The 57671-nt window shown below is 69.1% G+C and carries 40 protein-coding genes and 5 pseudogenes (2 of these 45 cut by a window edge); 22 read left to right on the top strand and 23 right to left on the bottom strand.

What is annotated here, in order from left to right; genetic code table 11:
• On the bottom strand, positions 1 to 1577 hold the 5' portion of the coding sequence (locus ETAA1_RS19190; protein WP_145241279.1) for a bifunctional serine/threonine-protein kinase/formylglycine-generating enzyme family protein. The gene continues 1141 nt to the left of window position 1, outside the view; the window shows 1577 of its 2718 coding nt (coding positions 1-1577); the start codon lies at positions 1575 to 1577; the stop codon falls past the left edge of the window.
• A gap of 77 nt (positions 1578 to 1654) precedes the next feature.
• On the bottom strand, positions 1655 to 2221 hold the full coding sequence (locus ETAA1_RS19185) for an ECF-type sigma factor (protein WP_145241277.1): 567 nt from the start codon (positions 2219 to 2221) through the stop codon (positions 1655 to 1657).
• A gap of 193 nt (positions 2222 to 2414) precedes the next feature.
• Here ETAA1_RS19185 and ETAA1_RS19180 point away from each other — a divergent pair, with 193 nt between their 5' ends.
• Both ETAA1_RS19180 and ETAA1_RS19175 read left to right on the top strand, forming a co-directional pair.
• Complete coding sequence (locus ETAA1_RS19180; protein WP_145241275.1) at positions 2415 to 3239, top strand: hypothetical protein; 825 nt, start codon at positions 2415 to 2417, stop codon at positions 3237 to 3239.
• A gap of 66 nt (positions 3240 to 3305) precedes the next feature.
• On the top strand, positions 3306 to 3695 hold the full coding sequence (locus ETAA1_RS19175) for a COG3415 family protein (RefSeq protein WP_145241273.1): 390 nt from the start codon (positions 3306 to 3308) through the stop codon (positions 3693 to 3695).
• On the opposite strand, the gene ETAA1_RS19170 is transcribed toward ETAA1_RS19175, so the two are convergent.
• Entirely contained in the window at positions 3629 to 10678 is a 7050-nt protein-coding gene (locus ETAA1_RS19170; protein ID WP_145241271.1) for an Ig-like domain-containing protein, read from the bottom strand. The genes ETAA1_RS19175 and ETAA1_RS19170 overlap by 67 nt on opposite strands.
• A 342-nt stretch (positions 10679 to 11020) precedes the next feature.
• Here ETAA1_RS19170 and ETAA1_RS19165 point away from each other — a divergent pair.
• A pseudogene (locus ETAA1_RS19165) lies at positions 11021 to 11752 on the top strand (DUF6444 domain-containing protein); the annotation flags it as partial.
• Positions 11753 to 11773: 21 nt separating this feature from the next.
• On the opposite strand, the gene ETAA1_RS19160 reads toward ETAA1_RS19165, so the two are convergent.
• Positions 11774 to 13168: a transposase gene (locus ETAA1_RS19160; RefSeq protein ID WP_145233609.1), complete on the bottom strand. Its 1395-nt coding sequence runs from the start codon at positions 13166 to 13168 to the stop codon at positions 11774 to 11776.
• 80 nt (positions 13169 to 13248) lie between these two features.
• Here ETAA1_RS19160 and ETAA1_RS19155 point away from each other — a divergent pair.
• Positions 13249 to 13926, top strand: a pseudogene (locus ETAA1_RS19155) (IS66 family transposase); the annotation flags it as partial.
• An 838-nt stretch (positions 13927 to 14764) separates the two neighbouring features.
• On the opposite strand, the gene ETAA1_RS32165 reads toward ETAA1_RS19155, so the two are convergent.
• The 5 genes from ETAA1_RS32165 to ETAA1_RS19135 form a co-directional block, all read right to left on the bottom strand.
• Entirely contained in the window at positions 14765 to 14929 is a 165-nt protein-coding gene (locus ETAA1_RS32165; protein WP_202920250.1) for a hypothetical protein, read from the bottom strand.
• Between the two features lie 39 nt (positions 14930 to 14968).
• Complete coding sequence (locus ETAA1_RS19150) at positions 14969 to 15256, bottom strand: hypothetical protein (RefSeq protein WP_145241264.1); 288 nt, start codon at positions 15254 to 15256, stop codon at positions 14969 to 14971.
• 35 nt (positions 15257 to 15291) lie between these two features.
• Positions 15292 to 15846: a transposase gene (locus tag ETAA1_RS19145; RefSeq protein ID WP_145241262.1), complete on the bottom strand. Its 555-nt coding sequence runs from the start codon at positions 15844 to 15846 to the stop codon at positions 15292 to 15294.
• 23 nt (positions 15847 to 15869) lie between these two features.
• Positions 15870 to 16406: a helix-turn-helix domain-containing protein gene (locus tag ETAA1_RS19140; protein ID WP_145241260.1), complete on the bottom strand. Its 537-nt coding sequence runs from the start codon at positions 16404 to 16406 to the stop codon at positions 15870 to 15872.
• A gap of 67 nt (positions 16407 to 16473) precedes the next feature.
• Positions 16474 to 17100, bottom strand: coding sequence for a sigma factor (locus ETAA1_RS19135; RefSeq protein ID WP_145241258.1), 627 nt, complete (start codon positions 17098 to 17100; stop codon positions 16474 to 16476).
• Positions 17101 to 18034: 934 nt separating this feature from the next.
• Between ETAA1_RS19135 and ETAA1_RS19130 the strand changes: the two genes are divergently transcribed.
• The 6 genes from ETAA1_RS19130 (at position 18035) to ltrA (ending at position 27491) form a co-directional block, all read left to right on the top strand.
• Positions 18035 to 18229, top strand: a complete 195-nt coding sequence (locus tag ETAA1_RS19130) for a carbon storage regulator (RefSeq protein WP_145241254.1) — start codon at positions 18035 to 18037, stop codon at positions 18227 to 18229.
• 329 nt (positions 18230 to 18558) lie between these two features.
• Positions 18559 to 18801, top strand: coding sequence for a hypothetical protein (locus ETAA1_RS19125; protein WP_145241252.1), 243 nt, complete (start codon positions 18559 to 18561; stop codon positions 18799 to 18801).
• A 65-nt stretch (positions 18802 to 18866) separates the two neighbouring features.
• On the top strand, positions 18867 to 19121 hold the full coding sequence (locus ETAA1_RS19120; RefSeq protein ID WP_145241250.1) for a hypothetical protein: 255 nt from the start codon (positions 18867 to 18869) through the stop codon (positions 19119 to 19121).
• A 150-nt stretch (positions 19122 to 19271) separates the two neighbouring features.
• The gene (locus ETAA1_RS19115; protein ID WP_145241248.1) at positions 19272 to 19847 is read left to right on the top strand and encodes an ECF-type sigma factor; all 576 of its coding nucleotides are present in this window, start codon (positions 19272 to 19274) and stop codon (positions 19845 to 19847) included.
• A gap of 55 nt (positions 19848 to 19902) precedes the next feature.
• Entirely contained in the window at positions 19903 to 24705 is a 4803-nt protein-coding gene (locus tag ETAA1_RS19110; protein WP_145241246.1) for a serine/threonine-protein kinase, read from the top strand.
• A 1028-nt stretch (positions 24706 to 25733) separates the two neighbouring features.
• Positions 25734 to 27491: a group II intron reverse transcriptase/maturase gene (ltrA, locus tag ETAA1_RS19105; protein WP_390621221.1), complete on the top strand. Its 1758-nt coding sequence runs from the start codon at positions 25734 to 25736 to the stop codon at positions 27489 to 27491.
• Positions 27492 to 27593: 102 nt separating this feature from the next.
• Here ltrA and ETAA1_RS19100 read toward each other — a convergent pair whose 3' ends face one another.
• The 4 genes and pseudogenes from ETAA1_RS19100 to ETAA1_RS19075 form a co-directional block, all read right to left on the bottom strand.
• On the bottom strand, positions 27594 to 28064 hold the full coding sequence (locus ETAA1_RS19100) for a helix-turn-helix domain-containing protein (protein ID WP_145241242.1): 471 nt from the start codon (positions 28062 to 28064) through the stop codon (positions 27594 to 27596).
• 74 nt (positions 28065 to 28138) lie between these two features.
• Complete coding sequence (locus tag ETAA1_RS33490; RefSeq protein WP_261341989.1) at positions 28139 to 31117, bottom strand: tetratricopeptide repeat protein; 2979 nt, start codon at positions 31115 to 31117, stop codon at positions 28139 to 28141.
• A 143-nt stretch (positions 31118 to 31260) separates the two neighbouring features.
• Positions 31261 to 31632: pseudogene (locus ETAA1_RS33895) on the bottom strand (protein kinase domain-containing protein); the annotation flags it as partial.
• 436 nt (positions 31633 to 32068) lie between these two features.
• Positions 32069 to 32644 (bottom strand): ECF-type sigma factor, encoded by a 576-nt coding sequence (locus tag ETAA1_RS19075; protein ID WP_145241239.1) that lies wholly within the window; start codon positions 32642 to 32644, stop codon positions 32069 to 32071.
• 77 nt (positions 32645 to 32721) lie between these two features.
• Here ETAA1_RS19075 and ETAA1_RS19070 point away from each other — a divergent pair.
• Both ETAA1_RS19070 and ETAA1_RS19060 read left to right on the top strand, forming a co-directional pair.
• Positions 32722 to 33252: pseudogene (locus ETAA1_RS19070) on the top strand (alpha/beta hydrolase family protein); the annotation flags it as partial.
• A 136-nt stretch (positions 33253 to 33388) separates the two neighbouring features.
• Positions 33389 to 34897 (top strand): DUF6896 domain-containing protein, encoded by a 1509-nt coding sequence (locus ETAA1_RS19060; protein ID WP_145241235.1) that lies wholly within the window; start codon positions 33389 to 33391, stop codon positions 34895 to 34897.
• A 94-nt stretch (positions 34898 to 34991) separates the two neighbouring features.
• Here ETAA1_RS19060 and ETAA1_RS19055 read toward each other — a convergent pair whose 3' ends face one another.
• From ETAA1_RS19055 to ETAA1_RS19040, 4 genes are all read right to left on the bottom strand, one after another.
• Positions 34992 to 35987 carry a restriction endonuclease gene (locus tag ETAA1_RS19055; protein ID WP_202920248.1) on the bottom strand — a complete coding sequence of 332 codons (996 nt, stop codon included), beginning with the start codon at positions 35985 to 35987 and terminating at the stop codon, positions 34992 to 34994.
• 30 nt (positions 35988 to 36017) lie between these two features.
• Positions 36018 to 37559, bottom strand: a complete 1542-nt coding sequence (locus tag ETAA1_RS19050) for a DUF1501 domain-containing protein (RefSeq protein WP_145241232.1) — start codon at positions 37557 to 37559, stop codon at positions 36018 to 36020.
• A gap of 108 nt (positions 37560 to 37667) precedes the next feature.
• Positions 37668 to 38597: a ThuA domain-containing protein gene (locus tag ETAA1_RS19045; RefSeq protein WP_145241230.1), complete on the bottom strand. Its 930-nt coding sequence runs from the start codon at positions 38595 to 38597 to the stop codon at positions 37668 to 37670.
• Positions 38598 to 38720: 123 nt separating this feature from the next.
• Positions 38721 to 40157, bottom strand: a complete 1437-nt coding sequence (locus ETAA1_RS19040) for a DUF1501 domain-containing protein (RefSeq protein ID WP_145241228.1) — start codon at positions 40155 to 40157, stop codon at positions 38721 to 38723.
• A gap of 116 nt (positions 40158 to 40273) precedes the next feature.
• Between ETAA1_RS19040 and ETAA1_RS19035 the strand changes: the two genes are divergently transcribed.
• From ETAA1_RS19035 to ETAA1_RS19010, 6 genes are all read left to right on the top strand, one after another.
• A complete protein-coding gene (locus tag ETAA1_RS19035; RefSeq protein WP_145241226.1) occupies positions 40274 to 41176 on the top strand; it encodes a hypothetical protein in 903 nt (300 codons plus the stop codon).
• A 380-nt stretch (positions 41177 to 41556) separates the two neighbouring features.
• Positions 41557 to 42728, top strand: a protein-coding gene (locus ETAA1_RS19030; RefSeq protein WP_145241203.1) for an IS3 family transposase whose coding sequence is annotated in 2 segments (ribosomal slippage) — positions 41557 to 41812 and positions 41812 to 42728 — 1173 coding nt in all. Because the reading frame shifts where the segments join, the coding sequence is not laid out codon by codon here.
• Positions 42729 to 42844: 116 nt separating this feature from the next.
• Positions 42845 to 43468 carry a S1 family peptidase gene (locus ETAA1_RS32155; RefSeq protein WP_202920247.1) on the top strand — a complete coding sequence of 208 codons (624 nt, stop codon included), beginning with the start codon at positions 42845 to 42847 and terminating at the stop codon, positions 43466 to 43468.
• Positions 43469 to 43680: 212 nt separating this feature from the next.
• A complete protein-coding gene (locus ETAA1_RS19020; protein WP_145241222.1) occupies positions 43681 to 44124 on the top strand; it encodes an SEC-C metal-binding domain-containing protein in 444 nt (147 codons plus the stop codon).
• A 429-nt stretch (positions 44125 to 44553) separates the two neighbouring features.
• The gene (locus tag ETAA1_RS19015; protein WP_145241220.1) at positions 44554 to 46449 is read left to right on the top strand and encodes an RNA polymerase sigma factor; all 1896 of its coding nucleotides are present in this window, start codon (positions 44554 to 44556) and stop codon (positions 46447 to 46449) included.
• A gap of 66 nt (positions 46450 to 46515) precedes the next feature.
• Positions 46516 to 50658: an ELWxxDGT repeat protein gene (locus ETAA1_RS19010; RefSeq protein ID WP_145241218.1), complete on the top strand. Its 4143-nt coding sequence runs from the start codon at positions 46516 to 46518 to the stop codon at positions 50656 to 50658.
• Positions 50659 to 50945: 287 nt separating this feature from the next.
• Here the strand turns inward: ETAA1_RS19010 and ETAA1_RS19005 are convergent, their stop codons facing one another.
• The 5 genes and pseudogenes from ETAA1_RS19005 to ETAA1_RS32145 all read right to left on the bottom strand — a co-directional run bounded on the left by ETAA1_RS19005 (position 50946) and on the right by ETAA1_RS32145 (position 53288).
• On the bottom strand, positions 50946 to 51863 hold the full coding sequence (locus ETAA1_RS19005) for an IS66 family transposase (RefSeq protein ID WP_145241216.1): 918 nt from the start codon (positions 51861 to 51863) through the stop codon (positions 50946 to 50948).
• A 39-nt stretch (positions 51864 to 51902) separates the two neighbouring features.
• Entirely contained in the window at positions 51903 to 52250 is a 348-nt protein-coding gene (gene tnpB / locus ETAA1_RS32970; protein ID WP_238389490.1) for an IS66 family insertion sequence element accessory protein TnpB, read from the bottom strand.
• Positions 52244 to 52564: an IS66 family insertion sequence element accessory protein TnpA gene (gene tnpA / locus ETAA1_RS32965; protein ID WP_238389520.1), complete on the bottom strand. Its 321-nt coding sequence runs from the start codon at positions 52562 to 52564 to the stop codon at positions 52244 to 52246. The genes tnpB and tnpA overlap by 7 nt, the downstream gene beginning before the upstream one ends.
• A gap of 127 nt (positions 52565 to 52691) precedes the next feature.
• Positions 52692 to 53084 (bottom strand): annotated as a pseudogene (locus ETAA1_RS32960) (plasmid pRiA4b ORF-3 family protein); the annotation flags it as partial.
• Positions 53085 to 53123: 39 nt separating this feature from the next.
• Positions 53124 to 53288: a hypothetical protein gene (locus ETAA1_RS32145; protein WP_202920245.1), complete on the bottom strand. Its 165-nt coding sequence runs from the start codon at positions 53286 to 53288 to the stop codon at positions 53124 to 53126.
• A 5-nt stretch (positions 53289 to 53293) separates the two neighbouring features.
• On the opposite strand from ETAA1_RS32145, the gene ETAA1_RS33890 reads away from it, so the two are divergent.
• From ETAA1_RS33890 to ETAA1_RS18985, 3 genes are all read left to right on the top strand, one after another.
• Positions 53294 to 53608, top strand: a complete 315-nt coding sequence (locus tag ETAA1_RS33890) for a helix-turn-helix domain-containing protein (protein ID WP_145241214.1) — start codon at positions 53294 to 53296, stop codon at positions 53606 to 53608.
• A protein-coding gene (locus ETAA1_RS18990) for an IS3 family transposase (RefSeq protein ID WP_145241203.1) occupies positions 53557 to 54728 on the top strand; the annotation gives its coding sequence in 2 pieces (ribosomal slippage) (positions 53557 to 53812 and positions 53812 to 54728; 1173 coding nt in all). Before ETAA1_RS33890 ends, ETAA1_RS18990 begins: the two co-directional genes overlap by 52 nt.
• A 37-nt stretch (positions 54729 to 54765) precedes the next feature.
• Positions 54766 to 55596 (top strand): IS630 family transposase, encoded by an 831-nt coding sequence (locus ETAA1_RS18985; RefSeq protein ID WP_145241212.1) that lies wholly within the window; start codon positions 54766 to 54768, stop codon positions 55594 to 55596.
• Here the strand turns inward: ETAA1_RS18985 and ETAA1_RS18980 are convergent.
• On the bottom strand, positions 55535 to 56563 hold the full coding sequence (locus tag ETAA1_RS18980) for a S1 family peptidase (RefSeq protein ID WP_202920244.1): 1029 nt from the start codon (positions 56561 to 56563) through the stop codon (positions 55535 to 55537). The two genes, ETAA1_RS18985 and ETAA1_RS18980, sit on opposite strands and share 62 nt — an antisense overlap.
• Positions 56564 to 56633: 70 nt before the next feature.
• Here ETAA1_RS18980 and ETAA1_RS18975 point away from each other — a divergent pair.
• A protein-coding gene (locus ETAA1_RS18975; protein WP_145241207.1) for an IS3 family transposase occupies positions 56634 to 57671 on the top strand; the annotation gives its coding sequence in 2 pieces (ribosomal slippage) (positions 56634 to 56904 and positions 56904 to 57671; 1155 coding nt in all); it runs 116 nt beyond the window's last position.

Raw genomic sequence — 57671 nt, 5'->3', positions numbered from 1 at the left:
GAGACATCCTTGAGAGCTGCTGCGATCTCCTCCGCCGTGCTCCCCATCGTGAATTCACCTGGCGGGATCAGCATGAACTTCATGCCCAGGCTGTTCGTGTACTCGACCGGCACACCGAGATGCTTGGCCCAGGCGTCCTGATGTGCCCGAGCTTGAGTGGCGTCGAAGGGGGCGATCGCGGGCTGGGGTGCGTCGGCAGGCCAACCGTGCCAGCCGGTCGTCGTCACGACCTCTGGTTCGTGCCCACCCTTGTTCGGATTGGGCATCGCCTGATGCCGGAACAGATGCGTGACCCCGGCGAACTCCGTCACGGCCACCGCGAGTACGGGAAGCAGCAGGACGGCCGCCGCGACGACCCATTTCCAATTGCCGGTCTTCGCCGTTTTGGTCTGTTTGCTCCGCGGGATGCGGCTGAAATCCTTCAACTTGGAGTTCGCTTTGAGTTGCGCCTCGCAGTCGGCGAGCACGTCGGCCACTTCGCGGGCCGACTGGTAGCGGTCGTCGGGGTTCTTGGCGTGCAGCTTGGCGATGATGTCGCACAGCCACTGCGGCACCTCCGGGACGATCTCCCGGATGTCGCGCGGGGTGTCCTCGGCGACCCGCTTGAGCACCGCCACAGTGCTGTTCGCCCGGAACGGCGGCCGGCCGGCGGCCATCTGGTAGAGGACGCTGCCGAGGCTGAACAAATCGGCCCGCTGGTCGAGCTTGTCGCCCTTGGCCTGCTCCGGGGCCATGTACATCGGCGTGCCGGCGATGATCCCGCTCTGCGAGATGCTGGCGTCGTCGGCCGCCCGGGCCAGCCCGAAGTCGGTGATCTTCACCCGCCCGGCCCCGCCCTCCAGGAGGACGTTCCCCGGCTTGATGTCCCGGTGGATGAGGTCCTGGCCGTGGGCGGCGGCCAGCCCCTCGGCGATCTGCCGGCCGATCCGCACGACCTCGGCTGGCTCGACTGGGCCGATGCGGTTGAGGCGGTCCTGGAGGGTCTCGCCGGGGATGAACTCCATGGCGATGTACGGCAGCGGGGTTTCGCCGACCTCGTACACCTGCACCACGTTCTCGTGCCGCACCTGGGCGCTGGACCGGGCCTCCCGGAGGAACCGCTTGCGGGCCGGCGACGTGGAGGCCATCTGCGGGGCCAGCACCTTCACCGCGACGACCCGGTGGAGCACGTCGTCGAAGGCGCGGAAGACGATGCCGAACCCGCCGTGGCCGAGCACCTGCAGCACCTCGTAGTGCCCGATGCGGCCGAGCGAGTCCGGCCGGGTGGCCGGGGCCAGGAAGCCGAGCGGCACCTCGTCGTCGTCGGCGGCTCCGCCCCCACCGGTGCGGGTGGCGGCATGATCCGGGTCCGGTTCGAACGCCCGGGTGGCGGCGGCGTCCGGGTCCGGAACCACGGCCGCCGGGGTGCCCAGGAAACTCCCCTCCGGGTCGTGGGACCGGAGCAGCACCTCGACCCGCCCCCGAAGGTCGGCGTCGCCCCCGCAGGAGCGGTCGAGAAATGCGGACCGGGCGGCCCCTTCGGGCAGTTCGGCCGCCGCCAGGAAGACCTCCTTGACGCGCTTCGGGTCGGTGGGCATGGGCGCTCCGGGTTCGGGTTCATCCCCCAATGCGAGGACTCCGCCCGTTCGTCTCACGGAATCCGGAAAAAAGTTTGTCAGCCCGGGTCGGCCCCGGCGACGGCGTCCTTGAGCCAGGCCCGGGCGTAGGTCCAGTGGCGGTAGGCGGTGGCCCGGGACAGGCCGAGGGCGGCGGCCGCATCCTCGACCGACACGCCGGCGAAGTGCCGGAGCTCGACCACACGGGCGGCGACCGGGTCCTCGGCGGCCAGCCGGGTGAGGGCCGCGTCCAGGGCGAGCAGCCGGTCGCCGTCGACCTCGGGCGCGGCCGGCACGTCGGTCAACTCGACCCGCCGGCGGTCGCCGCCGTGCTTCTCGGCCCCCTTTCGCCGTGCGGCTTCCACCAGGATGCGGCGCATGGCTTCGGCGGCCGCGGCGAAGAAGTGCCCGCGGTTGTCCCAGCGGAGCGCGTCGGCCGGGCCGACCAGCCGGAGGTACGCCTCGTGGACCAGGGCGGTCGGTTGGAGGGTGTGGTCCGGCGACTCGGCGGCCATGCGGGCGGCGGCAAGCTTCCGCAACTCGTCGTAGACGAGCGGCAGCAAGTCGCCCGCGGCGCGGCGGTCGCCGGCCGCGGCAGCATCGAGGAGACGAGTCACGTCGGACATGGAGGCGAGTGTAACCGCCAGGTTACGCGGGGACGACTCGGAAATAGCGGTACGGCCATCAGCATCGCCACCGGACGGCTACGACGTAGGCGCGTCGGGCCGCCTGTTCGCGGCGGTTGGCAAGTCATTGCTTACAGCCCGACCGCGCGGTCTAATTCGGCCCGACAGAATCACTTTCTCCCCCCGGTTGCCAATGCCCGTCAGCGTCCAGTGCCCCGAGTGCGGAGTACGCCTCAACGCCCCGGATGCGGCTGCGGGGCAAACCGCGGAATGCCCCAAGTGCCACGCCCCTGTCCGCGTCCCCGCGCCGGGTGTCGTCGAGATCGAAGTCGATGAGGACGACGCCCGCCCGCGTCGGAAGCGGCCGGCCGACGACGTGGACGACCGCCCGCGGCGGGCGGGGAGCAAGTCGGCGAAGCAGGGTTCGTCGGTCGTTGTCAACGTCGTAGTCTTCGCGGCAGTCCTCTTGCTCGGCGGGGGCGGGTTCGCCGCGTACTGGTTCGCCTTCGGCGACAAGGAGAAGCCAACTCGTCCCGCGCCGCCGGTTGAGTTGATCCCCACCAACTGGAGCCAAATCGGCGACGTGAAGTTGAGGGTCAAGCGGGCGTTGCTGCGGGCGCCCGTTACCGTGGGCCCGGACGGCGCGGACGAGCGGATCGCACCGATGGAACTCTCCATCTGGGTCGAGGTGGCGAACACGTCGGCCGACAAGAAGATGCTTCACCGCCCCTGGATCGGCGAGATGCCGAATGGTGACACGCGGCTCGACGTGGAGGCCGTAGACGACTTGGGGAATCAGTACGGGCTTGTATCCGACCCGGGCCGGGACGTGAAGGACAACGACCCCGCGGCGTCCGACGACATGAACCCCGGCGACCCGCCGATCCTGTTCTGCTACCGGTTCGAGCGGCCGGACAGAAAGGCCAAGGAGTTGCGGCTGTCGGTCCGGTCCCCGGTCCGGAACCCGCCACCAGGGCGACACGAGTTTCTCATCCCGGCGGAAGAGTGGAAGCGCTAAGTAGTTCGGCCGAAGTTTCCGGACGCCCGTTCCTCCCTAAGCTCAGGCGGGGGAGGGAGATCCGTGGTGGCACTTCGGCTGACCGCCCGTGACCGTGAGGCGCTGGCCGCGACGGCACGCTCCAACGCCGACGCCCGGGAAACCCGCCAGGCGCTGGCCCTGCTCGACCTGGACGTGGGCGAATCCCCGACGCAGGTCACCAAGCGGTATCGGGTCGGCCGGTCCACCGTGCACGAGTGGGCCGCCCCGGTGGGGGAGACCGACCGCACCCCGGGCCGACCGCACCCGGGACGCCGACCGGTCCGGACGGCCGCCAGCACGGCCCGGATCGCCGGCTCCAGCTCGGCCGGCCCCGCCCCGGCGGCGTCCTGCTGGGTGCCCCCGGCGGGCTACACCACCGACACGGCGTCGTCCCCGGCGATGGCGTCGCCGTTGAGCAGCTTCCCGGTCAGGTAGGCCCGGGCGTCGCCGGGGCGGAAGCCGGTGCGGGCGGTGTCGAACCGGACCACCAGGTCGAGCCGGCCGTCGTCGTCCACGTCGCGGTACTCGACCTGAGCCCGGCCGCGCCCGTCGCGGCTGATCGAGTCCTCCTGCCCGGTGCGGCCGAACCGCAGCGACGCCACGTCGATCGACCGCACGTCCAACCCGGCCGCCCCCATGATCGCCACCTCGATCTTCCCGTTGCTGCGGCTGTTGATGTGCCGGCCGTCCGGGATCACGTCGATCGTCACACGCTGCGTCGCCGCGACCACGGTCACGACCACGGTCGCCTCGCCGGACAGCCCGCCCGGTTCGCTCGCGCGCACGGTCAGTTGGAACTGCGCCGTGGTCGCGATCACCAGCGCGGCCGGGTTGGCGACGGTGATCCGCCCGGTCGCGGGGTCGACTGCGAAGGCCGAGTTCGTGTTCCCGCCGACGATCGAGTACGCGAGCGCGGCCCCCTCGACGTCCTGCCCGGTCACGGTGCCGACCTCCGTCCCCGCGGCCGCCCGCTCCCGGACCGTGAACGGGCCGCCGGTCACGGTCGGGGCGTCGTTCACCGGGGTGACGGCGATCGTCGTGGCGGCGGTGGCGGTGAACGGGCCGCCGGCCCCGGTGTTCCCGTTGTCGTTGACCGTGGTCGTGAGCGTCGCCGACCCGGTGAAGTTCGCGGCCGGGCGGAACCTGAGCGTGGCCAGCGCCGCGTTCACCACCGCCTGCGACCCCGTCACCGTCAGGCTCGCGGAGTTGTTGCCGGTGAAGCCGGTGCCGGTGAGAGTCCCATTCGTGGCCGTCACGGAGGCGGTGAACGTCCCGGCGTTCCCGTCGGCCGTGTCGGCGACGGCCACGCCGCCCAGCGCGGTCAAATCCAGGACCGTGTCCTCCGCGGTGGTGGCGGTCGCCGGGGCCGCGACCGTCGGCCGGTCGTTCACGGCCGTGACCGTCACCCGGACGGTGCCCACGGCCGTCCCGCCGTTCCCGTCGGAGATCGTGTAGGTGAAGGTGTCGGTCCCGTTGAAGTCCGCGGCCGGGACGTAGCTCACCACCCCGGCGAGGAGAGTGACCGTCCCGTGGGCCGGCTGGGTGACGGCGACGACGGTGAGCGTCTCCCCGGTGTCGGGCGCGAACGTGTCGTTGGCCAGCACCGGAACGGCCGTGGGCGCCGCGTCCTCGGCGACGGTCAGCGCGTCCGTGTTGGCGGTCGGCGCGTCGTTGACCGGTGTCACGATCACCGTCACCCACCCGGAGGTGGTGCCGCCGTTCCCGTCCGACAGGGTGTAGGTGAAGCTGTCGGACCCGGAGTAGTTCGCCCGCGGCGCGTATCGGACCACCCCGCCGACGAGCGTGGTCGTCCCGAAGGCCGGCTGCGTGACGGCCGCGACGGAGAGCGTCTCCCCGGTGTCGGGGGCGAACGTGTCGTTGTCCAGCACGGGCACCACCGTCGCCGCCGCGTCCTCGGCCACGGTCAGCACGTCCGAGGTGGCGGTCGGCGCGTCGTTGACCGGCCGCACGACGACCGACACGGTCGCGGTGGCCGTGCCGCCGTGCCCGTCCGTGATCGTGTAGCTGAACGAGTCGGGCCCGTTGTAGTTCGCGTTCGGGGAGTATCGAACGACCCCCCCCGACAGCGACGCGACGCCGTTGGCGGCCGGGCCGACGGACACGACGGTCAGCGACTCCCCGACGTCCGGGGCGGGCGAGTCGTTGGTCAGGACGGGCACCACGGTCGCCCCCGCGTCCTCGTCCACCACGAGCGAGTCCGCGGTCGCGGTCGGGTCGTCGTTCACCGGGGTGACCGTGATCGACACCGTCGCCACGTTGCTCTCCAGGCTCCCGTCCGACGCCCGGAAGGTGAAGCTGTCGGCCCCGAAGTAGTCGGCGTTCGGGGCGTAGGTGAACTCGCCCGTCGCCGTGTTCAGCGTCACCGTGCCGTGAGCCGGCGGCGCCACGACCGCGTAGGCGAGGCTTCCGCCGTCCGCGTCGGTCACGGGGAGGGTGCCGGCCGCGGGAACGTCCTCGTCGGTGGACACCGCCAGCGCCTGCGCCACCGGGGCGTCGTTGACGGGCGTGACGGTGACGGCGAACGCGGCCGCCTGCGGCGGCGCGGCCCCGTCGGACAGGGAGAACGTGAAGCCGTCGGCGGTCGTCTCGGACCCGTCGTGGGCGTAGCTGACCCGACCGGCGTTCACGTCCGCCTGGGTGAACACCCCGCCCGCCGCCAGCGCGATCCCGCCGAGCCGGAGCGAGCCGTGGGCCGGGGCGGTGGTCACGGTGTAGGTGAGTTGGGCGGCGGAGTTGTCCACGTCCGTGGCCGTCAGCGCCGCGGGGGTCAGCGGCGCGGACGCCCCCTCGGCCACGGTCAGGCCGGCGTTCACCGCCTGGACCGGCGGATCGTTGACCGGCCGGACGGTGATCGTGACCGTCGCCACCCCGCCCGGGGCGGTCCCGTCGCCGGTCCGGTAGGTGAACGAGTCGGTGCCGAAGAAATTCGGGTTCGGGGTGTAGCTGAACGTCCCGTCCGGGTTCAGCGCGAGGGTGCCGCTGCTCGGCCCGGACACCAGGGCCGCCGTCAGCAGGACGTCGCCGTCGGCGTCCGTGTCGTTGGCGAGTACCCCGCCGCCGGCCCCGAACGTGGTGTTGAACAGGACCGCCCCCGACAGCGGCGGGTCGACGGTCCCGTTGAAGTTGAGGTCCTGCTGGACGAACGTCGCGGCGAACCGCGTGACCGCCCCCGCCGGCCCGTAGGCCACGTCGTAGACCGTGAACCGGCCGGTCAGCTGGTTGAGCCCGCGGCCGTCGCCGGACACGTCGAGCCCCGGCCGGTCGGCCGCCTGGAACGGGAACCGCTGGGCGTCCAGGTACGTGCCCGGGGTCAGCAGGGCGTTGCCCGGGGCGGCGAAGTCGAGCGTCCACCCGCCGACCACCGTCGGGTCGCTGACCCGGACCTCGACCCCGTTGTCGAAGTTCGTCCGGGCGGTGAACCCCGAGCCCGGCGGGGCGTAGTCGAGGACGAGCGGCTGGTTGGTGCCCGGACTCCCCTGGCCGACAAAGTCGCCGGGCTCGCTGACCATCCGCAGCCGGGTCACCGGGCCGACGGTGATCGTGAGCGTCTGGTCCTCGTCCACGGTGTAGGCGTCGTCCCGGGCGACCGGGGCGTCGTTCACCGGCAGCACGCGGACCGTCACCAGCCCGTACCCGAACGCCCCGGCCGGGTCGGACACCTTGAACACGAACTGGTCGGTGCCGTTGAAGTCTGTCGCGGGCGTATAGGTGTACGACCCGTCGGCGTTGACCGTCACCGACCCGTGGGCCGGCAGCCCCTCCGGCGGCACGTCGCCCGAGAACGTCAGCGGGTCGTTCTCGACGTCCCGGCCGGTGACCGTCCCCGAGACGGGCGTGTCTTCGTTCGTCGTCGCGCTCTGCGTGGTCGGGAAGGCGACCGGGGCGTCGTTCACCGCGTTGACGGTGACGGCGAGCGTCTTCGTGCTCGGCTGCGGCCCGCCGGCGCCGGTGTTCCCCTGATCGTTGGCGGAGACGGTCACGGCGTCCGGCCCGTTGTAGTTGGGGGTCGGGCGGTACCGGAGGCCGGTGGAGGCGGCGAGCGTGGCGTTGATCGCGGCGAGCGGCGCGGTGACGGTGACCGACCCGGTGCCGTTGTTCTGCACCTGTGCGGCCGTGACCCCGCCGCTGACCCCGGTCGTGGCGACGAGGAGGCCGCCGTGCCCGGCCGCCAGCGTGACGACCACGTTGGCCGAGCCGGCGTCCACGTCGGTGATGTTCACCCCGCCGAGCGACAGGATGACGTCCTCGTCCGTCGTCACGGCGGCCGGGGCCGTCACGACCGGGGCGTCGTTCACCGGGGTGACGGTGACGGTCACGACGGCGGTGTCGGTGAGGGTGCCGTCGCTGACCCGGACGGTGAACGAGTCGGTACCGTTGAAGTTCGAGTTCGGGGTGTAGCTGAACGACCCGTCGGCGTTGACGGTAGTCGTCCCGTTGGCCGGCAGGGAGGCCCGGCTGAAGGTCAGGGTCTGCCCGTCCGGGTCGGACGCCAGCAACGTGCCGGCGAACGGCGTATCCTCGGCGGCGGTGACCGTCTGGTCGTCGATGACCGGCGGGCGGTTCGCGCCCAGGACGGTGATCGTCACCATCCCGACGTCCGAGCCGGTCCCGTCGGTCACCGTGTAGATGAAGCTGTCCGTTCCGACGTAGCCGGTGGCCGGCCGGTAGAAAATCCGGCCGTCCGAGAACACGGCGAAGACGTCCGCGTGCGCCGGGCCGTTCCCCGTGACGACGGAGTACGTCAGCGGGTCGCCGTTCGGGTCGGTGGCCGTGACGCGGTCCTGGAGGGTGCCGCCAGCGGCGACCGTGAAGGCGGCGTCGGGGCCGTCCGGGGCGCCGGCCACCGCGACCACGTTGACGGTGATCGTCGCCGTCGGGCCGGTCAGCTGAGGGTCGTTCGCCCGGTAGGTGAACGTGGTGGTGCCGACGAAGTCGGGTGCGGGGAAGTACACGAACCGCGCGACCGTCGGGTCGTTGCCGCTGAGGGTGACCCGGCCCGTCCCGGCCGCCGGCTGGGTGAGGATCTCGTACGTGATCGGGTCGAGTTCGGGGTCCTGGACGAACGGCAGGTTGATCCCCCGGACCGTGTCCTCGGGGATCGTCACGGAGAACGACTGTGCCGCCGGCGGGCGGTTCGGCGTCTCGTCGTCCCTGACCACGACGGAGGCCGTCGTACTCGGGAACGCGAGCGCGGGGCCCATGTTGAACCGGGCGAGCCGGTAGTCGGTGCCCCACCCGGCCAGCGCGACCAGCTTGCCGTCCGGCTGGAGGACGGCATCAAACACCACCTCGGTGTCGCTCGGCACGAGCGACTGCTGGAACCGCCCGTCGCCGTCGAACGTGACCGCGTCGAGGGTGCCGTCCGGGAGGAACCGGACCAGCGCCGCCTGCCGGTTCAGCGGGCTGTCCGACAGCTCGGCGTAGCCCGCGAGCACGACCCGGCCGTCCGGCTGAAGAACCAGGGCGCTCGGCACGTCGTCGAGGCCGGTTGAGAACCCGGTCGTCACCGTCCCGTCCCCGCCGAACGTGGCATCCAGTGAGCCGGCCGAGTCGAGCCGGGCGGCGGCGAAGTCGGTGAAGTTGTTCGTCGACCCGCTCGCCGACCCGGTGGCGACGCTCGCCCCGAGGACGATCCGCCCGACCTGGTCGGTCTCGATCGCAAAAATGTCGGTGAAGGCCGCCGGCGTCCCGAAGTCCAGGAGCCGTACCCCGCCGGACCCGAACGAGGTGTCCGGCGACCCGTTGGCGAGGAACCGGGCCACCTTGTTCCCGCCGGCCAGGAGGAAGCTCCCGCCCGGGTAGACACTCACCGCCCGGGCGTTGCCGCCGTAGGACGGTCCCCCCGCGACGTTGCTGTAAACGATCCGTCCGGGGGTCGCGGGGCTGCCGAAGCTCGTGTCGTAGGTGCCGTCGGGCAGCAGCCGGGCCGCCTGGAAGAAGACCGTCCCGTTGGCCGCCACGGCGAGCGTGATCCGGCCGAACGTCGGGCCGTTCGCCAGGTCGACGGCGACGTCCTCGACCCACCCGTTGATCGCCGTCAGGTCGGCAATGCCGGTGCGGAGCCCACCGGAGGGGCTTCCCGCCCCGAAGGTGGTGTCGAGGGTGCCGTTGGCGTTGTACCGGGCCAGGAATGCCGTCCCGGTCCCCTGCGCGTACTTCCCGCCGACCAGGATCTTGCCGTCGGGTTGCACCACCACGTCGGACGGGACCGGGAATCCGCCGTCGGGGAGCGGCGTGGTGACCGTGCCACCGGTCCCGAACGTGCTGTCCGGGGTGCCGTCGGCGTTGAACCGCTGGACGCGGACGGCCGCGGCACCCGTGCCGTCCTCACCGGCGACGACGAGCTTCCCGTCCGGCTGCCGGGCGAGGGTCGCCCGCGGCGGCTGGATCTCCAGCCGCAGGTCCGTCGCGGCCGTCCCGCCGGCGCCGAACGTCGTATCCAACCCGACGGGCGACCCCTCCCCGGCGGCGACCGCCTGGGCGGTGAGGAACACTTGCTGGATGTCGTCCGCGATTGCGTCGTCCACGGCGGTGACCGGGAACGTCAGTTGGTACTCCCCGGCCGCGAACGTGACCGACGGCGGGACCGTCGCCTCGGTCGTGTCACTGCTGGTCAGCGTAAAGGTGATCGGCAGTGACAGGTCACCGAACCGGGCGAAGGTCACGGTCGTTGCGTTCGGCCCGGCCGTCTCGCTGACGACCGCCGGGTCGGCGAACATCTGGTACGGCCCCGGCGCCGGTACGTCGAGGGTCAGGGTGGCGGGCCGGCGGCCGCCGAACTCCGTCCCGGCGAAGGTAACCGAGGCGACCGACGCCTGCGGCAGTTCGGCCCGGACCGTAACTTTCCGGGCGGTCGGGGTCCGGAGGAGTTGCGTGAACACGCCCGGGTTCAGGCTGAACTCCTGGTACCCGGTCGCCGTGACGGAAGCCGAGCCGACCACCGCGCCGGGCGCGGCCCCGTCGCCGGTCGTCACGCTCCCGTCCCCGACGTAGACGACGAAGTTGACCTGGGGCGCGGCCGTGCCGGCCGTGAACGCGGTGACGTCCAGCCCCACCGTGGCGGCCCGGATGGTAGTTCCCGGGGCGAGGCGGGAGAGGTCGAACTCGAACACCCCCCGGGCGATCCCCGGAGACGCGCCGGTCGAGGCCTGCCACCTAACGGGGACGGTGTCGCCACCGCCGTAGGCGGCCTCGAACGTCCCGTCCAGGTCGGCGTCCGTGACCAGCCCGTCGGCCGTGGTGACGAATCCGACGTTCGCCGGGACGGTCCGGTCCTCGAGCAGCTCGACGCCCGGGCGACGATTCCCGGGCCGGGATGGCGTCTGCGGGCGGCGGGCCGGCCGGCCGAGTCGTGCGGCGAGGGTCCGGAGCAGGGAGCGGAACGCGGGGTGGGGCATGGGAGAGTCCGTACTCGGTAACCGGTGGGGGTGGTCGAGTCCGACGAGCCGACAGGGGAGGCTGGTCCCTGTAGGCAGGTTGCGAGAACCGGGGCCGTACCGGCCCGCGGGTGAGGGGGCAGGTGCGACCGGCGGCGCGGATCCCGGCTCAAGATAATGTGGGAGATTGACGGGTTCTACCCCGGGCTGAGATTTCTGGCTGCCCCACATGTCCGCCGTTCAACTTCCATCCAATCCGTTCACGGTCCGGCCCACACGTGTTGCCAAATCGAAACACCGTAACCGTTCACACCCCGGCGGGTCTGTCTTGACCCGCGCTGGCGGCATCGGCCATCCTCGGGCATGACCCGGCCCGCGTCCATCCCCGCCGAGCTCTGGGACGCCATCCCGCCGAACCTCCGGCCGGCGATCGCCGCCGTCGTCATCGGGCTGGAACGCCGTATCGCCGACCTGGAAGCCCGGCTGAACCAGACCTCGGCCAACTCCTCCCGCCCGCCGTCGGCCGATCCGCCACACGCCAAGCCCGCACCCCCCAAACCCCCGACCGGCAACAAGCGAGGAGGACAGCCCGGGCATCCCAAGCGCGACCGCACCCTCCTGCCGCCGGACGTCGTCGTTCCCCTGAAGCCCACACGCTGCCGTCGCTGCTGCCAACGCCTCGCCGGCGACGACCCGAGCCCGCTCGTCCATCAGGTTCACGAGATCCCCGCGGTCAAGGCCCACGTCACCGAGTACCGCTGCCACCGGCTGACCTGCCCCCACTGCCGGGCCGTCACCTGCGCCCCGCTCCCGGCCGACGCGGTCGGCGGGTACGGGCCGCGCACCCAGGCCGTCACGGCGCTGCTCGCCGCCGGCCACCGGCTCGGCAAGCGGGCCATCCGTCAGGCGATGAACGACCTGTTCGGCCTGCCGATCAGCCCGGCGGCGGTGTGCGACCTCCAGAAGCGAACCGCGGCGGCGCTGGCGCCGATCCACACCGCCGCCCTGAACCACACCCGGACTCGACCGGCCAACGTCGATGAAACCGGTTGGAAGCAGGGGCGAGACAAGGCCTGGCTGTGGGTCGCCGTCACCAGGCCATTCACGGTGTGAGACTCACGGATTCCGGCTGACTTTCGCCTGACGGGTCTTCTTCCCCTCGTCGAGCAACCGGGCCGTGGAAACATGTGGGCTCTTGTCCTTGATCCGTCGGGTCGCCGTCCTCGTCGGCTTCCGGGGCGGCGCTTTCTTGATCCTCCCAAGGTCGACCTTGCCCGCCCACTCGCGGAGGTGGCCGGCCAACTCCGGGCTGGGCATCGGACCGAACGCCTCCCATTCCGACGCGGGCAGGGCGATCATCATCCCCGCGTACACCATCGCCCACTCCAGCGCCAGGTAATACCCCGACACCTCCTCCTGCACCTTCTTCTCACCATGCACCGCCCGCAGGGCCGCCTTCAGTACGGCCAGCACGTTGTACGCGGCCACCGCCACGCAGAACCCGAACAGCGCGGCCCTGGGGTACCCCAGGGTGTTCACCTCACAGTTCAAGGCGACTGTCAACTCGTGGAAGGCCCCCTCGATCTTCCACCGCTTGAGGTAGATCTCGGCCACCTTCTTGGCCGGCACCTTCGCCGGCAGGTTGGTCAGGATCTCCACCTCCGCGTCCCCGTCCGCGGTCGGCGCCCGCAGCCGCACCCGCACCTGCCGCAGGCGCACCAACCGCGCCCCACCCCAGCAGACCCAGACCCGCCGCTCGCCCACCCAGCCCCGGTCCGTCGCGACCTCGGCCCCGTACCCGGCTTCGGCCTCGACGCTCAGGTTCCCGTGGCGTCGGATGACGACGTAGGCCCGCCGGGCGGCCACCTCACACAGGAACTCCGCCGTGCAGAAGTTGCGGTCCGCGACCCACACGTCCCGCTCCCGCACCAGCGGCACAATCTGGTCGATCAGCGCCCGCTCCTGGGTGTGGGCGTCCTCGCACGGGACGATGTCGGTGACCAGCATCAGGGCCGGGTCGAGCACGACCAAACTCTGCCCGGGCAAGGGGCCGGCGGTGTGCCCCCGGGTGACGCCCAGCCGCCGCTGGGTGGCGGCCAGGTGGTTGCCGTCGAGGACCCGCACCCGGTAGCCCGGCAGCAGGCTCTTGCACCCCCCGCCCAGCGCGGTGATCAGCCCCTCGCACCGGCCCGACACGTGCGCGACCAGCCCCGCGGACACGCCCGTCTCGATGTTCCGGAGCTTGTCGTAGACGCACTTGAGGGTGACCGGGACGCGGTCCCGCAGGTGCCGGTAGGCGGCCTGGACGTGGAGGGCCTTGCCGCCGACCACCAGGGTCATCAGATCGACCGTCGTGGAGAACAGCAACTCCCGGGTGTACCCGCGCTCGGCGGTCCGGTCGAACAGCGCGTCGAGGGCCGAGGCCGAGAGGGCGTGCTCGATGGTCGCCCGGGACATCACGCTGAGCGGGCTCTCCTCTAGGAACCGCTCGAAGACCCCACCGAACAGCATGGGCGCGCCCTCTCCCTGGCTTGGCCAAGTCCCTGCCAGCGGACGGCTTACGACCGGGATGCGTCACCGTGAATGGCCTGGTCGCCGTCACCACCCTCGTGACCGCGTTCGTCATCCGCCCCAGGCGGAACCGGGCCGCCTTCGACGACCTGGTCGGCCCCCGGCCCCCGACGCTCACCACCGATCGCTTCCCCGTGTACTCCCACCTGCCCGGCGACAAGCGGCAGGTGTGCTGGGCGCACCTGCGGCGCGACTTCCAGGCCATGATCGACCGGACGAATGCCGGGTCGGCCACCGGCGAGGACCTGCTCCTGCACGCCGACATCCTGTTCGAGCACTGGCCGCGTGTGCGGGACGGGACGCTGACCCGGGCTGGGTTCCGCTCGCGGTATGTGTCGTGGCTGCGGGTCGAGGTGAGAAACCTGCTTCGACGCGGGTCGGCATCCTCGTGCGCCAGGACGGCGGCCACCTGTCAGGAGGTCCTGGCGGTGGAGGCGTCGCTGTGGACGTTCGCATCGACCGCCGGGGTGGAACCGACCAACAACGCCGCGGAGCGGGCCGTTCGCCACGCCGTGTGCTGGCGGAAAACCAGTTACGGCACCGACAGCGACACGGGCAGCCGGTTCGTGGAACGGATGCTGACGGTGGTTGCGTCCTGCCGTCAGCAGGGGCGAAACGTGCTGGGATTCTTGATCGAGGCGATTCAAGCGGCCAAAACCATGAGCACCGCTCCATCACTCCTCCCCAACGGGGTGTGAACGGTTACGAAACACCTTCAAGGCCGCTCTCCGACCGACGCCCAGTTATCCCGAGGGGGTCGCGGCCTGGACTCGTATCCTCGTCCGCGCAGCCGTCCGCGAGCCGCAAGACGCTTCCGACTCTCGACACCCGGGGGTGAGATGGCCGGCTCGGCATGTCCTCCGCCGGTGGATCGGGACGGTCACACCGGACTCCGCCGTCAAGCGGGGCGAGGGTCGGAAGACTCGTGCGGGTGGGTGGGTCGGATCGACGGCGCCTGGTCCACCTGTACGCGGTGTCCCTGGTGGGAGGAGGCCTATGGTGAGGCAGGTCGCCCTCCCGTTGCCCCGTGACGTCTCCCCGCCGCGTCCAGCCGGCCACGCCCCGGCCCCGGCCGCACGACTCTTCCGACTCTCGGACCCGTGGGACAGACGATAACGACGAGGGTCGGAAGAGTCGTGCAGTTCCCGGTCGTGGGGTTGTGGGCATCGGTCGGCGGGGTAACGCTTGTCGACCCGCGCAGAATGCACGACTCTTCCGACTGTCGGCGACCGCCCGCGATCCAGTCGGCGAAGGTCGGAAGAGTCGTGCAGTACCTGGGTCGCCGCGAGGGAATTAGGGCCGAGGGGTCGAACCATGAGTAGTGCAAGACGCTTCCGACTGTCGTTCGTCCCGACCGCTGCGGCCTCTCCACACCGCGGGCTTCCTGGTCCAGGGGACTCGACCCTGCGAGCGCGGGTCGGAAGAGTCGTGCGGGGTCGGTCTCGTCCCGATCGCCTGCACCGAGCCCTCGGCGGCCGACGGCTAGTGAAATCCCGGACGGGCTCAGAGCCCGTCCGGAGTTCACGTTGCATCGGCCTACCGCCGGGCGAGGCGGATGCTCCCGCCCCACACGCCCAGGCCGAGCAGCCCGAGCAGGAACGCCACGAACGCCCACCACGACTGGAACGCCAGCCCCAGCACCCCGGCCACGACCGCCGCCCCCGTCGCGTGGAGCTGGTTCAACTTCTGCCGCGCACCCATCACTTACCTCCTTCGGTCTCGATTGTCGAATATCGCCGCCTACTGCGGCCGCGGCTTCCGGCCAGGAGCCAGCAGCGCTGGCGGGGGCGACGGGACCACCGCGCCCTGCCCGTCGCCCGCCGCCGCCTTCAGCCCGCGGGACCGCCGCTGGACCTCCGCGGCGGCCCCGTCGAGGCCGTCCGCCTGCCACGCCGCCGCGAGCTTGTCCAGGCCACCGGCCCGGCCGGCGGCGCCGGCCAGGAAGTCGGCCTCCAGCTCCTGCACCGCCTGGGCGGCCAGGAGCACCTTCACCCGGTCCACCAGCGGCCCCAGGATCGTCGCAAACATCCCCCACCTCCCCTCGTGATGACGGCCCTTCTCATTCACGATCCGGTTGAGGGCGTCCGTTTCATCGCCTTGCGGTCGAGTAAGGTTCGGACTCGGTCCCGCACGGTCTGGTAGTAGCTCAGGCTGCTCCGGATCGACCGCCGCAGGTCGGCGAGCGTGTCGAACAGCCGGTTGTGGGTCGCCCGGCGTCGGAGGAGCTTCCAGAACCGCTCGATCGGGTTGAGTTGCGGGCTGTAGCTGGGGAGCCGCTTGAACTCCAGGTGCGGGTTGTCCCGCAGGGCCTCGTCGATCGGCCTCCCCCGGTGCCACGGGGCGTTGTCGATGAGCAGTACCACCCGCTTGTGGATGCCGGTCGGGTACATCCGGCCGACGTGCCGGAGGTGGGCCGCGAACGCCTCCTGCATCCGCCGGGTCTTGCTCTTCCCGGTCTTCTTCTTGGCGTCCTTCGGGCTGTCCACCAGGTTCGCGTGGACGGCGGCAGTCGCTAGGTTGACGACGGCGAAGACGTACAGCAGGTGCTTGCAGTCCCGCGTCCCCACCACCGGCCGGTGGCCCTTCACCCCAAGGGTCGCGGTGAGGGTCGGGACCATCGGGAACCGGGCCTCGTCCTGGCTCAGCAGGACGAGGTCGCCGGCCGCCGCCCCTTTTTGAGGTCGGCGATCTCCTCCCGGGCCGTCGCCTGCTTGGCCGGGTCGCCGCGGAGGAATCGGTACGTCGGCCGGTACGGGCGGATCCCGTGCTTCGCTCCGAACGCCTGGAGGGCCGACTTCCCGACCCGGACGCCGCGGGTCTTGAGCAGGTGGTCGGCCAACTCGGGATAGGTCCAGTTGGCCCGGTCGAGCCCGTGCCTGGCGGGGCCGTCGATGACCCACTGCCGGAGGACCGGGGCCAGGTCGGGGGTGAGCGTGGGCTTGGCCCCGGGTGCCTTCCGGGGGCGGAGCCCGTCGAGCCCGCGGTCGAGGTAGGCGTTGAGCCACCGTTGGACGGACCGCGGGGAGGTGCCGGTGTCGGCCGCGATGTCCGGGTGGCGGCGGCCCCGGTGGGCCATCAGGACGATCTGGACCCGGTGCCGCAGTTTGGCGTCGGGGGTCTCGCGGAAGGTCGCTTCCAGGCGTTGCAGGTCGTCGTCCGGTAGGGAGATGCGGATCACGGCCGGTCCTCGGCGGGGTCGGGAATCCTGCCGGAGACAGAATAGACACCATCACCCGGATCGTGAATCAGGAGGGCTCGTCGTGGAACGCCTCCCACTTCTCCGCCAGCTCGCGGCGGAGCTGGCTGACCCGCCCCGCGGAGACGCCGAGGCGGGCGGCCGCCGCCCCCGTCCCCCACCCCGCCGCCAGTAGGTCCAGGGCCTCCCGCTTCGCCGGCGGTAGGCCGCCGCGGAACCGGGGGAAGTCGACCCGGAAGGCGGCCTGGTCGGGGACCTTCACCCGCGGGTCGGCCGCCACCAGTTCTGCCGCCACCGCCTCCCCGGAACACCGGCGCCGACCTGGCACCCGGTCGCCGATCCGATCCATCCGCACCCGGCCGCGGAGCCGGGCGAGCGGCGAGAGGGCGTCGCGGACCTTCTCCGCCCCGCACACCCGCCGGCCGGCCAGCGCCGCCTGGGCCGCGCGCCGGGCGATGGTGGTGACGAAGCCGGCCGGGTCTTTCCCCCGACGCAGCAGGGCGACGTAGCAGCGCCAGGCGAGGGCCACGGCCTCGGCCGCCAGTTCCTCGCGGGCGTCCGGGCACGGCACCCGGCGGGTGGTAAACCGGGCGACCGCCTGAACTCGCGGCAATGCAGCGGCAAACGCCTCCCTCGCCGCCGGTACGATCATGGCCGCCGTCAGCGTGACGCACATGCTGTGTCTCCGACGTGTGCATGCTGGGCCGGTCGGCGACGTGGCGGCCGGCGGGGCCGGATGCTGCTCGTCCCCAGTGATGCTGACAGCCGGAGCTGGCGGATTCAGGTGGTCAGCGGCGAGGCGGGGTTGCCCTGGGGACAGGGACTACGGCGGGTCGCTGTGGCCCGAGACGTCGGCCACCAACCTCACAGTGTCGACTCAGTGTCGAGTCGGATTGTGACACTTCTCGAGGACGCAAGTGACATAGGTGTCAGATGTTACGGACCGAGAACCCCGCAGTGTCGAGTGTCGCAAGGGGCCGAACGATCACATCATTCGGAGGAGTCTGACGAACCACCGCCGGATGCTTCACCACCGCACTCGACACTCGACACTGCACCACCCGCGTATCATAAATCCTTACTCCTGAATCTGTTCGGTCGGAAGACAGTGTCGAATCGGGACTCGACACTGCGTCGACACTACTCCCGCAGACCGGCCCGCCCGGACCTCTCACACCGTCAACCGTCAGCCCACCTGGGTCGCCGATAGGCGACATTGGAACTGGATCGAAAGGCCCCACACAAAGCGGTCGGGAGCCCCATGGCGGAGACGGCGACAACCAACCTGCTGGCCCGGATCACCCAGACGCGGTGCCGGTGGAGGCGCAGCACCATCTCGACCGCGTTCCTGTGGTTCCCGTCCCGCGGTGCGGGTGCGGGTCGTTTCCATGTGCCGGTGGCCCTCGGCCCGGTGTCGACATTCCCGCGGGCGTCGTCCTACCGACCTGGCGACTTGAGCGAAAATCGGCGACAGTACGGTGGGGAGTTTCTGTTCCAGGGTGGATCACCGGCTGTCGGCAGCACACCCCGGGCAACTTTAATCAATCCGGCGCGGCGGTTGCTGAAACTCCGGCAGAAGACAACTCCGACCCTCACGGACGAGGCAGCCGATGCTCGTGCTCACCCGCAAGACCGGCCAGGAAATCGTCATCGACGGCGAGATCCGCATCACCGTGACGTCGATCGGCGACGGCCGCGTGAAACTCGGGATCTCCGCCCCCTCCCACGTAAAAGTCGACCGTGCCGAGGTCGCTGCACGTATCGCGGCCGAGGAGGCCGACGCCGCCGTCCTCGTCTGCGGTTGACGCCCACCCGGACCCCGCCTATTTTCCTGGCCACTCGGCCAAGGAAGGCCGGCGCGGGCACGGACGTCCGGTGACACCCCGTCGATCGACCTACGGGTCGGCCGGCGGGGTTGTCGCTTTTTCAGGGCTGCAGACCGCCTTTCAAGCCCGACCTGCACTGACGCAGAATGACCCACGCACTGTGCGAAATGTGGGTAAGCCTGGCCGCGCTGAGAAGGGCGTTGCCCCTGCTTCGCGGCCGGTGGATGCTCTTCGACGGCGCGATCGCTTGCCAGCCAGTTCCCGGGCGCATACCTCTTCCGTTCCCATGTCTTTGGAGGCGGTTGGCGATGACGTTCGCGGAGGCAGTGGCGGAGTTGTGGGCGAAGCACCCGAAGGCCGAGTTGAGCCCGTCTGTCAAGCACGGTCCGGCCTTCACCAGGGCTGCCCGAGTCACGTTCAAGAAGGACAAAGGCGGGATGTACTCGGGACGGGATGCGGACCGCACCGAGGTGCTGGTCTACTTCAACGACACCGCGAACATGATCGCCTGCACCGAGATGGAGCCCGACCTCGGACCCGATGAGGAGTAGGCTGCTCAAGCCGCTTACCCAGTCCGCCGATATTCCCGGGTCTACCACCCCCGGAGCCGGACTGGATGACGCCGCCCGATCGCCCCAAGCGGTGCTGCCCGAAGTGTCAGGCCGCGAGCTACCTGTTCCGCGCCAGAAAGACGGTCGAGGAGGCGGAGGGGAAGTACGTCGACACCAAGTACCGGTGCCGCTCCTGCTCACACCAGTGGTGGGACCGCGTCGCAGTTCCGCCCGAGATGCCGCAGGCTGACGACGCGGCGGGACCTTGCGCGAGCCACCCACTTCTGCCAACCTGCGGGGATGACCGCCCGCGAACCTGATCGCTTGGCATTCGCCCGGGTGCTATCCGTCATGATGCACCCTGGACCTGTGGGAGTGCTGATACTGCATACCCGTCCGGTGACGCTGCTGATGGCCACCCCGTCGCTTTCGAGTCGTCCCATCGCCACCCCGCGGTTACACTCGGCTGAATGTGCGATGTGACCCGTCTCCTGGAAGCCGCCCAAGCCGGTGATCGGCAGGCCGCCGCGGAGTTGCTCCCACTCGTGTACGACGAGTTGCGGCGGCTCGCGGCCGCCCGCATGGCGGCCGAAGCCCCCGGCCACACCCTCGACGCCACCGCTCTCGTGCATGAGGCGTACATACGGCTGATCGGCGGGGAGAACCGGCCGACGTTGGAGCACCGCCGGCAGTTCGTCGCCGCCGCCGCCGAGGCCATGCGCCGCATCCTGGTCGATCACGCCCGCCGGGTCCGGGCCGAGAAACGCGGCGGGGGCGGCGCCCGCGTCCCGATCGACGACCTCGCATCGCCCGCCGACGATCCGACCGACTGGGTTCAGGTCGACGACGCCCTGGAGCGACTCGCCACCCTCGACCCCGGTGCCGCCGAGATCGTGCGGCTGAAGGTGTACGGCGGTGCCTCAGTCGAGGACGCGGCCGAACTGCTCGGGTTGTCACGGGCGTCGGCCTACCGCGACTGGGCGTTCGCCCGGGCCTGGCTCCGCGACGCACTCGGGCGGTCGGAACAGAAATCCGGAAAACGGTGAGACGAATCCGGGGCCGTTTCCGCGATATGATCGTCGCGCGAACCCGGAGGCCGCCATGCCCGTCGATCCCCTGCGTCTGAAAGCGGTTTTCAGCGAAGCACTCGTGCGCACCGATTCGTCCGACCGGGCCGCGTACCTGGCGGCCGCGTGCGGCGACGACGCCGACCTGCGTTCACGGGTCGAGGCGTTGTTGCGGGCCAGCGAGGAGCCGGATTCCCTGCTCGATGAGCCCGCGCCCCCCGGCCCGACGAATGTCACAGGCACGTCCGCGCCGGACGCGCATCGCCCGGAATCCATGGCCACCGGCGACTTCGGATCGAGCGGAGCCACTGGCACCTTCGCTGGCGCCGCAACCCGCAATGAGCGTGCCGCTCCCGCCGAGTTGGGAACGGTGATTGCCGGGCGGTACACGCTGGTCGAGGTGATCGGCGAAGGCGGCATGGGAAGCGTCTACCTCGCCAGTCAGTCCGAGCCGGTGAAGCGTCAGGTCGCGATCAAGCTCATCAAGACGGGGATGGACTCGAAGGCGGTGCTGGCCCGGTTCGATGCCGAGCGGCAGGCGCTCGCGTTGATGGACCATCCCAACATCGCCCGCATCTACGACGGCGGCGTCACCCAGGCCGGCCAACCCTTCTTCGTCATGGAGTTGGTGAAGGGCGTGCCGCTCACCGAGTACTGTGACCAGAAGCGGCTGACCGTCGACGCCCGCCTCCAACTGTTCGTGTCGGTGTGCCAGGCGGTCCAGCACGCCCACCAGAAGGGAATCATTCACCGCGACCTGAAGCCGGGCAACGTGCTGGTGACCGAGGTGGACGGGCGGCCGACGCCGAAGGTGATCGACTTCGGCGTGGCCAAGGCGAACGAACTGAAGCTCACGGACCTGAGCTTCGCGGACACCGGCGCGATCGTCGGCACCCCGGCGTACATGTCGCCCGAGCAGGCCGACCCGTCCTCGATGGACATCGACACCCGGACCGATGTGTACGCCCTCGGGGTGATGCTGTACGAGTTGCTGACCGGCTCGCCGCCGATCGACGGCAAGCAGTTCAAGCGGGGGGCGATCCTCGAAATACTGCGGATGGTGCGGGAGGTGGACCCGCCGCGGCCGAGCACGAAACTGAGTACGGCCGACGACCTGCCGAACATCGCGGCCAACCGGAGCATCGAGCCGGTCAAGCTGACGAAGTCGCTGCGGGGAGAGCTGGACTGGGTGGTGATGAAGGCGCTGGAGAAGGACCGCACCCGCCGCTACGAAACGGCCAACGGGTTCGCCGCCGACATCCAGCGCTACCTGGCCGATGAGGTGGTCGAAGCCCGTCCGCCGAGCCGGGGCTACCGGCTCAAGAAGTTCGTCAAACGGAACAAGGTGCAGGTGCTGGCGGCGAGTCTGGTGCTGCTGGCGCTGGTCGGCGGCATCGTTGGGACGAGTCTCGGATTGGTGCAGGCCGAACAGGCCCGTGCCGCCGAGGCAAAACGCGTCACCGAACGCGACGAAGCCCTCGGCGAACGAAACACGGCACTGGGCGAGGCCAAGGCGGCACTGGGCGAACGAAACGCGGCACTGGGGAAGGCGACGGAGGCGCTCGGAAAGGCCGATGAGTCACTCCGGAAGGAGGCCCTGCGCGTCAAGGAACGGGATCAGGCCAACCTGGAACTCAGCCGGCAACTCGGCAACAGCAATTTCCTCGTTGCTATGGCCGGCTACGAGAATCGCGATGTCAAACAGGCCACTGAGCGGCTCGCCAAAGTACCCGCCAGTGAGCGAGGTTGGGAGTGGGACTATCTGAAGCAACGGACGCGCGGCGGAATATTCACGCTCTATGGGCACATGGGCCAGGTCAGCAGTGTCTGTTTCTCCCCCGACGGGATGCGGATCGTGACCGGCAGTTGGGACAACACGGCGAAGGTCTGGGACGCACGGACCGGCACACTCTTACTCGACCTGAAGGGGCATACGCATTTGGTCAGCGGTGTGAGTTTCTCCCCCGACGGCACACGGATCGTGACCGGCAGTCCGGACAAAACGGCGAAGATCTGGGACGCACGGACGGGCAAGCCCTTACTCGACCTGAAAGGGCACGCCGGCCCGGTCAACAGTCTGTGTTACTCCCCCGACGGGAAACGGATCGTCACGGCTGGCGTCACGGCGAAGGTCTGGGACGCGCAGACTGGCGCACCGCTTGTCGACCTCAAAGGGCCAAGGGCCGCCGTCCAGCGTGTGAGTTTCTCCCCCGACGGGACGCGGATCGCCGGCAGCGGATACGTGAGTTTCAGCCCCGGCGGGGTCGGCGGCGTGAGTTTCTCCCCCGACGGGACGCGGATCGTTACCGATGGTACGTACGGGGGGCAGGTCTGGGATGCGAGCACCGGTGAACCCGTGCTCGACCTGAAGGGACAGCGAGAACAGTCCAGTCTGGACACGGCGAGGGTGTGGGACGCGCGGACCGGCACGCCCTTGCTCGATCTCCGGGGACACAAATCAGCGGTCAGTAGCGTGAATTATTCTCCCGACGGGACACGGATCGTCACCGGAAGTTGGGACAAGACGGCGAGGGTCTGGGACGCGCGGACCGGCACGCCCTTGCTCGACCTAACCGGGCACACGGGCCAGGTCAGCGGTGTGAGTTTTTCCCCCGATGGGACGCGGATCGTGACCGGCGGTGGTAACCAGGATCAGACGGGTGAGATCAACGTCTGGGACGCGCAGACTGGCATGCCCGTGCCCGAACTCAACGGCCACACACACAACCTCACCAGTGTGAGTTTCTCCCCTGACGGGACTCGAATCGTCACGGGCAGTCTGGACAAGACAGCGAAGGTCTGGGACGTGCGGACCGGTACGCTCGTGCTCGACCTCAAAGGGCATACCTCCGGCGTTACGAGCGTGAGTTTCTCCCCCGACAGTACGCGAATCGTCACTGGGAGCAGTGACACAGCGAAGGTCTGGGACGCGAGGACCGGTACGCTCGTACTCGACCTGAAGGGGGGCGTCACGAGTGTGAGTTTCTCCCCCGACGGGACGCGGCTTATTACTGGCGTGAATGTCAATACTTTCGGATCCGTCACGGTCTGGGACGCGCAGACCGGCAAACACCTGCTCAAGTGGGAAGTGTTTCTAGGGGTCGAGAGCCTGAGTCTTTCGCCCGACGGGACGCGGGTCGTGACCGGGCATAATACAGCGAAGGTCTGGGACGTTCGCACCGGCAAGCAACTGCTCGAACTGGACGGGGCGGGCTGCGTGAGTTTCTCCCCCGATGGGTCGCGGATCGTCACCGGCGGTGGCGTCACCGCCGGACTGGACAACGCGGTGAAGATCTGGGACGCGAGTACCGGCAAACACTTAGTCGACCTGCGGGGCCACGGCAATTTGGTCACGAGCGTGAGTTTCTCCCCCGGCGGGACGCGGCTAGTCACCGGCAGTTGGGACAACACTGCGAAGGTTTGGGATACTCGGACCGGCACGCCCCTGGTCGAACTCCAGGGGGGGCGGGCCTGGGTCAAGAGTGTGTGCTTCTCCCCCGACGGGACGCGGATCGTCACAGCCAGCGGTCAGACCGCAAAGATCTGGGGCGCACGCACAAGCACGCTCGGGCTTGAGCTGAACGGGACCACGGGTAAGGTCACATGCATGAGTTTCTCCCCCGACGGGACGCGGTTCTTCACCGGGGGGCGTACAGCGAAGGTCAGGGACGTTCGCACCGGCAAGCACCTGCTCGATCTGCCGGTGTCTGAAGTGGAAGAAGTCACAAGTGCCAGTTTCTCTCCAGACGGCACGCGGATCGCGACCGGCACGAATGACGGGACAATACGGGTATGGGATGCCCTAACTGGTAAATCCCTGTTCGCGATCGAGGACGAGGAGGTCGATGGTCCAGTCACGAGCGTGAGTTTCTCCCCTGACGGGACGCGGATCGTCACCGCCAGTCCTTTTGAGACAACGGCGAAGGTCTGGAATGCTCTCACCGGCAAGCACCTATTCGACTTGCCGGGGCACGAGCGCAATGTCCGCACAGCCGGGTTTTCCCTCGACGGAAAGCGAATCGTCACCGAGGGCGGGTGGAATTACGGCCCAACGGGAGAGTGGAAGGTTTGGGACGCGCAGACAGGCCGGGAAATCAAAGGCGAGCCGATTCCTCAAACCCTTCGGTTTGGCGAGCTGAGCCCTGACGGCAAAATCTTCGCCCATCGCGATGGCGACCGCATCGTGCTGATTCCCTCGATTCCAGAAGCTAGAGAGTTGGAATATCGCCAAGTTCACACGCGGCCCAATTACTGGCGCTATCTAGAAGGCTACACCGCCGCCCGCCAGACCAACGATCCCGTCGCGGCCCGATTCTACCTCGACCGCATCCTGTCGATCCCCGAGCACCGCACCACGGCCCGGTTTTCGGAACGCAACGCATCGCAAGCCGATCCGCTCGTCATCGCCCGCACCGGCTTCCACCACACCGCACTGGCGAAGACCCCCTACGACCGTGGCACCGTGGCCCTGCTGGCCGTCCGCGGCGACCGCCTGGCCCGGCGTCTCGTGGCACAACAACTCCTGCGCGACGGCAAGCCCGGGCCGGCGATCCCGCTGCTGTTCATGTGCATGACATCGCGCCCGTCCACCAGCCCGCCGGTCGAGGAGTTGCTGCTGGCGCAAGCCTGCCTCGACCTGAAGCAACCCGATGAGGCGAGGCGTTTCTACAAGGCCGCCACCGAATGGCTCGACCGGCCGCGCGACCCCAAGGACAACCTCGGCGTCGGCTTCTCCGCCGCCAACAGCGACCCCCGCCGCAACCCGTTCGACTGGGAAGCATGGCACGAGTGCGACGTGTTCCGCGCGGAGGTGGAGAAGGCACTCGCAAAGGGATAACTGGGATCACAATCTCGAAGCCCTTGACCAACGGCGAAGGGCACCGGACGCGGAGAGTGGCCAGGCGTCACGCGGTACGGGCTTGACGGACAGCCCTTACATCGGGCAGGAGACCGCCCACGTCAACGCAGGCGGACCGGCCGGCGAGTCGATTGAGTACGTCGCGGAGGTACGACCACGGGTCGAGGCGATGCCGGGTCGCAGTGGCGCAGACGCTGAGCAGCACGGATGCGGTCTTCAACCCACGATCTCCACCGACATGCAGCCAGTTGGCGCGGCTATGCGGAGCTCCGCATAGCCGCGGCTATGCCCAGTCCCGCGCTATGCGGAGTTGCCGGTAGTCGGTTCCGCGTCCCCCACGTCATGGCCTTCACTGCCTGTTTCCGAACTCCGCATAATTCTGACAGCTCCCCGACCCAATTCCCGTTCGGAGAGTTCGTCATGTTCGACCGATGCTTCTGCCCGCGAGTCGCCAGGCGGCTCCGTGCCAGCCCGGATGCCGACTGGCTCGGATCGTTCCTCGCGGCCCTCCATCGTTGCGGGTACGCCAGACTCACCGTCCAGTTCTACCTCCGGGAGGCCGAACTGTTCGGCCGCTGGCTGCGGCGGCACCACCGGTCGCTGACCACGCTCACCGACGCCGACGTGCGGCGATTCGCCACCCGCCCGCCGCTCCGGCGACTCAGGTGCAACGCCCGGTCCGCTGGACACCACCTGCTCCGCCACCTCCGGGATCGCGGCCTCGTTCCGCCACGGCCCGCGCCGGCCCCGGCCCGGATCGAGCGGGTTGTCGCCGCCTACGACACCCACCTCCGGGATGCCGCCGGGTTGGCCCGCCAGGCGCGGACCTTCTCGGGGCGGTGTGTGGACATGCCGGAGTTCTCCCTCGGGGAAAACTCCCAGACTACCGGACGGCGGAAGGCGTCAATTCACCGGACAGGTAGTGCGCCGGTTAAACCGGCGAGGAGTCGCGAATGGAAGAGTCGCACGGGGAAGGCCCAGCCAGCCACCCCGACCCCGAGTCATGCGTGGACGGCCGCAAGGCCGTCGGCGAAGCGTTGACAGGGGCACACGCGGGTCAGCCATCGAGCTGCGAAATCAGGTCCTCCGGGGTGCCGACGCCGTTAGCTGAGGCGGAAGGCCACACCGACGGCGACGTCACAGGCGAGCCGCTGTCGGACCCCGCGCAGTCGGAGACCCTGTACACGCGTGGAAACTCCTCGCACGGGAACCGGGAGATCCCAGCCCCACCCGCATCGGGCATCGCGGGTCGGCCAGAAAAGGCCACAAGCCGCACCTCTGGCGCGCACGGGGTTGGGAAGTCGGAGGGCGGCGTAGTACCGAAGAACTCGTCGAACAAGGGTGGGCTCTTGCCGCCGGCGGAGACGGGGGAGGGAAGGCCACCCGCCGAGGGGAACACGACCAGTGAAACTGCGAGCCGGACGCAGAGCCGGGGTCTCGCATCGACGGATCTGGGACGTGTGCGTGAAGTCGCGCGCAAGGATAAGAAGGCGAGGTTCACTGCCTTACTGCACCACATCACCATCCCGCCGCTGTTCGAGAGTTTCTTCGCGCTCAAGCGCGGGGCGGCTCCGGGTATCGACGGGGTGACGTGGGAGCGGTACGAAGCCGACCTCGAAGATCGTGTCGTGGACCTGCACCGGCGGGTCCACGCGGGAACCTATCGGGCGTTGCCGTCCCGGCGTGTCTTCATCCCGAAGGCCGACGGGCGGATGCGACCGCTGGGCGTCGCGGCGTTGGAGGACAAGGTGGTCCAACAGGCCGTGGCGAAAGTTCTCGGGGCGATCTGGGAGGTTGACTTCCTGGGCCTGTCGTATGGGTTCCGCCCCGGGCGCGGCCCGCATGACGCGCTGGACGCGCTCTGGGTGGGGCTGATGCGGAAGAAGGTGAACTGGGTGATCGACGCAGACATTCAAGGGTTCTTCGATGCCGTGAGCCATGAATGGCTGTGGAAGTTCGTCGAGCACCGGGTCGCCGATCGTCGGATGCTCCGCCTGATCCGGAAATGGCTGAGGGCGGGTGTGTCCGAGGACGGTCAGTGGACCAAGACGGAGGTCGGAACGCCGCAGGGTTCGGTGATTTCACCATTCCTCGCGAACGTGTACCTGCACTACGTTCTGGACCTGTGGGTCAACCAGTGGCGGAAGAGGAACGCGAAGGGCGATGTCCTCATCGTCCGATACGCGGACGATTTCGTCCTGGGGTTTCAGCATCGTCACGAGGCCGAACAGTTCCTGGGCGAACTCCGGGAACGGTTGGAGACGTTCGGCCTTCGCCTGCACCCCGAGAAGACGCGGCTCATCGAGTTCAGCCGGCTCGCGGCTTGGCGGCGATGGGAGCGGGGGGAAGGGCGGCGGGAATCGTTCGACTTCCTGGGTTTCACGCACCGCTGGGTGCGGAAGCACGGGAAGGAGGGGTTCATCGTGCGACGGACGACGGCGAAGAAGCGACTACGAGCCAAGCTGACGGAGGTCGGCGAGACGTTGCGGAAGCACCGCCACGCTCCCCTCGGTCGGCAAGGCCAGTGGTTGGGCCGGGTGGTGCGGGGGTACTTCGCCTACCATGCCGTCCCGGGCAACATGGCGAGTCTGGCCGCGTTCCGGGAACAGGCGGTCCGACACTGGCTTCAGGCGTTACGACGCCGAGGCCAGAAGGGCCGAATGAACTGGGAGCGGTTCCGCCCGCTGATTGCCTTCTTCGTTCCGCGACCCAAGATCCAGCATCCCTATCCGAACGTGCGGTTCGACGCCAAGCACCCGAGGTAAGAGCCGGATGCGGTAATTCCGCTCGTCCGGATCTGTGCGGGGGGCGGCCCGAAAGGGCCGTCCCTACCGCGACCGCTGCAACCGGGTCTCCCGGTACTGCTTCTACTCCCGGATGTGGTCGGGCAGGTCCGTCTTGGGCGGGCACGGGATCACGCGGGTGCGTCGCCAGCCGAACCCCGGTTCCGCCTTCAGAAACGTCCGGACCTGGGTCGGTTGCCGCTTGAGCCCGGTCCGGTGTTCGAGTTGCTCCGTGGCTTCGGCTGCCGTCCGCACGGGTCGGGCGGTGAGTGCCTCGCGGATGGCGGTGGTGTGAGCGACGAGGTCGCCGACCGGACCCCGGACGCCCCACCACCGCAGTCCGTCCAGTCCGCCGGTGCGGACGGCCGCGACGTACCGCTGGACGGTCGGACGGCTGAGGCCGGCGATCTCGGCGGCTTTCGCCCGCGTCAGGCCACAGCGCAAGAGCCACGCGACGAGCATCTTCCGACGGACGTGGGCGTCCGGGTGGGAGTCCCGTTCCGCGTTCACCACCCGCTGCTCGTCCTCGGTCAGGGCGAGCCGGAACACCGCCATGTTCTGGCTCTCATCGACGCACGCCCCGGCCGCCCCCGTGGGATCGTGCCTCCCGTCCCCGGATGCCCCGCCGGTCACTTCTTCTCTCGCGGGGGCGGGGCCGTCTCGGGTGACTTCCGGACCTTCGCTTCGACTTCCGCGAACAGTCGCCGGAAGTCTATCCGGCCGCGCACCGCGTCGAAGTCCGGCTCCTTCAGTTCGCTGGGAAGGGCCCAGCCGGTCTGGACGACGGCCGCGAGAGCAGCGACGGATTGATCGGCGAACGCCGTCGCCTCGGCCGCCGTCACGCCGGACTTCGCATCCCCGCCCAGTCCGGCCAGGAGCGCCAGCGCTCGGGCTTGCTCGACCTGGGTCTCGATGTCTACGCTTGTCAGCCTGGCCCACTGTTCGAGGGCCTTCCGCAGGTCGGCGGCGGCTTCGGCCGGTTGCCCGGCGCGGACCCGGGCCCCGCCGCGGAACCCGTGACTCCAGCCGAGTGCCCGGCTGTACGATTTGTTGGCGGGGTCCGACTCGGCCAACTGCTGGTGAATCGCAAGGCCTGCGTCGAGGGCGGTGAACGCCTCGGCCCAGCGCTTCTGGCGGTCCAGGGCCCGGCCGATGTTGTTCTGAACCCAGGCCAGGTTCGCCTTCCGCCCCGTGGAGGTTGGTTCGGCGTCCGCAAGTTTCTCCGCGATCGTCAGCGCCCGGCGGTAGGCTTCCAGCGCCTCCGCCGGCTTTCCTGTATTTGTCAGCAGTGCGCCGATGTTGTTGTGGGTGCGACGCAGGCCGTCCTGGAATGTTGCCACGGCTGGCTGATCATCGGCCAGCTTTTGGTAAATGGACCGGGCCTGCTTGTTCGCCGTGAGGGCGTCAGCCGGTTTGCCCATCTGTGACAGCACGACGCCCATCGAAGAATGGCATCGGGCCAATTCGCCTCGGTACTCGGTTGCTGCCGGGTTGGCGTCGGCCAGCTTCTGGTAAATGGCCCGCGCCTGCTCGTACGATGCGAGGGCCTCCGCAGGCTTCCCCGTCTGCGAATGGAGTTCGCCGATGTTCTTGCGGCAGAGGGCGGTGTGCTTCCGGAAGTCGGTGACGGCAGGGTTGGCGTCGGCCAGCTTCTGCCAGATGGCAAGTGCCTCCTCGTACGCCTTCAGTCCCTCTGCGTGTCGCCCTGTCTTCGTGAGCGCGACGCCAACATTGTGGTGGCTGATGGCCAGGTCGTCCTTGAACCGAGGGATGCCCGGATTGGCGTCGGCGAGCTTCTGCCGGATGGCGAGGGCCTGACCATACGCCTCCAGCGCCTCCGCCGGTTTCCCGCTCTCCAGTAGGGCGCCGAGGTTGTTGAGGGTGAAGGCCAGATCTTTGTGAAACTGCGTGACGGAGGGGTTGGCGTCGGCCAGTCTTTTTTGGATGTCCCGAGCGTCTTCGTACGCCTGCCTGGCCTCCTTCGAATTCCCCGTTCGTGTCAGCATCCATCCCATGGCATTGTGGCTTTTGGCCAGATGGCCTTGGTATTCGTTCACAGCCGGGTTGGCATACGCCAGCTTTTGCCAGATCGCCTGGGCTTGGCGGGCTGCTTCCAATGCCTCCATCGGCTTGCCCGTCTGAGATAGCACTTCGCCAATGTTGAAGTGACTGATGGCCAGTTCGTTTTGATGCAGGGCGTCCGTGGGGTTGGCGTCGGCCAGCTTCTGCCGAATGGTCAGGGCCTTGCTGTGCGCCTGAAGGGCCTCTGTCCACTTGCCCGTATTTGTCAACACAGCGCCAATGTTGTTGAGGTTGGTGGCCAAAGTGTGATCCGGCGGGCTTCTCGGGTTAGTGTCGGCCAACCGTTGCTGAATAGCGACGGCTCGACCGTACGCTTCCAAGGCCTTCGTCGGCTGCCCAGACTCAAAATGCACGATTCCGATGCCGTTGTAACCCGATCCGAGCACTCTGCTGATCGCGTCGGTGGGGGATTGCGCTTCCAGAGCCGCCGCGATGTCACGAACCTCTTCGTACGCCCGAAGCGCCCCCGCCGGGTCGCCCGTTTGGCGCAGAAGCCACGCTAACCTCTCCAGACTGCCGGCGACATCCAGCCGGGTCTCGACATTCGCACCGGGCGCCGCCGCCAGTTCCCGGCGCAGAGCGAGCGCCTTGCGGTGCACGGCCACCGCCTCATTGACGTCACCGATCTTCGCAGTCAACTCGGCGAGTTGGAAGTACCCCGCCGCCAGTGTCTGCCGCGACTTGGCATCCGTCTGCCCGGCCAGCAATTTCTCCAGATCGCCGTAAAACCTAGCCGCTTCCTTCAGCAACTTCGTCCGCAGGTTTTTGAACTCGGCGTTCTTGAGCAGCGCGTCCGCGCTGACGCCGGTGTGAAATGTCTCGATCGCCTTGACCGCCATATCGAACCGGGCTTGCACCTTGACCTGCTCGGCGGCCAATTCCTTGTTCCGTGCCTCGACCTTCGCCTGCTCCTTGGCCAGTTCCTGGTTCCGTGCCTCGACTTTGGCCTGCTCCTCCGCCAGTTCCTTGTTCCGTGCCTCGACTTTCGCCTGCTCCTTAGCCAATTCGGCATTCTTGGCGGCGAGTTCGCGGTTGGCCCGGACCTGTACCGTGACCACGGCCACGACGCCGACCACCAACGCCACGGCCACAGCAATCCCGGCAATCACCTGCCCCTTGTTCCGCTTGACGAACTTCTTCAGCCGGTAGCCGCGGCTCGGCGGGCGGGCTTCGACCACCTCATCCGCCAGGTAGCGTTGGAGGTCACGGGCCAGCCCGTTGGCCGTGTCGTACCGGCGAGCGCGGTCCTTCTCCAGCGCCTTCATCACCACCCAGTCCAACTCCCCTTGCAGGGACCTGGCGAGTTTGGCCGGCTCGATGCTCCGGTTGGCCGCGATGTTCGGCAGGTCGTCGGCCGTGCTCAGTTTCGTGCTCGGCCGGGGCGGCTCGACCTCCCGCACCAGCCGCAGCATTTCCAGGATCGCCCCCCGCTTGAACTGCCTGGCGTCGATCGGCGGCGACCCGACCAGCAACTCGTACAGCATGACCCCGAGGGCGTACACGTCGGTCCGGGTGTCGATGTCCATCGACGACGGGTCGGCCTGCTCCGGGGACATGTACGCCGGCGTGCCGACGATCGCCTGGTGTCCGCGAAGCTCAGGTCCGTGAGCTTCAGCTCGGTCGCCTTGGCCACGCCGAAGTCGATGACCTTCGGCGTCGGCCGGCCGTCCACCTCGGTCACCAGCACGTTGCCGGGCTTCAGGTCGCGGTGGATGATCCCCTTCTGGTGCGCGTGCTGCACCGCCTGGCACACGGAGACGAACAACTGCAAGCGGGCATCGACCGTGAGCCGCTTCTGGTCGCAGTACTCGGTGAGCGGCACGCCCTTCACCAACTCCATCACGAAGAACGGCTGCCCGGCCGGGGTGACGCCGCCGTCGTAGATGCGGGCGATGTTGGGATGGTCCATCAACGCGAGCGCCTGCCGCTCGGCGTCGAACCGCGCCAGCACGCCCTTCGAGTCCATCCCCGTCTTGATGAGCTTCAATGCCACCTGGCGCTTGACCGGTTCGGTCTGGGTGGCCAGGTAGACCGAGCCCATGCCGCCCTCGCCGATGACTTCGACGAGGGTGTAACGGCCGGCGATGACCGTTCCCACCGTGGCGGCCGACGAGGGTTCACGGCGGGTTGTGTCATCGGACGTGCCGGTCGCCCCATCCGGGCCGAAGTCGGCGGTCGCCAGCGAGACCGGGTGCCGAGTGCCCGAGTCGTATGTGCCGGTGGCGTCGGCCGGGCCTTGGGGCGATGGGGCGTCGAGCAAGGAGTCCGGCTCTTCGCTGGCCCGCAATAGCGCCTCGACCCGAACCCTCAGTTCCGCGTCGCCGGCGCACGCCGCTGCGAGGTACGCGGCTCGGTCGGCCGGGCCAGTTCGCGCGAGTGCCTCGGTGAACACGCCTTTCAAACGGCTGGGATCGACGGGCATGGCGGCCTCCGGGTTCTCGCGACGATCATATCGCGGAAACGGCCCCGGATTCGTCTCAGCTTTTTTCTGAGATCTGTTCCGACCGCCCGAGTGCGTCGCGGAGCCAGGCCCGGGCGAACGCCCAGTCGCGGTACGCCGTGGCCCGCGAGACCCCGAGCAGGTCGGCCGCTTCTTCGACCGACGCCCCACCGAACACCTTCAGCCGCACGACAGCGGCGGCACCGGCGTCGAGAGCGGCGAGCCGGCCCAGGGCGTCGTCCACCTCCGCCCAGTCGGTCGGGTCGGTGGCGGCCGCCGGGAGGCCGTCGATCGGGACACGTCCGCGGTCCCCGCCACGCTTCTCGGCCCGGGCGCGGCGGGCGTGATCGACGAGGATGCGGCGCATGGCCTCGGCGGCGGCCGCGACGAACTGCCGGCGGTGCTCCCACGTCGGCCGGTTCTCCCCGCCGACGAGCCGCAGGTAGGCCTCGTGGACGAGCGCCGTGGCGTCGAGCGTGTGCCCGGGGGCTTCGGCCGCCATGCGGGCGGCCGCGAGCCTCCGCAACTCGTCGTACACGAGCGGGAGCAACTCCGCGGCGGCCTGGCGATCACCGGCTTGGGCGGCTTCCAGGAGACGGGTCACATCGGACATTCAGCCGAGTGTAACCGCGGGGTGCCGATGGGACGACTCGAAAGGGGTGGTGCGGCCATCAGCATCACCGCCGGACGGCTACCATTGATCCGGAAAAGATTGGCGCCGCGGGTGGGTCGGCGGGCGGGCACCTGTCCCTGATGGTCGGATGCGACGGACGGCCCGGCGACCCGAAGGCTACGGACCTAGTGGAGCGTCAGTCGTCGAAGGTGGCTGCGGTGGCGTGCTTCTTCCCGCCGACCGACTTCCCGGCCCTTGAGGGCACGTGCCCGAAAGAGATCGCGGCTCCGTTCGACTTCCGTGAACTGGACCCGGCTACCGGGAAGTACGTGACGGTGTCACCCGAGCGCCGGCGGGAGATCGGGCGCGAGGCGTCGCCGATCACCCACGCGGCAATGGGCGCGGCGCCCACGCTCATCATCCACGGGGATAAGGACAAGGTGGTGCCGCTGTCCCAGTCCGAGACCCTGATCGCCAAACTCATGGACTGCGGCGCGACGTGCGAACTGAAGGTGAAGCCGGGTAAGGGGCACTTCGGGCCGTGGGTCGCTCCCGATCTCCCCTCCCTGGCCGACTGGTTCGACGTGCACCTGCTCAGCAAGAAGTGACCCGACACAGGTCTGACGTTCGGGTGTAGGTACACCGGGGAGACGCCGCTCAAGACGCTGAACGTCTACGTCCTGCCGGCGTACACCGAGGGAGGGGACGAACTGCCCGCCGGGAAGCCGTGACCGCGAGCCGCCCATGGACGCCCGCCTCGACGCACTCCTGGCCGCCCTGACGCGCGTTGACGCTCCGTTCGACGTCCGTCACCTCCCCGAACCCGGCGCGCTCCCCTCCCCGTGGGAGACGTGGACCCTGATCGGGCTCGCCCGCCACCGGGGGCGGCAGTTCTGGGTCGCCGACCTCGTCCGCACCCGGCTCCGGGGCGCGCCCACGGACCTCGCCGCCGCCGGCGCGCTGGGGCACCCGGAGGCCGTCCCGCAACTCGGCCCCGTGCCCGGCATGCCGGAATGGGAGTACTACTTCCACGGCCGCGGCTGCCGTGTTACCCACAAGGTGGACGGCGAATCGATCGACGTGGACTTCTACGGCGAGACCGCGGAGTACTTCGACACCTACTTCTACAAGAACTACCTCGAATCCCTCCGCCGGCCGGAGCCCCCCGAGGAGCGGCTACTCGCGCTTCACCCGTCGCCCCGCACGATCAGCCTCGCCATCGCCTCCTTGCTCGCCGCCGGGGGGCTGACGCCGTTCGAGGGCCGGGACTCTCACCCCTACCGCCTCGCGGACGGGGTCATCGACGCCCTCGACGCGATCGACGCCTTCTGCGCCGCCTGGGAAGACCCGAGCCGCCGCCCCCGGCTCGCCGCCCTCATCGGTGACTGGCCGGCAGCAGAAGAAACGGCCCCACGTGCAGAGCGCTGCCGCGAGCTGTGGCGTCAACGGGTGCGCCGCGACCTCAAGGTGCCATTCGTCGGTGCCGATGCCCTGCAGGCCCTCGCCGACCTCAATTCGCCGGACCTCGACCGCCATCTGGAGGACGCGCTGCGCGAGCCGCCGAGCGGGATCGTCTCGGCGGCACTCGCGGTAATCGGGAAGGCCGACGACCCGAAGTGGTGCGACCGCGTGTACGCCCTGTTCTCCCGCGTCGACCCCTCGGGCCCACTCCCTCAGCCGCACATCTGGATGACCTCGCTCAAGTACCTCCTCCGCCACGGCTATCGGAAGGCGGAGATGACCACCGCGCTCGCGAAGGCGGGGAGGACCGAGGTGGGTGAGGCCGTGTTGGTGGCGCTCGAACACGCGCCCGAGTTGGCCCTGCCGCTCATCCGCCGGGGCCTGATCTCGGAGGTGCCGATCGACCGCACCGAGGTCGCCGCGATCCTCACCCTCGTTGGGAAGCCGTGGAGCTTGCAGGAACTCCTGGGAGCCCTGAAGGCATCGGACGATCAGGAGCGGACGGCCGACGCCCGGGCGGCCCTGCTGGAGACGGGTGACCCGGAAGCCGAGCGGGCCGTCCTGGAGTGGGAGGAGATGAACCCGCACGAGAACGAGACCGGCAGCTACCTGGAGATCGGCGGGCGGTGCCTGGGGCCGTTCTACTCCATGGGGGAACACGTCCTGAGGAACCGGGGCGAGTACGTCCGCTACGAGATGGGCAAGCTCCACGACCGTGTCATGAAACTCAGGAACGTCGTCCCGCCCGAGCCCCCTGCACCCAGCCCGTGGTGGAAGTTCTGGGCGGGATGATCCCCGCCAGGAGGCCGTGATCGACTCGCATTCAGCTCAACTCGCCTCCGCCTTCGCTCCTGCAGTTCCGAGCCAGACTCGCCCGCGACCGAATTCAATCCAGGGGCCAGTAGAGTCGTGTCAGCGGAATCAGGACCCGGCCTTCCATGTCGAATTTCTCATAGTGCGTCACCACCAGCGTGGCGATCTCGTCCAGGTTCAGAAGGGTCAGCGGCACATTCGCGCGGTCCGCCTCGTACCCCGCGTCTTTCGAGAAGCCGCCCGTGCTGACGTACAGCCCTCGATCACCCTGCCGCAACCCGCCCAGGAAGCTGCGGATCTGCTGCGAACCCATCCTCTCCTTCGGGCGGTGCTTGACTTCCGCCTTGATCCGGGGCTCCTCCAGCCCGAGACCGTCCGGCGAGGCGATCACGTCCACGCTCCGGTCCGGTCCGCGGGGCGTGATCCGTGTCTTGTAGCCCATCGCCCGCAGGATGGACGCCACCAACTCTTCCATTTCCATGTCGGTCAGCTTGAGCAACTTGTCCTTGATCAGCTCGTGCGCGCGGCCGACGGTGTCTTCCTTGAGTTGCTCCAGTTCTTCCTTCTCCTCCCCCTCTTGCTCGGCTTTGACGGGTGTGCCTGTAAGCAGCCCTTCCAGATCGTCCGCCGTCTCGTCGTTCACCTGGAACAGGGTGAGCGTGCTGCCGAGCGAGTTTCTTGAGGCCGCCTTCAAGTCATCGCGGTCGACAGTGCCCTCCCACTGGACCCGGCGAAGACGGTGGTAGTCCTTCGTCGGATCGTACTCCGGCTCCCCGGTGATGGTGCCGACCAGGTATTCACGCGAATCCGGGCTGTAGGTCGTCACCTTGTGGCCCGGCTTCAGGACGGTCAAGAACTTGTGGATCACCGCGACGGCATTCCCGACGCGGCCGGGCTTGTCCGTTGGGAATTGCTTCACGTACCGGGTTCGCACCTCGTCCTTCGGAAGCGAACTGTCCAGGCTGCCGAGCCCGTTCCAGCCGATCGCGACGATACCTTCCGTGCGAAAAGTGTCAAAGAGGTAGCCCTCTTCACCCGCCCGGACCATCCACATCGGAGCTTTGGGCACAGCACGCCTCCCGGGGTACTCCGTCGGCACTCACAGCAGCGGGCGGATCGGCCGGCCGCGGTACACGTGGTATGGGCGGCCCTCGGAGTCGCGGAACGCGGCGTCCGGGCCGACGCCCATGAGGTGGAAGATCGTGGCGGCCAGGTCGGCCGGGGTGAACGCCTCCGTCGCCGGCCGGCCGCCGTCCCGGTCGGTCGCGCCGACCACCCGCCCGGGCTCGATGCCCCCGCCGGCGAGGACGCACGGGAACACGTCGCCCCAGTGGTGCCGGCCCGGGGTAAAGACCTCGCCGGACGCGTTCCGGCCGCCCGCGGTGATCGGCGAGATCTTCGGCGTCCGCCCCATCTCCCCGCACATCACCACGAGCGTCTCGTCGAGCAACCCGCGCTGGTCCAGGTCGTCGAGGAAGCCGCTCAGGCAGTGGTCGAGTGAGGGGAGGAGCTTCCCCCGCAGGTCGCGGAAGGCGTTCTGGTGCGTGTCCCAGCCGCGGAGGTTCACCTGCACCATCCGCACGCCGGCCTCGACCAGCCGCCGCGCCACCAGAAACCCCTGGCCCCACTCCTCGCGACCGTATCTGTCACGAACCCGGTCTGGCTCGCGGCTCAGGTCGAACGGGTTCCGGCCGCCGGGCATGGTGGTGAGCAGCAGCCGCGCGGCCCGCTCGCGGTGCTCGTCGTGGCCCGCGAACGCGCCGGCGTCGTGGGACCGGTGGAGGGCGTCGAGCCGTTGCCGGAGGGTGTCGCGGTCGCGGAACTGGTCCGGGCTGACGGACAGGCCGCCGCCCAGGTCCGGGAGGCGGAATGCCGGGTCGCGGCAGCTGCCGTTGTCCCACCACGCCTTCGGCCCCTTCCCGGGCCGGCGGTCCGGGTCGTTCGGGTCGTCGTGGCTGAAGCAGTTGGGGCACGACCCGGCCGGGTCCGGCGCCCGGCAGGGGGGCGCGAGGTCCACCCCCCAGCGCTCGAACCGGGGGCCGAGGACGCCGGCCCCGCGGCCGGGGTACTTCATGTGGCTGGCACGCGGCAGCTCGATCACCGGCGGCAGCACCGCCCCGAGCAGGGGAGGGAGGGTGTACGCCAACAGCGAGCCGACGGACGGCCACTCGAACCGCCCCGGCCGGGGGCTCGTGATGCTGGCGTTCGTGTCGCCGGCGGGGAGGTCCGTGGTCCCGGTGTGCAGCAGGTAGGTGGCGCTGTTGTGCTCGTTGCGGAACTCGCGGCCGGCGGGGTGGTGCATCGTCCGTACCACCGAGAACCGGTCGGCCCGGGCCGCGAGCCGGGGCAGGTGTTCGCAGAAGCGGGTGCCGGGCAGGCGGGTCTGGGCGGTGCCGAACTCGCCGCGGACGCCGTCGGGGGCGTCGGGCTTGGGGTCGAACGTCTCGTGCTGCGACGGCCCGCCGGACTGGAAGATGAAGACGACGGCCTTCGCCCGCCGCCGGCCGGGCGCGACGGCGTCGGCCTCCAGCCGGCCGAGGTCGGCGAGCCCGGTGCCGAGCAGGCTCAGCCCGCCGACCCGGAGTAGCTCTCGGCGGCCGACCGGCGGGTGGTCGCCCGGTCGGCATTCGGCTGGCCGCACGGCGTGTTCTCCGCGAGGACGGGGCGAGTCGTTCGTGACGCGAACGGCCCCGGAGTAACCGCACCCATCAACCTACGAGCACGCCGGCCGGCGGTCGGACGTAGGCGCCTACCCGGGAGCCGGGGCGAGCCACCGGACGGCGTTCTCCAGGAGTTGCAGTACCGGCGCCTCCTTGAAGACCGGGTACGTCTCGTGCCCGGGCCGGAAGTAGAACACCCGCCCCCGGCCGAGCGTCCAGACCATCCCGCTGCGGAACCACTCCCCAGTCGCCCACCGCTCCTCCAGCACCACCTCGTCCGGCTCGGGTACGTGGAACGGCTCGGCGTACATCTCCGTCCGCGGCAGCTCGAACCGCGCCGGCAGCCCGCGGGCGATCGGGTGGTCGGGGAGCAGCACCCGGACCTGGCTCGGCCTCCCGTCGGTCCGGTACGCCGGGAAGCAGCAGTAGGGGAGATGAACGGTCGCCCGCTCGGTCCCGTCCAGGAACTTCCGCAGTTCGGTGTACGGGGTCAGCCGGTCGCCGGGCTTCGGGAGGGTGTAGCGGACCGCCGGGGCAGCGTACGCCACCTCGACCTTCGCGCCGTCCCGCTGCAACCGCCGCGCGGCGTCCAGCCGGGTCCGCTCGTACATCGCCTCGACGAACGGGGTGGCCCAGTGCGCCGAGTGGAGGGCGATCAGCGACAGAGTCCCCTCCTTGATCCGGGCGACCAGCGGCTCGGCCATCCGCGGCGTGATCTCGGCCTGCCGCCGGTGGCCCCACCAGATCAGCACGTCGCACCCGCGCAGGATGCCCTCGGAGAGCCCCTTCTCGGCGTCCTCGATCCCCACCGACCGGACCGCGAGCCCGGGCCGCCGGCGGAGATGGTCGGCGATGTGGTTGCCGAGGAAGTTCTCGTACGCCTGCCGCTGCTCCGGCTGTCGCTCGTCCCACACCACCACGCCGACCGGCATCGGGTCGGCGGCGGTCGCGGCCAGCGGGAGGGCGAGCCCGGCGGCGGACGCGCGGAGGAACTGGCGGCGGGTGTCGGGCGGGGTCACGGCGGTCCCTCGGCGGTGATGAGGTGCGGACTTCGGGCTAGCCCGGCAGGCCGCACGCCTTCAGTAGCGTGTCCTGCACCGGGAGGTCGTGGGCCGGCGGGAACACGCCACCCGGGTCGACGGTCACGTCAACATCTCCGACACCACGACCCCGTGCGGCAACAGGTGCATCGGCCGGCCCGACCGGTCCGGAATCGTTGTGTGATCCGAATCGAGGCCGAGGAGATGATACATGGTCGCCAGAATGTCCTTCGGGTCGATCGGGCGGGTGGCGGGAAACGCCCCCTGACGGTCCGTCGCGCCGATGACTTGTCCCGTGCGGATGCCCGCCCCGAAGAAGAGGCCCCAGTACGCCCCGGCCCAGTGCTCGCGGCCACCGCCGCCGACGTTGGCGATCGCCGGCGTGCGGCCGTGCTCGCTGATGACCATGACCAGCGTCTCGTCGAGCAGGCCGCGCTGACCCATGTCCTCGAGGAACGCGGGCAGCACCCGGTCGAAGATCGGGCACAAGCCGTCTTTCAGCCGGGGGAAGTGGTTGTAGTGCGTGTCCCAGGCGTTATTCGCGAAGGCGTAGTCGTCCCAGAACGCGGTGACCACGCGGACGCCGGCCTCGACCAGCCGGCGCGCCGCCAGCGCCTCCATCCCGAACAGCGTCAGGCCGTAGCGGTCGCGGACCTTCCGCGGCTCGCGGGTCACGTCCACCGCTCGCGCCAGCCGCGGGTCGGCAATCATCCGGGCCGCCGCCCGCTGGTTCCGGCGGAACGACTCGGCCCGCCCCCCGCCGCCGGCCTCGCGGTTCGCCCGTGCGAGCAACTGCATCCGATCCCCGAATCGTACCGCGGACACGTCCTCGGGTAACTCGGACCCGTCGAACACGAACGTGCTCGGCGGGGTCACCCCGTCGTACGGGTCGAAGCGACTCGCCTGAGCCGCCGGGCCGTTCGCGGTGGGGTTGCCAACTTCCCGCGAACCTTCGCCGCGGAAGACCGGGTAGACCGGGTCGTACGCCGGCCCGAGCCAGGCCGCGTGCGGCGACCAGCGGCTCGGGTCCGTCCGGGCGTTCAGCGGCCACGGCAGGATGACGTTCACCGGGAGGCCGGTCTCGTCGGTCTTGCCCTGTCGCTTCCACAGGTACTCGAGAACGGAGCCGAAGTACGGCCAGTGCTGGGCGTCCGCGCGGTTCGCCTCGATGGCCGGCAGGGACCGGGAGAGTCCGGACAGGGCGACGGAAACGGCGTGGTTGTTGGACGCGTGGGTCATCGACCGGACCAGGCACGTCCGGTCGAGCACGCCGGCAATTCGAGGGAGGTGTTCGCACGCCCGGACGCCGGGGAGCCGCGTAGGAATCGTGCCGAACTCGCCCCGTCGGTCGGCTGGCGCGTCCGGCTTGGGGTCGAGCGTGTCGAGTTGGCTCGGCGCGCCGTACAGGTACAGGACGACGACGGACTTGGCCCTCCCGAACGTCGAGCGAGGCGACCCGGACGTCGCGGCGTGCGGCACCGCGCAGGCGAGGCTCGAGGCGGCAAGAAACCGACGGCGGCTGACGCGCGGTTGTTCCATGCAATAGCCCCTCGGATGACTGGGCGTGGCGGCACCGCAGATTACCTTGGCTTCGACGATAGATTACCGGGTCAGGGTTGGTGTCGCCCCCTCCCGAAACCGCCGGAGCGACCGTTGTGAGCCTCACCGACTTTATCAAGCGCGAGGAAGTGGCCGACCGCATCAAGCCCTTCCGGCCGGAAGTCAGGTGGAGCAATTTCCCCCTGAAGGTGCCGCGCGTCTACGAGAACCCATCACTCACCGGCACGGCGTTCGACTACCTCCTGCGGTTCGATCTCCAGCGTCGCGCGCCGCACGCGGAGCAGAGGAAGTGGGTCGCCGAGCAAGTGCCCACGCACCTTGAGCCGAGCGTGATACTCGGCCGGGAAGCGGACCTGACCTTCCTCGGTGGTAAGGGCGCGTTCATCCCGACAGATGAGCTCGCCTACCGCGTACGCATCGTCTGCGAACGTGCCCGGGCGGCCGTGGACGCATTCGCGAAGGCGTCGGCCCCCTCACCCGAGAGTCTACAGGAGATCGCCGCGTGGGCGGCGCGGCTCGCTAAGATCGACGGCATCTACCGGCGACGCGAGGTGGACCCGACGTTCGAGGAGGCTCCTTCGGACCTGGTGGCCGAGCTTGTCGATCTCCTCGGCGTCGTCCCGTTCGACCGCATCATCCACCCGGAGCGGATGCTGCTGAACCCGACCTTCGGGGCAGCATCGGCTCTCGTCGGCTCGGCCGACGCGGACCTCATCTCGGGCGACATGCTGCTCGACTTCAAGACAACAAAGTCTGCCGAGGTCAGGGGCGAGCACATGGACCAGCTCTTCGGGTACTTCCTACTGAACCGGCGGGCGGGGTTCCCGGAGATCAAGCGGGTCGGCCTGTACTTCTCCCGGTACGGCAGAACCAGGTTCGGCGAGACGGCCGCATGGACGGAACGACCGGACTTCGAGGAGACGGAGCGATGGTTCTTCAAGCGAGCCGAGGAAGTGTTCAGCGGCAAGAGCACTGCCCACGGACGTAATCGTGGTTGATACGACACCTGAATGGTTCTGAGCCAAACCAGCTACGGCGAAGGGAGCATCCGTGGGGAGTGTGTTCCGTCACGTCGCGGATGCCGCGCTGTATCCCTGCGGGGGCGAGGAGTGCCACCATTGCGGGCGGACAGGCCTCCGTTCAAGATCGTGAAGAAGGTGAACGGTGCGAAGGCGGCGACAAAGCCGTGGGAGGACGCGGAGAGGGCTACCCCGGGCGTTCGCTACCTCGACCTGTAAGCCGCCCGGCCCGGCGGAGCTGTGGATCCTCACCGAACAGGGAGACCCGATGAATCGCGACGGAGCCGGCCGGTGAAGTTCCCCACGGATCGTGGACAGCGGGAAAGCGGTGTAAGCTCTAATCACGAGGAGACACACCGATGGCCGGTTCCCGCAAGGTCTACACGCCGGAGTTCAAGCTCCAGGCCGTGAGGATGATCACCGAGCAGAAGCTGTCCGTGGCCGAGGTCGCCCGCCGCCTCGGGGTCACCGAGAACCGGCTCCACGACTGGAAGAAGGCGGTCCTCAAGAAGGGGGCCGACGCCTTCCCGGGATCGGGGCACCTCACCCCCGTCGAGGAAGAACTGCGCCGCCTCCGGGCCGACGTGAAGCGGCTGGAGATGGAGCGCGACATCCTAAAAAAAGCCACGGCGTTCTTCGCCACCCAGTCGAAGTGACCTTCGGCTGGATCGAGGAGCGCAAGGGCGAGTGGCCGGTGACGCAGTTGTGCCGTGTCCTGGAGGTGTCCCGCTCGGGGTTCTACGCCTGGCGGTCCCGCGAGCCCAGCCACGCCGAGGTCCGGCGGGAGGAGCTGACCGAACAGGTCGCGACGATTCACGCCGAGGTGAAGGGGCGGTACGGCAGCCCGCGCGTCCACGCCGAGCTGGTGAGCCGGGGCCACGAGTGCTGCGTGAACGTCGTGGCCGAGGTCATGCGGGAGGCCGGGATTGCCGCGAAGACGACGCGGAAGTTCCGGCAGACGACGGACTCGAACCACCCGCACCCGGTGGCCGAGAACGTCCTGGATCGGCAGTTCGATCCGGAGGAGCCGAACACGTCGTGGGTCGCGGACGTGACGTACATCCCGACCCGCGAGGGGTGGCTGTACCTGGCCGTCGTGGAGGACCTGTTCAGCCGGATGGTGGTGGGCTGGGCGATGGCCGCGACGATGACCAGTCGGTTGGTCGTGGATGCCCTGGAGATGGCGGTGGCCGACCGTCTCGGGGGGTCTTCGGTCCCGGCCCTGGTGGCCCACTCGGACCGCGGGAGTCAGTACGCCAGCGAGCACTACCGGCGTCGTCTCGCGGAGGAGGGGATCACGTGCAGCATGAGCCGGCGTGGGAACTGCTGGGACAACGCGCCGATGGAGTCGTTCTTCGCCAGCCTCAAGAAGGAGCTGGTCCATCACGAGGACTACGCCACGCGCGAGGAGGCGCGGGCGAGCATCTTCGAGTACATCGAGGCGTTCTACAACCGCGTCCGGCGGCACTCGTCACTGGGGTACGTCGCCCCCGCCGAGTACGAGCGGGCGCACAACCCGACCCACCGCTAAACGCTGTCCACTTTCCGTGGGGAACTCCACGGGTAGCAGGGGGTGCGGCCATCCCGGAGGCCGTGGAACGGGTCCGGCGGGCGGTAGTCGAGCTGAGGGAGCAAGAAGGCCGGGGCGTGATCGTTCCCGGCGGCCTGGTCCTGACGGCGGCCCACTGCATCGACTTGGATGGTGCCGGTGGGATGGCCCTCGGCGACCGGTGCATTGAGCGGGCGCGAACGGCAGACGGGAAGAACCTCTTGCTCAGCGTGCTGGCCGCAGAGCCGGTCGCGGACGTCGCCGCGCTCGGCGCTCCGGACGCGCCGGACCTCCCCGAGGAGGCTGAGGCCGCCGCCGCGCTTCTCGCCGCGACGGAACCAGTCCAGTTATTCCGGGGCGAGTTCGAGCCGAAGGACGTCGTCGAGGGGTACGGGCCGGTCAGCTGGGCACTACCAGTGTTCATCCTGGGCCCCGACGGGGAGTGGATCGCGGCGACGGCGACCGTCGTCGGGGAGAACGAGCCCACGGCACTCTTCGCGGCCGAGCGGCCCGTGCGGGGCGGGGCGTCGGGCGGCCCGGTGGTGACCCAGGACGGACTGCTCGTCGGGCTGGTGTCGAGCTCACATGAGGCCGCGGCGGGAGATGAGGGCGAGCGGCCCCTCTACCACGGGAAGATCGTCCGCCCGCTGCTCGCCCTACCGGTGTGGTTGGTGAGCACCCTCCGAACGGCGCGAGGTGTTCCGAATCGACTGCGCGTGTAGGGCTTTAACCGGTATTACTTCGGATGGTCTGCCGCACGAACCCGAGGTCGGTCGGGGGCGACCCGTCCACCGCCCCCTCACCGTCGGCGCCGACGAGCCCATCCGCGTAGAGGCAGTACGGGCTCCGGTCGCCATTCGTGGTAACGGATCTTGCCCGAGCTCGGTCCCGGGGCGAAACTTCGAGGGGTGGGGTGGCCGGGAGGAGTCAACCGATGGCACGCGAGCGGCTGTCCCGGAACTCCCCCTGCCCGTGCGGCAGCGGGAAGAAGTACAAGCACTGCTGCCACAAGAAGGGCTTCGAGTGGGTCGCCGACGACGACGGCACGGTCTACCAGTCCACCTCCCTCTCCCCCGAAGCGGTCGAAGTCCTCCAGCAGCAGCGGGAGAGGTTTGTCGCGACGTTTGGGCGGGAGCCCGGCCCGGACGAGCCCATCTTCTTCGACGCCCCGCCGGTCGAGCAGATCGAGTTCCAGATGGTCCAGGCGATGACGGCCGCGGGGATCGACCCGGCGATCATCTACGCCTATGAGAAGAGCGGCGGGCTGCTTGTGACCGAGTCCAACCAGCACCTGATCCCCGACACGGACCTGGCGGCCTGGCAGGCGGCCATCGACGAGTACGAGGCGAAGCACCGAGGGAGGCCGGAGCAGCCCTAGCCGTCCTCGCCCGCGTCACTTCCGCCGGCCCGTGACCTGAACTTTCGATAGCTCGATCGTCCCACGCCAGGCATGCATCCTGCCCGGCGGGGCCATGCCTGCAGCCGGTTCAGCCGTGAAAGTATTCGACTTTGCGCACTTGGTCGGGTCGCCGTCCTCGATCACACACAGCCGCTCAGACGCAGTGAGTTGCGTGAAGAACAGCAGGGTCGAGAGCAAACAGAAGTTGGTTCGTAGCCGCCGCCGACCTCCCCGGACGCCGTCTTCTGGGAAAGACCGTCGGAGACAAGGGGGCTGATCGACCGCGCCCGGCGCATCACGCAGGATCGGACCAACGAGGCGGTGGCCCGACAAATCTTACGTCACCTCGGTGGAATCCCTGTAATTCTTTCCCGCCAGTCGGAACTCAGTCCCGGGAACCAGACGGCCATGGACGCGACGGAATTTCTCCGCCGGCAGGTGATCTCGCTCGCCTACCGGCAATTGTCGGCGGCGGAGTTGATGACGCGCGCCTCCGCCGGCGACGTGGAGGCGTACATCGCGCTGGTCTGCCTCAAATTCCCGGTCGTCGCGGCCGTCAGCCGGGGCGTGCTGGGGCCGGTGGCGGCGGTCGAGGACGTGGCCCAGGAAGTCTTCGTGCAGTTGTGGCGGCAGCGGGAGGGCATCCGGTCGGCCGACGCCATCGACGGCTGGCTCGCACAAACGGCCCGCAACCTGGCCCTGAAGCTCGTTACCCGTGAGTCGCAACAGCAGGCGGTCGGGGTCGAGTGGTGGCAGCGGCGCGGGCGGGTGACCGAGACCGATTTGCCGGACGCGGCCGCACTCGTGGGCGAACTGGAGCAGCGACTGCGCCAACTCATCGCCACGCGGCCGGGGCAGGAACAGCAGGTGTTGCGGGCGGCCGAGCACGCCGAGGGCGACGCACAGGCGGCCGCGTCGCTCGGGCTGAGCGTGAACTCCTACCGCGTCCGCCTGCACCGCGCCCGGCAGAAGTTGCGGCGGCTGTTGGAGAAGGCCGGTCTGCTCCCCGGCCTGGTGGTCGGCGCGACCGTCGGCGGGGCGCGGCGGGCGGGAGCGGCGGTCGCGGCCCTCTGGGCGCGGCGGCTGGGCAAAGTCTTCCTCGTGACGTGTGTCCTCACGGCGGGGGTGGCCGGCGGTGTGGCCTGGCAGGCGCAGCGGGTCGGGCCGGTCGCGGAACGTCACACCGCTCCCGTCCCGACGGGCGGGCCGGTCGAAACCCTGCAGGCGCGGAACCTGCGGATCGCACGGGACGAGGTCGCCGGGGGCGTCCGGGACATCTTCCAAAAGTTCTACCCCCCGCCGCACGCCGTCGAGGTGTCCTGCGTCCGCGCGTTCGGGTCGGAGGTCGAAGTCGAACTGCGGGTGACGCCGCCGCCCCCGGCGATCACCCAGCTCGCCGCCGTGTCGCGCGGACGCTACTGTGTGTTTCGGCGCAAGCTTCGGGTGGACTCACAGCCGGCCGGGCAAACGGGCTGGTACCGGATGAACTCGGAGAAGCCCATCGCCATCAAACTCCCATCTCTGTCCGCGGCGGGGCGGGAGGTCGTCCGCGGGCGAGAGGAGTACGCGGCCACGGAGCGACTGTTCGACCGACTCCCGAAGGACGACCGGGCCGAGGCAGAGCAACTGCGACAGCTGTTTGGCCCGCCGGGTGGCGAGGTGCTGCTGCCTACAGGGGGATTGGGAACCTCAAGTTTCCCCGACGGGATGATCCTGTCGGCCGACGGCGGCGGGCTGTACGTCCGGGACGGGGCCGGCTCGTGGCGGTACGCAGGGGAATGTCCCGGCTGGTTCCCGGTCGTGGCAGACGGGCAGGTCTTCTGCTTCGAGAGCGGGGTGATCCGGTCCCGGCCGCTCGCCGAGCCGACGGCACCGTGGGTGAGGCGGTGCGACGAGCCGCCACTCGGGCCGGGCGACCGGGCGACCGGCGAGCTGTTCGTCGCCGGCGGGCGGTTGTGCATGGCCATGGAGCCGCACGGCCTGAACTCGCGGCCGCTGGCCGACCCGGCGGCCGGGTGGGTGCGGACCACACACCCGGTCCAGCCGTCTGGCTTCGCGGTCGTCGGCGACTCGTTATACGGGAAGGACGTCGAGCGCCTGTTCGAGCGGCCCGCGGGCCAGCTCGATGCGGCATGGGTTCCGGCCGGCCCGTGGCCGGCCGGGTGTCTTTGGCTGGTCGCGGACGGCACTCGCCTGCTGGCGTACGGCCGAGGTCCGGGGCCGATCTACGCCCGCCCGGTTGGGGCCGCCGCGGACGTGCCCTGGACGGCCGTCGGCCGCGTCCACGACCCGTACCAGCGGTGACTCGCCCACACCGCGTTCGTGCCCGAAGTGTTGCAGTCTCGTGAATTCCCCTGTCGGAGTCGCCCGATGTTTCGCAACCTGTTCACCCGCCTCCCCGGCCTGCGCCAAGACACGTCTCGTCAGGGCCGCCGCTCTCAGCATCCGACATCGCTCAAACGGTCGCAGTTGCGCGTCGAGGCCCTGGAAGACCGGGTGGTGCCCACTTCGGTCGCGCTCGTCAAGGACATCAACGCGCTCGGCATCGGAGCCCTCAACATTGGACCCATCGAAGTGTCGATGGTGAACGTCGGCGGGACCGTCTACTTTCCGGCCGACGGCGGGATAACCGGCATAGAGCTGTGGAAGAGCGACGGCACAGCCGAAGGGACCGTCCTCGTCAAGGACATCTGGCCCGGAGGTTCCTCCTCCACACCACAACGCCTGACTGCCGTGGGCGGTACGCTGTATTTTCTTGCGAACGATGGCGTCCACAATAACGAGTTGTGGAAAAGCGACGGCACGGCCGAGGGAACCGTCCTCGTCAAGGATATCAACAACAATGTCAATTCCAGCGGGGTTCAACCCTTCCAGGACCTCCCCCCCCAGTGGACGGCCGTGGGCAGTACTTTGTTCTTCCCTGCGCAATCGTCCACAGGCAACATGGAGCTGTGGAAGAGCGACGGCACAGCCGAAGGGACCGTGATGGTCAAGGACATCAACCCGGGGTCCACCGTCGGTTCGTACCCGAAAAGCTTGACGGCCGTGGGCAGCACGCTCTTCTTCAGAGCCACTGACGGGGCGAACGGGGACGAGCTGTGGAAGAGTGACGGGACGGCGGCCGGGACCATGATGGTCAAGGACATCCGACCCGGTGCCAACCCTTCGAATCCCGACAGAATGTCGGTTGTGGGGACGACGCTCTTCTTCTTCGCCAATGATGGCGTGTACGGGACCGAGCTGTGGAAGAGTGACGGGACGGCGGCCGGGACCGTGATGGTCAAGGACATCCGACCCGGTGCCAACGATTCCGGTACCCAGCACATGACGGTCGTGGGCACGACGCTCTTCATCGGAGCCGACGACGGGGTGAACGGGAACGAGCTGTGGAAGAGCGACGGGACCGCAGCCGGGACCGTGATGGTCAAGGACATCGGGCCCGGTGCCTACTCTTCCCAGCCCTACAACCTGACGGTCGTGGGCACGACGCTCTTCTTCTTCGCCGACGGTGTGAACGGGCGTGAACTCTGGAAGAGCGACGGGACGGCGGCCGGAACCGTGATGGTAAAGGACATCCAACCCAGTGGCTACAATTATGTCCCCTCCAATATGACGGTCGTAGGCACGACGCTCTTCTTCACAGCCAATGATGGCGTGAGCGGGGCCGAGCTGTGGAAGAGTGATGGGACGGAGGCCGGTACAGTCCTAGTGGCGGACATTGTCCCAGGTTCTGGGAGTTCAGGACCGAGTTTCTTCACGGCCCTCGGTGAGACGGTCTTGCTCTTTAGCCCATTCGTGCAGCCCGAAGGTCGGGAGTTGTGGCGGAGCGATGGCACGGCGGCCGGCACTTACATGGTCAAAGACATCGGCCTCAGGACGTTTAGCTCGTCACCTAGTTCGCCTGTCGCTATGGGTGGTGCGCTCTTCTTCAGCGCCGACGACGGGGTGAACGGGACGGAGTTGTGGCAAAGCGACGGGACGGCGGCCGGAACCGTGATGGTCAAGGACATCGCACCAGGAGCCCTCTCTTCCCAGCCCGGTGGGATGACGGTCATCGGGACGACGCTCTACTTCTTCGTCAATTTGAACGGGCCCCGCCAGCTGTGGAAGAGCGACGGTACCGCAGCTGGGACCGTGATGGTCAAAGCCTTCGTTGGCTCTGCCGGTTCCTCCATCTTGACGGTCGTGGGGACGACGCTCTTCTTCGGAGCCGACGACGGTGTGAACGGATTCGAGTTGTGGAAGAGCGACGGGACGGCGGCCAGCACCGTGATGGTCAAGGACATCCGACCCGGCTCAAACGGTTCGAGCCTCTTCATACGGGCGGTCGTGGGGACGACGATCTTCCTCAACGCCAACAACGGGGTGAACGGAGACGAGCTGTGGAAGAGCGACGGCACCACAGCCGGGACCGTGATGGTCAAGGACATCCTACCCGGCTCAAACTCCTCGTTCCCCGGCAGCGTGACGGTTGTGGGGACGACACTCTTCTTCCTCGCCACTAACGGGGTGAACGGGTTCGAACTGTGGAAGAGCGACGGCTCAACAGCCGGAACCGTGATGGTCAAGGACATCCGACCCGGCTCAAACTCCTCGTCCCTCGAAGGCATGACGGTCGTGGGGACGACGCTCTTCTTCAGAGCCGACGATGGCGTGAACGGAATCGAGTTGTGGAAGAGCGACGGGACGGCGGCCGGGACCGTGATGGTCAAGGACATCCGACCCGGTGCCAACCGCTCCCTTCCCTCCAACATGACGGTTGCGGGGACCACGCTCTTCTTCAACGCCACTGACGGGGTGAATGGGTTCGAGCTGTGGAAGAGTGACGGGACGGCGGCCGGAACCGTGATGCTCAAGGACATCCGACCCGGTGCCAACGACTCCAGTTTCTCGAGCATGACGGTCGTGGGGACGACGCTCTTCTTCGCCGCCAACGACGGCCAAGGGTCCGAGCTGTGGAAGAGTGACGGGACGGCGGCCGGGACCGTGATGCTCAAGGACATCCAACCCAGTGGCACCAATTCTGTTCCCTCCATATTGGCGGTCGTGGGGACCACGCTCTTCTTCCAAGCCAATGATGGCGTGAGCGGCGTTGAATTGTGGCAGAGTGACGGGACGGAAGCCGGCACAGTCCTTGTTCAGGACATCTTTCCCGGCTCAACCTCCTCGAGCCCCTTCAACATGACGGTCGTGGGGACCACGCTCTTCTTCAGAGCCTTCGGGGTGAAAGGGATCGAGTTGTGGCGAATTAACGAGTCCCCCGTCGCCGCTCCTGGGGGTCCGTATTCCGTCGCGGAAGGCAGTTTCATCACGCTCGACGGCTCCGGCAGCAGCGACCCAGACACACGCGACACGCTCACCTACACGTGGGATCTGGACGGCGACGGCGTCTTCGGCGAGACCGGGGCCGCCGCCGGTCGCGGCAATGAGACCGGCCCGAACCCGACATTCTCCGCCGCCGCCCTCGACGGCCCCACGTGGGTCCCGGTCTCCCTCCGCGTGACCGACACCGGCGGCCTGAGCCACACCGCGACGGCCACGATCAATGTGACCAACGTGCCGCCAACGGCCTCGATCTCCGGGCCGACGAGCGGCGTCCGCGGGCAGGCCCTGTCGTTCGCCGGCAACTTCACCGACCCCGGTGCGGCCGACACCCACACGCTCGCCTGGACCGTGGTTAGCGGTGGCACCACCGTCGCCACAGGGACAGGCCCGCTGTTCACCTTCACACCGACCGCGGCCGGCACCTACACCGTGACATTCACCGTCACGGACGACGACGGCGGCGTAGGCACCGCGACCCGGACGGTCGAGGTTACGGCCGTGGGCGTGCAACCCGACGACTGCGACCCAACGAAGACGGCGCTGGTGATCGGCGGGACCGCCGGGAACGATACGATTCGCGTCACCCCCGCGGGCAATAGTGGATCGGTGGAGGTCGTCATCAACGACGTGTCGCAGGGGACATTCAGTCCCACCGGCCGGGTCGTGGTGTACGCCCAGGCCGGCAACGACGACGTGCAGGTGGCCGGGAGCATCACCCTGTCGGCGTGGCTGTACGGCGGCACCGGGAACGACCGGCTCAAAGGCGGCGGCGGCAGCAACGACGTGTTGCTGGGCGGGGACGGCGACGACCTGATCGTCGGTGGCGACGGCCGCGACCTGCTGATCGGCGGGACGGGGGCGGACCGGATCGTGGGCAACGCAGGCGACGACATCCTCCTCGCCGGCGTGTACCTGTTCGAGGCGGACTCCCACAAGTTGTGCGCCGTGATGAAGGAGTGGACGCGCACCGACCGGACGGCCGCCGAGCGGGTCGTGGCCCTCCAGAACGGCGGCGGGCTGAACGAGTCCGTCGTGCTGGACGCGACGTCCGTGGTCAACGACACCGCCGCCGACGTGCTGACCGGCAGCAGTGGGTACGACTGGTTCCTGTTCGACTCGACCCGCGACCGGGCCACCGACCTGTCCGACGAGGCCTTCACGAGCGACCTCAATTTCATCAACGGCTGACGCTCGCTGTTCCCGACCCCGAAGGCCCACCGCCGCGGCGGTGGGCCTCGTACTGCCCGCCGCTACAACACCGGAATTCCACGAAGTCGCGGAGTCCGTCCCGTGTCCGAACATGCCCGCAAGCGATGTCCATCACCGCAGCCGGTCGGAAAGGACCAAGCCGACTGTATTCAGTACTCAGTAGCAGTACCACGACACAAGTTGTGATGATCAGTTGCCTTGTGTTCTTCGACAGGCTGCTACCGGCCGCACGTATGCATGCTCCGGGCTAGACTCTGTTTTGCGGATCACAAGTCGTTGTCGTGGCCTCTAATCGGCCATGAAGCGACACGAACTGACTGACGAGCCGTGGGCGCTCCTGGCGGAGTTCTTCCCGCCCCGCCAGCCGAAGCGGGGCGGGCGGTGGTCCGCAGTGGCCGCAACAGCACCAGGGGCGTGTCGTCGGCGTGGATCGCGAACGACCGGAGCAGGCGGCGGCGCATCAGGTCGTAGAGCGGGGTCAGGAGGTGGCCGCACGCCCGCAGGTGGTCGCACAGGGTGGACCGTCGCACGTCCCAGCCGTGGCGGGCCAGGATCGACTCCTGGCGGTGGAGCGGCAGGTGATCGACCAGCTTCGAGACGATGACGTGGGCGAGCAGGCCACTGCCGATGCCGCTCCGGGGAATCGGCTCGGGCGGCAGATCCGCCCGGGCGATCTGCGGGTCGAGGCCCTGCGACTCACACGACCGACAGGCGTAGGTCGGGCGGACCAGTTCGCGGACGAAGAGGGCCATCGGCTGGTAGTCGAGGCGCTGGCTGACGACCTGCCCGATGCGGATCCTGGCCGTGCCGCAGCAGGCGCAGACCTTCTCGGCGTCGCTCAGGTCGATCTCCTCCCGGCGACGCGGCAGGTCCGTCGGCTTGCGCCGCCGGCCGTGGCCCTTTCGCTTCGCGCTGGGAGGCGCGACGGGGACCGCTTCGGGAGTCGACGGCTCGACCGGCGTCGGGTCCTCCTTGGCGGGCAGATCCATCCCGTCGAACAGGGTCGGGCCTTCGACCCGCTCGCCGCCGCGGCCGAAGGTGATCTTCACGAGGCGGTGGATGTGGGCCTGCTGGGCCTCGACCTGCTTGCGGAGGTCGGCCACGACGCCGCGGAGTTCGGCGATGACGGCGTCGGCGTGGGCCAACTTCCGGCGAAGCACGTCGATCTCGTCGGCCGGTGGCATGCCGGATTCAACACCGTCGGGCGGCCCAGGTAGTGCGGGTCACGAAGGCGATTTGTACCGACGGCGTTCACGGGCCTTGGCCGGGTCGAGGCCGCCGAGGATCATCGCCAACTGCGTCGGTGTGACGGGCACGCTGGCCTCGACCGCCGTGGGGAAGGCGAACGTCCCCTTCTCCAGTCGCCTCAGGTAGAGGGCGAACCCGTCGCCCATCCAGGCCAGGATCTTCAGCTTGTCGGCCCGGCGCGTCCTGAAGACGAACAAGTCGCCCGACATGGGATCGCCCTTGAGGACGGACCGCACGACACCGGCGAGGGAGTCGATCCCCTTGCGGCCGTCCACGGCCTCGACGGCGACCTGGATGCGGCCGCCGGGCAGCAGGGTCAGCATGACGCCGCCCCCACTGCGGTCACCAACCGGGTGACGGCGTCGGGCGCCGCACCCAGCGGCACCCGCACCACGACCCCGGAGCGGAGCACCACCTCCGCCATCGGCTCGGCGACGACGCGGACGGGCACGAACGCCGGCGGCGGGGTTGGCGCGGACTCGTCCGGTCGGGTCGCCAGAATCCGCCGCCAGCGGTCGAAGTTCGACCGGGTGAGTTGCCGGGCGCGACAGAAGGCGTTGACCGTCTGCCCGGACCGCTTCCATGCGTCGATGGTGGCCCGCCAGGCGCGGACCTTCTCGGGGCGGTGTGCGGACATGCCGGAGTTCTCCCTCGGGGAAAACTCCCAGACTACCTGACGGTGGAAGGCGTCGATTCACCGGACACGTACTCCAGTCCGACAGCCCCCGCCGCATCCGCCTCGTGGCGGTCGCCGGGTCGAACTCGTCCGGGTCGAACCGCCCACCCACCCATTCGCGCATGTCCTCGTGCTGCTCGTGGTCCGGGTTGTTGATGACAGCCAGGAAGTCGGCGTAGCCCCAGACGCCGCCCACGTCCTCCGGCGGGCACGCCCGCTTGCCGTCCACACACACCGGGTACTTCACGCCCGCCTCGGCTGGCACTCGCTTCTCGACCACGATCTCGTGGTCCCACGAGTCGCCGAAGTCGTACTCGTAGGCGAACCGGAACGTCTTGCCGCCCGCCGGAACGATGTCGCTCAACTTCGTGGCGGTCGAGTCCTCGTACCAACCCTCTGACTCCGAAGAGGAGGTAGGGGTTCTGGTCCGTGGCAGCCTGGAATCCCCCGCCACACGCTCGACGCAGTTCCAGACACCCATAGGCGAGATGTTGTCGCAACTTGTCGACCCTCGTCGGGGTCACGGCGTCGCTCCCGGGCGGCGCAGGCCCGCCGCACGGAGCTTGACCAGCGCCTGCCGGGCAGCCTCCTTCCCGCTCGGGTCGATGTCGCGATCGGCCAGCCCTTCGAGCGTCGTCAGCAAGAATTCGCGGCCCCTAAGCAGTTGGCCCCGATTGCGTACCATGTTTCATGATCCGCGTTCACCTCACCGTTGCGACGCAGTCCGAGTTGCAGGCTCTCCGGCGGGACCCCCTCCCGCCCCGGGTACGGGATCGGCTGGAGATGGTCCTGCTGTCCGACGCCGGGTGGTCCCCGCCCCGGATCGCCCGGCACCTCGGGTGTGACCCGCAGACCGCCCGGGCCGTGATCCACGGGTTCAACGCCCTGAAGTTCCCCACGGATCGTGGACAGCGGGAAAGCGGTGTAAGCTCTAATCACGAGGAGACACACCGATGGCCGGTTCCCGCAAGGTCTACACGCCGGAGTTCAAGCTCCAGGCCGTGAGGATGATCACCGAGCAGAAGCTGTCCGTGGCCGAGGTCGCCCGCCGCCTCGGGGTCACCGAGAACCGGCTCCACGACTGGAAGAAGGCGGTCCTCAAGAAGGGGGCCGACGCCTTCCCGGGATCGGGGCACCTCACCCCCGTCGAGGAAGAACTGCGCCGCCTCCGGGCCGACGTGAAGCGGCTGGAGATGGAGCGCGACATCCTAAAAAAAGCCACGGCGTTCTTCGCCACCCAGTCGAAGTGACCTTCGGCTGGATCGAGGAGCGCAAGGGCGAGTGGCCGGTGACGCAGTTGTGCCGTGTCCTGGAGGTGTCCCGCTCGGGGTTCTACGCCTGGCGGTCCCGCGAGCCCAGCCACGCCGAGGTCCGGCGGGAGGAGCTGACCGAACAGGTCGCGACGATTCACGCCGAGGTGAAGGGGCGGTACGGCAGCCCGCGCGTCCACGCCGAGCTGGTGAGCCGGGGCCACGAGTGCTGCGTGAACGTCGTGGCCGAGGTCATGCGGGAGGCCGGGATTGCCGCGAAGACGACGCGGAAGTTCCGGCAGACGACGGACTCGAACCACCCGCACCCGGTGGCCGAGAACGTCCTGGATCGGCAGTTCGATCCGGAGGAGCCGAACACGTCGTGGGTCGCGGACGTGACGTACATCCCGACCCGCGAGGGGTGGCTGTACCTGGCCGTCGTGGAGGACCTGTTCAGCCGGATGGTGGTGGGCTGGGCGATGGCCGCGACGATGACCAGTCGGTTGGTCGTGGATGCCCTGGAGATGGCGGTGGCCGACCGTCTCGGGGGGTCTTCGGTCCCGGCCCTGGTGGCCCACTCGGACCGCGGGAGTCAGTACGCCAGCGAGCACTACCGGCGTCGTCTCGCGGAGGAGGGGATCACGTGCAGCATGAGCCGGCGTGGGAACTGCTGGGACAACGCGCCGATGGAGTCGTTCTTCGCCAGCCTCAAGAAGGAGCTGGTCCATCACGAGGACTACGCCACGCGCGAGGAGGCGCGGGCGAGCATCTTCGAGTACATCGAGGCGTTCTACAACCGCGTCCGGCGGCACTCGTCACTGGGGTACGTCGCCCCCGCCGAGTACGAGCGGGCGCACAACCCGACCCACCGCTAAACGCTGTCCACTTTCCGTGGGGAACTCCACCCGGGGGGTGCCGGCCCTCTACCCCGGCAAGCCCGGGCCGGCCCCCAACTACGCCCGCCGGGATCAGGTGGCCGCCCGGCTGACCGACCTGCTCGGCCAGGACCGGACGTGGACGGCGGCCCAACTGGCCGACGCCCTCCGCCCCAACGGGATCCGGCTCCGTGCCCGTCAGGTCCGTCGGTACCTCGCCCGACTGCGGGCCGGGTACCGGCGGACGGCCTCGACCCTGGAGCACAAGCAGAACCGGCCCAGGGTCGCCCGGGCGGCGGCCGTCCTGGGCGGCCTGCAGCGGAAGGCCCGGGAGGGCCGGCTGGTCCTGGACTATCTCGACCAGTGCGGGTTCGCCCCGTCGCTGCCCGGTGGGTACTCGTGGTGCCTGCCGGGCCAGCGGAAGCGGGTCCGGTACGAGTACCCCCAGGGTCGGCGGGTCAACGTCCTGGCCACCTACGAGCCGCTCGGCCCGGCCCCCCGCTTGGATGCCGTGCCGTTCGAGCGGACGCTCACGTCGGACGACCTCGTGGCCTACCTGCGGGGGAGGCCCGCGGTCGGGCGACCCCGGGTGGTGGTTCTGGACAACGCCCCGATCCACACCAGCAAGGTGGTCAAGGCCGCCCGGCCCGAGCTGGCGAAGTCGGGGGTCTACCTGTACTACCTGCCGGCGTACAGCCCCGAGTTGAACCGGATCGAGGCCGTGTTCAAGCAGGTCAAGCACCACGAGATCCCGACCCGCAGTTACGCCACCCGGTCCGATCTGCGGGCGGCCGTCGAGCAGGGCTTCAACTCCTATGCCCAAAAGCTCCGCCCAGAACCTGGGAAACAACTACGGCCGGCTGCTTAGGCGTCAGCTTCGCCGGGTCGAACTCGGCGAGGGTGTTCACCGCCCAGAGCGACACTTCGGCCGGGTACCGCCCCTTCTTCGTCTTCGCCCCCGCCGGCCCGACGGCAGACCACTCGGTGCGCTGTCGGAGAAGGAGCGACACATCATCGCCGCCGAGTTTGCTCAGTACGAGGGTCGCCGCCGGGCGCACCCCCGGCGATTTCTCGGCGGCCGCGACGATGGCGGCGGCAGCGTCCGGCGGCATCTGCTTCCCTGTCGCCCCGATCGCGGTGACGAGGCGCGCGGCGGCGGCCGGGGGCGGGTCCAGCGACAGCCCGCGGACGAGTAAGCTGGCCACACCGGGCCCCATCGCGGCAAGTGCCGCGGCCGCTTCCTCGCGGGCGGGATCGGTGGGCGCTTTCGGGTCGGCGGTCGGCCCCGCGTCGAGCTTGCCAGTCACCGTGTGGCCCCCGGCGCGGGCAACGATCCGGCGGACAGCCCCCACGTCCACGGCGTAGCTGAGCCCCCGGTTGCGGGTGTCGGCGGCGAAGTTCACTGCCACCAGTTCGCCGGCGTCATTCACCGCCGCGCTGCCGCTGTCCCCGCGGTTGATCGGCATGTCCGTCTCGACCACGGTGCACTCCACCTCCTGCACGCCGTCGAGGACCATGCGGTGCTCGTACACCGCTCGCGCCTTCCCGGCCGTGTATCGCCACAGCACTCCGTCCCCCTTGGCCAGCCCGACGCCTGACGCCCCCACGGCATGCAGCGACTGACCGGCTTTCGCGGGTGCGGCGGAGACGGGCAGTGCCACGGCATCGTCCGGCGGGGCGGCGTCGAGGCGCAGCACCGCCAGGTCGCTCCGCCGGTCGGCCGCGACCACCCGTGCGGTAGTCAGGTGCCGGGTCCGAGCGAGCGCGGCCGCGCGGCCGAGGTAGTCGGCCGGCCGCGCCGACACGGCCCCGTTCACCCGCGCGGGGAAGTACACGCGGAAGTGAAGTTCCCCACGAGTTGCGGACACCAAGTTAAGGGGTACTCTTCCCTCACAGGAGACCCTGATGGCAGAAGCACGACGCGTTTTCACCCGCGAGTTCAAGATCGCGGCGGTGAAGCTGGTGACCGAGAAGGGGAAGTCCGTGTCCGAGGTCGCGAGAAGCCTCGGGATCGCCGCGGAGTTACTCCGGCGGTGGAAGCATGCCCTCCGAGCGGAACCCGACCAGGTCTTCCCGGGGCACGGCAACCTCCCGCCCGCCGACGAGGAACTCCGCCGACTCCGGGCCGAGGTCGCACGCCTCAAGGCCGAGCGGGACATCCTAAAAAAAGTTACGGCACTCTTCGCCCGGGAGTCGCCGTGAGCTACGCCTTCATCGACGAGCACCGGGCCCGGTGGCCCGTCGCGTGGATGTGCGACGCCCTCGGCGTCTCCACGGCGGGTTACTACTCCTGGGGTCTTCGCGACGCCAGCCCGGGGGAGAAGCGGCGGGAGAAGTTGACCGTCGAGATCGAGGCCGTCCACGCCGAGGTCAAGGGTCGCTACGGCAGCCCACGCATCCACGCGGAGTTGGCGGCTCGCGGACACGGCTGCTGCGTCAACACCGTCGCACGCCTCATGCGGGACGCCGGGATTGCCGCCAAGACGAAGCGGAAGTTCCGGCAGACGACCGACTCGAGCCACACCTTGCCGGTGGCCGAGAACCTGTTGGATCGGCAGTTCGACCCGGACCGACCCAACGGCTCCTGGGTCGCGGACATCACGTACATCCCGACCCGCGAAGGGTGGTTGTACCTGGCGGCCGTCGAGGACCTGTTCAGCCGGATGGTGGTCGGGTGGTCGATGGACGCGACGATGACGAGCCGGCTGGTGGTGGATGCGTTGGAGTCGGCGGTCCTCCGTCGTCTCCCGGGGTCCGAACTGGTGGCCCACTCGGATCGGGGGAGCCAGTACGCGAGCGAGCACTACCAGCGGGTGTTGGGCGAGGAAGGGATCACGTGCAGCATGAGCCGGCGTGGGAACTGCTGGGACAACGCCCCGATGGAAAGCTTCTTCGCGACGCTGAAGAAGGAGTTGATTCACGACGAGGACTACGCCACCCGCG

It is taken from the genome of Urbifossiella limnaea, from assembly GCF_007747215.1.
GTDB classification, from domain to species: Bacteria; Planctomycetota; Planctomycetia; order Gemmatales; family Gemmataceae; genus Urbifossiella; species Urbifossiella limnaea.
The sequence above is the reverse complement of the archived record's forward strand: the minus strand, read 5'-3'. Positions and strand labels throughout refer to the sequence as shown.

Coding starts and splice junctions, on each gene's coding strand:
- ETAA1_RS19115 (WP_145241248.1), top strand. CDS start 19,272: ATGTGCGATGTGACCCGTCTCCTGGAAGCCGCCCAAGCCGGTGATCGG.
- ETAA1_RS19010 (WP_145241218.1), top strand. CDS start 46,516: ATGTTTCGCAACCTGTTCACCCGCCTCCCCGGCCTGCGCCAAGACACG.
- ETAA1_RS19120 (WP_145241250.1), top strand. CDS start 18,867: ATGACGCCGCCCGATCGCCCCAAGCGGTGCTGCCCGAAGTGTCAGGCC.
- ETAA1_RS19060 (WP_145241235.1), top strand. CDS start 33,389: ATGGACGCCCGCCTCGACGCACTCCTGGCCGCCCTGACGCGCGTTGAC.
- ETAA1_RS19185 (WP_145241277.1), bottom strand. CDS start 2,221: ATGTCCGACGTGACTCGTCTCCTCGATGCTGCCGCGGCCGGCGACCGC.
- ETAA1_RS33490 (WP_261341989.1), bottom strand. CDS start 31,117: ATGGACATCGACACCCGGACCGACGTGTACGCCCTCGGGGTCATGCTG.
- ETAA1_RS19180 (WP_145241275.1), top strand. CDS start 2,415: ATGCCCGTCAGCGTCCAGTGCCCCGAGTGCGGAGTACGCCTCAACGCC.
- ETAA1_RS19040 (WP_145241228.1), bottom strand. CDS start 40,157: ATGGAACAACCGCGCGTCAGCCGCCGTCGGTTTCTTGCCGCCTCGAGC.
- ETAA1_RS19135 (WP_145241258.1), bottom strand. CDS start 17,100: ATGTGCGTCACGCTGACGGCGGCCATGATCGTACCGGCGGCGAGGGAG.
- tnpB (WP_238389490.1), bottom strand. CDS start 52,250: ATGCTGACCCTGCTGCCCGGCGGCCGCATCCAGGTCGCCGTCGAGGCC.
- ETAA1_RS19100 (WP_145241242.1), bottom strand. CDS start 28,064: ATGGCGGTGTTCCGGCTCGCCCTGACCGAGGACGAGCAGCGGGTGGTG.
- ETAA1_RS19170 (WP_145241271.1), bottom strand. CDS start 10,678: ATGCCCCACCCCGCGTTCCGCTCCCTGCTCCGGACCCTCGCCGCACGA.
- ETAA1_RS32165 (WP_202920250.1), bottom strand. CDS start 14,929: ATGGGTGCGCGGCAGAAGTTGAACCAGCTCCACGCGACGGGGGCGGCG.
- ETAA1_RS19110 (WP_145241246.1), top strand. CDS start 19,903: ATGCCCGTCGATCCCCTGCGTCTGAAAGCGGTTTTCAGCGAAGCACTC.
- ETAA1_RS19075 (WP_145241239.1), bottom strand. CDS start 32,644: ATGTCCGATGTGACCCGTCTCCTGGAAGCCGCCCAAGCCGGTGATCGC.
- ETAA1_RS33890 (WP_145241214.1), top strand. CDS start 53,294: ATGATCCGCGTTCACCTCACCGTTGCGACGCAGTCCGAGTTGCAGGCT.
- tnpA (WP_238389520.1), bottom strand. CDS start 52,564: ATGTCCGCACACCGCCCCGAGAAGGTCCGCGCCTGGCGGGCCACCATC.
- ETAA1_RS19150 (WP_145241264.1), bottom strand. CDS start 15,256: ATGTTTGCGACGATCCTGGGGCCGCTGGTGGACCGGGTGAAGGTGCTC.
- ETAA1_RS19020 (WP_145241222.1), top strand. CDS start 43,681: ATGGCACGCGAGCGGCTGTCCCGGAACTCCCCCTGCCCGTGCGGCAGC.
- ETAA1_RS19015 (WP_145241220.1), top strand. CDS start 44,554: ATGGACGCGACGGAATTTCTCCGCCGGCAGGTGATCTCGCTCGCCTAC.
- ETAA1_RS19125 (WP_145241252.1), top strand. CDS start 18,559: ATGACGTTCGCGGAGGCAGTGGCGGAGTTGTGGGCGAAGCACCCGAAG.
- ETAA1_RS19130 (WP_145241254.1), top strand. CDS start 18,035: ATGCTCGTGCTCACCCGCAAGACCGGCCAGGAAATCGTCATCGACGGC.
- ETAA1_RS19005 (WP_145241216.1), bottom strand. CDS start 51,863: ATGCCACCGGCCGACGAGATCGACGTGCTTCGCCGGAAGTTGGCCCAC.
- ETAA1_RS32145 (WP_202920245.1), bottom strand. CDS start 53,288: ATGGTACGCAATCGGGGCCAACTGCTTAGGGGCCGCGAATTCTTGCTG.
- ETAA1_RS19145 (WP_145241262.1), bottom strand. CDS start 15,846: ATGGTCCCGACCCTCACCGCGACCCTTGGGGTGAAGGGCCACCGGCCG.
- ETAA1_RS19160 (WP_145233609.1), bottom strand. CDS start 13,168: ATGCTGTTCGGTGGGGTCTTCGAGCGGTTCCTAGAGGAGAGCCCGCTC.